This is a genomic window from Pseudomonas sp. B7(2017), from assembly GCF_002112745.1.
GTDB classification, from domain to species: Bacteria; Pseudomonadota; Gammaproteobacteria; order Pseudomonadales; family Pseudomonadaceae; genus Aquipseudomonas; species Aquipseudomonas ekonensis.
In genome coordinates this window covers 1-57,671 of the sequence record NZ_NEIP01000015.1, presented here as the reverse complement: position 1 = coordinate 57,671, position 57,671 = coordinate 1, and the positions used below count along the sequence as shown (strand labels likewise).

The following is a 57,671-nucleotide window of genomic DNA, read 5'->3' as shown; positions in this document are numbered from 1 at the left end:
CGTCCGGCACCTGTTGGGCCAGGGAACGGAATTTCTCGTCGCGGTTGCCCAGGATGATCACGTCGGAGTTGTCGATCACCGAGTCGAAGTCCGCGTTGAGCAGGGACGACACATGGGGGATCTTCGACTCGATGTAGTCCTTGTTCGCGCCGTGGACGCGGGCGTACTCGACGTTGCTGTCGTAGATGCTCAGGTCGTAGCCCTTGCCGATCAGCATCTCGGCCAGCTCCACCAGCGGGCTTTCGCGCAGGTCGTCGGTGCCGGCCTTGAAGCTCAGGCCGAGCAGGGCGACCTTGCGCTTGTCGTGGCTTTCGACGATGTCGAAGGCGTTCTGCACCTGGGATTCGTTGCTGCGCATCAGCGAGTTGAGCAGCGGCGCCTCCACGTCCAGGGAGCCGGCGCGGTAGGTCAGGGCGCGCACGTCCTTGGGCAGGCACGAGCCGCCGAAGGCGAAGCCCGGACGCATGTAGTACTGGGACAGGTTGAGGGTCTTGTCCTGGCAGACCACGTCCATCACCTCACGGCCGTCGACGCCGACCGCCTTGGCGATGTTGCCGATCTCGTTGGCGAAGGTCACCTTGGTGGCGTGCCAGACGTTGCAGGTGTACTTGATCATCTCGGCGACGGCGATGTCCTTGCGGATGATCGGCGCGTCGAGCTCTTCGTACAGCGATTGCAGGACGTCGCCCGACGCGGCGTCGAACTCGCCGATGACGGTCATCGGCGGGAAGTCGTAGTCCTTGATCGCGGTGCTCTCGCGCAGGAACTCGGGGTTGACCGCCACGCCGAAATCGACGCCGGCCTTCTTGCCGGAGCAGTCTTCGAGGATCGGGATCACCACGTTGGCGACGGTGCCCGGCAGCACGGTGCTGCGCACCACGATGGTGTGGCGGGTGGACTTCTCGCGCAGCACGAAACCGATTTCGCGGCACACCGCCTCGATGTAGTTCAGTTCCAGGTCGCCGTTCTTCTTGCTCGGCGTGCCGACGCAGATCATCGACAGGTCGGTGGCGCGGATCGCCTCGGCGAAGTCGGTGGTGCCGCGCAGGCGGCCGGTCTGGATGCCCTGCGCCAGCAGTTCGCCCAGGCCCGGTTCGACGATGGGGGATTTGCCGGCGTTGATCATGTCGATCTTGTCTTTGGCGACATCGACGCCCACCACGTCGTGGCCCCGTGCAGACAGGCAACCGGCACATACGGCGCCGACGTAACCCAAACCAAAAATGCTGATGCGCATCGCAATTACCTCTGTGTTTTATCAAGCCATTAGATGGCCGGAGTTAATGGTTCCAGCGGTCATGGTGCACTCGAAAGTGCGTCTTGCAGGCACGACAATGCCGTGTTCCGGCAATGTAAGTTTCGAGTGGCTAAATAAGTGCACTCAAGTTGTGCGCAACTAGGCCTTATTGTTGTGACTTGCCCCGACAGGCGGCATGACCTTCGTCCGAAGGAGGGCCGCTCAGTCGACATGCCTGCACGATGTCAGGCCAACTGCCCGCAATCCGGGCGGTTCAGCGCTCTGGTGAGCGCGGTGGCAGGGGCGCAGCCTCGGCCTTGCAGGGAATGTTCAGGGTGCGTATTTCCCGTCTTTGATCTTTGCCTAAACAAGTGAAGTCGCTGTGAAAGTTACTGTGGCAACTTGGTTACAGCGATCGTTCATCTGCGTAAGTTATCTCGTACAGAATCGGCGAGAATCGTTACCGGTGGTATGAGCTACGCATCAGGACGAAGTTCCGGCCCGTTCATCCCGAAATCTGAAATTTCTTGAAATATTGAAAAAGATGGCACTGCTTTCATATTGATAGCACTTTCCATTTCGCCCTTTATATATAGGCGGATAATCGCGGGGGATGGTTTTGTGCCATTACTTTGAAAAAAAGTGCGTGCCACTACTGAAAAAAATGACACCTGTCGAGTGAAACAAACGTTAGGGAGAGGGGCGATGTTTTTATGGCGCCAATGAAATGGCGAAAAAGGGCGGGGGATTTTTGACGTCGTGCGCGGTGCACGACGTCTTCAATAAAGAGTCGTGCACCGCGCATGCTTCATTCGGGGGCGTGGTCGCGCAGGAACACCAGATTGTCCGGTTTCGACTGTTCGGCGCTGTAGCGGTAACCCTGGACATCGAACTGCTTCAGGGCACCGGGATCGTTGATGCGTTCCTGGATCACGAAGCGGCTCATCAGGCCTCGGGCCTTCTTGGCGTAGAAGCTGATGATCTTGTACTGGCCGTTCTTCAGGTCCTTGAACTCGGTGTTGATGATCCGCGCGTTCAGGGCAGAGCGCTTGACCGCCGAGAAGTACTCGTTGGACGCCAGGTTGAGCAGCACGTCGTCGCCCTGGTCGGCCAGCGCTTCGTTGAGCCACTCGCTGATGCGCGTTCCCCAGAAGGCGTAAAGGTCCTTGCCCCGGGCGTTGGCCAGCTTGGTGCCCATCTCCAGCCGGTACGGCTGCATAAGGTCCAGCGGGCGCAGCAGGCCGTAGAGGCCGGACAGCATGCGCAGGTGCCGTTGCGCATAGTCGAAATCGGCTTCGCTGAAGGTCTGGGCGTCGAGCCCGGTGTAGACGTCACCCTTGAACGCCAGCAGCGCCTGCTTGGCGTTGTCCGGGGTGAAGGCCGGCGTCCAGCTGCCGAAGCGCGCGGCGTTGAGGCCGCCGATCTTGTCGGAGACGTGCATCAGCTCGCTGATCTGCGCCGGACTGAGTTCGCGCAGTTGCTGGATCAGCGCCTGGGAATGGTCGAGGTATTGCGGCTGGGTGAAGCGCGAGGTCGCCGGCGGCGTTTCGTAGTCGAGGGTCTTGGCGGGGGAAATCACCATCAGCATGCAGTCGTCTCCTTTGATCGTGGCGGCGATTCTAGGGGGTTGGCCGGGTTGACTCCAGCTATGAGTCCGATAGTTGATCGATGGTTGCCCGCCATCCCACGGGGAACCGCCGCTACCGCCTTATCGGCTATAGTGCCGCGCGGGTTTTGTTATGGAGACATCCCTTTGCGTATCGTTCTATTCCTTTGGGCGTGGCTGTTGAGCCTCGGGGCCCTGGCGGCGCCCGGCGATCCGGCGACGCTGGACCGCAGCACCTGGCCGGAGCAACTGAAGAATCCGACCCTGTTCGACGTGGCCTCGCGGGCGGAGATCCTGACCTTCGCCCGGGGCCTTTTGGCCAGCGAAGCGCTGGACGAGGCCGCGCTGGCCCAGCGCCTGGGGCTGCGCACGGTCAACATGGACGCCGTCAACCGCCTGCGCGAGCGGCTCTGGCAACGGTTGTTCAACGGCTACGACCATGCCCAGCAGAGCTGCGACCAGGACGCCTCCTTCTGCTTCCTGGTCGAAGACGTGCCGACCCTGCGCGAGCAGGCCGGCAAGTTCCAGCTCGGCGAGGAGAGCTACTACATCAAGTGGGCCGAGCCGAGCCGCGCTTTCCATGCCCAGTACCTGGACGAGCTGCTGCGCAAAGCTGCGCTGTTTCCGCAGACCGGCAGCGAGATCGACCGTTTCGGCGACTACGAACGCAACGGCGACGAGATGAACGACCGGCTGTTCCTGCTGAGCTTCGACAGCGCCGCCAACCTGCAGCCGGACAACACCGACTGGCTGGCCGAATACCTGCGCAAGTCGAACCTGAGCGGCACGTTCTTCGTGCTGGGCAAGGATGTCCAGGCGCGGCTGGCGGAGCGTTCGGTCGCCAGCCTGCAAGCGACGTTCTCGCAGCAGTGCGTCGGCGTGCAGGGCTGGGAGTTCCGCTCCCACAGCCACTGGCAGGACTGGCAGGACTCGGTGCGCCGCAGCGCCGACCTGGTCAAAGGCAAGCTGCCGGAAAACTACGTGCCGCTGTTCCGCCCGCCGGACGGTCAGCGGCGCAGCGATGCGCAGGCGTTCTTCAACGCCCAGGGCCTGCAAGTGGCGCTGTGGGACATCGACGCCCAGGACGGCGCCGGCAAGCTCAAGGGCAGCCAGAGCGCGCAGCGGGTGCTGACCCTGATGCTGCTGTGGCGTCACGGGGTGATCAATTTCAACATGAAGCAGGATGCGGTGAAGACGGCGTTGCCGTGGCTCATCACCCAGACCGCGCAAAGCGGCATCGGCTGGGAAGACTGTCAGGACGCGTTTCGCTGACAAGGCACGAAAGCCCCGTAAACATTGGGCGCGGGGAAGAAATTCGAAGGATTTTGCAGCAGGCGGACTTCCGACTCTAACGGGGGCAGGGCGGTCCGCCAAGGGCTTTTCGTCACTTTGCAAAATAAACTTCAAAAAATCGTCAAAGTGCTTTTTTCTGTCACAGGTTTTGGAGTATTACGAACTCAGACCGCCGAAACCTGCGACACAGGTGGCGTCTCCCAAGACCCATTTGTGTGCAGTTCGTCCGGCCTTCCGATCAAGGGGCGCGCGGACGGGCTCGGCAGTCACTTCGAGGCGCAGCACCGCCCAGGTATTGCGTCGAATGGCTCCCACAAAGGTGACCGAGTATGGATGATCACGGACGTAGCCCTTCTTCCAACCAGCCAATCCTTTATGTACTCGATACCAACGTATTGATTCACGATCCAAACGCCCTCCTGAATTTCGAAGAACACCACGTCGCGATCCCGATGACCGTGCTTGAAGAGCTGGACAAGCTCAAGAGCGGGCATCACAGCGTGGCCGCCGAATGCCGTCAGGCCATCCGGCTGATCGACAAGACCCTGGGGGACGCTTCACCGGAGGACGTTGAACAGGGAGTGCCGATCCAGCGCGGCAAGAGCGGACCCAAGGGCTTGCTGTCGATTCTGATGAGCAAACATGCCGAGCCGAACCTGATTCTGCCGGAGCACCTGAACGACAACAAAATCATCAACCAGTTGATCGACCTGCACACCCGCGACCCGAAGAAACCGGTCGTGCTGGTCACCAAGGACATCAACATGCGCCTCAAGGCGCGGGCCTGCGGGATCGCGGCCGAAGACTACAGCACCGACCAGCTGGTCGACGACGTGTCGCTGCTGCCCAACGGCTACCACAACATGACCGGCTCCTTCTGGGACCGCGTGAGCAAGGTCGAGACCCGCCAGGACCACGGCCGCACCTGGCATCAGGTGCAACTGATCGACAACCTGCCGGCGGTGCACGTCAACGAGTTCATCATCGACGAGCAGGGGTTCGTCGGCTGGATCAAGGAGATCGACGAGGACAAGCTGCTGATCCTCGACCTGCACCAGGAACCGCTGCTGCATCAGGAAGCCTGGGGCCTCAAGCCACGGGACATCTACCAGAGCCTGGCGCTGTACGCGTTGCTCGATCCGGACATCCACCTGGTCAACCTGTCCGGCGCCGCCGGTTCCGGCAAGACCATCCTGGCGCTGGCGGCCGCCATCGAGCAGACCATGGTCAGCAAGCGCTACCGGCGCATCATCGCCACCCGCAGCGTGCAGGGGCTGGACCAGGAGATCGGCTTTCTGCCGGGCACCGAAGCGGAAAAGATGGAGCCTTGGCTGGGCGCCATCACCGACAACCTCGAAGCCTTGCACATGGATGACGAAAGCACCCACGGCAGCGTCGACTACATCCTCAGCAAGGTGCCGCTGCAGTTCAAGTCGCTCAACTACATCCGGGGGCGCAGCTTCCAGCAGAGCCTGATCCTGATCGACGAATGCCAGAACCTCACGCCGCACCAGATGAAGACCATCATCACCCGGGCCGGCGCCGGCTCCAAAGTGGTGTGCCTGGGCAACCTGGCGCAGATCGACACCCCTTACCTGTCCGCGACCAGCTCCGGGCTGACCTACCTGACCGAACGCTTCAAGGACTTCCCCAACGGTGTGCACATCACCCTGCAAGGGGTGCCTCGCTCGATTCTGGCCGAATACGCCGAATCGCATCTGTAACCTTCCCCCGCAGCGGGCGGCCTCCGGGCCGTCCGCTTCTTCATGGCTCGGCGGGGTCTTCGCGAAGGCCATCGCCAGCAGGCTGGCTCCCACAGTGTTTGCCCGCTGGAATGCCGTCTCGTCGACCGCTGCAGAACCCTGTGGGAGCGGGCTTGCCCGCGAAGGCGTCAGGTCAGGCGACATCGAGTTTGACTGAGCCGGCGTCTGCGCAGGCAAATCGCACCGCCGCTCCCACAGTGATTTGTGCGAGGGCTGTCATCGCGCTCGCGGAAAATTGACCCTCAGGTTTACAATCGACGCTCCTGATCAGGAGTATTCCCGTGCTGACCCATCTCGATTCCCAAGGCCGCGCCAACATGGTCGACGTCACCGACAAGGCCGTGACGTTCCGCGAGGCGACGGCCCAAGCGCTGGTGCGCATGCTGCCCGACACGCTGCGGATGATCGTCAGCGGCGGCCACCCCAAGGGCGACGTGTTCGCCGTGGCGCGCATCGCCGGCATCCAGGCGGCGAAGAAGACCAGCGATCTGATCCCGCTGTGCCATCCGCTGATGTTGACCGGCGTGAAGGTCGAACTCAGCGCCGAAGGCGACGATACCGTGCGCATCGAAGCCCGCTGCAAGCTGTCGGGCCAGACCGGCGTCGAGATGGAGGCGCTGACCGCCGCCAGCGTCGCCGCGCTGACGATCTACGACATGTGCAAGGCCGTGGACCGCGGCATGACCATCGAAAGCGTGCGCCTGCTGGAAAAGCTCGGCGGCAAGAGCGGCCACTACCGGGCGGAGCAGCCATGAACCTGACCGTGAAGTTTTTTGCCCGCTACCGCGAAGCGGTCGGCGAGGACTCGATCAGGGTCGAGGGCGACTTCGGCACCGTCGATGACGTGCGGGCACTGCTGGCCCGGCGCGACGGCTTCGAGGTGCTGGGCGAACAGAACCTGATGTGCGCGCGCAACGAAGACCTCTGCCAGCTCGACGAGCCGGTGGCCGAGGGCGACGAAGTGGCGTTCTTCCCTACCGTGACCGGAGGCTGAGCCATGGGCATCCGTGTGCAGTGCGAACCGTTCGACCCGGGCGCCGAAGTCAACGCGATGCATGCGGCCAACGTCGGCGTCGGTGCGGTGGTGAGCTTCGTCGGCTACGTGCGTGACTTCAACGACGGGCTCGACGTGGCCGGGATGTTCCTGGAGCACTATCCGGGCATGACCGAAAAGGCCCTGGCCAAGATCGCCGACGAGGCCGCGCAGCGCTGGCCGCTGCTGAAGCTTGAGGTGCTGCACCGCATCGGCGCGCTGGAGCCGGGCGAGCCGATCGTGTTCGTCGGCGCCGCCAGCGCCCATCGTCAGGCGGCGTTCGACGCCTGCGCCTTCGTCATGGACTACCTCAAGACCCGCGCCCCGTTCTGGAAGAAAGAAAACACCGCCGAAGGCCCGCGCTGGGTCGAGGGGCGCGCCAGCGACCATGCGGCGGCCGAGCGCTGGAAAAAGTAGCTCCGGCGCCGCTTGTCCCTCCGCCCTCGCCAGCAGGCTCTGGAATGTGTTCCCCCTGTGGGAGTCAGCCTTCTGGCGATGGCGGTAGGTCAGGCAACAGAGATGTCGGCAGTGCTGGCCTCATCGCTTGCAGGCAAGCTCCCACAAGGTTTTGTGGTGTGCAGGGATGCTGCGGACAACCGGAATCCTCTGTGGGAGCCAGCCTGCTGGCGATGGCGCCCTGTGCAGCACCCCCCATTACCTCTGATTCACCACCCGACCGCCGGGCGGATGCGACCCCTTCTGCCCGATTGACGCTCTGTACATAAAAGTCCAGTATGGATTCATAAGTACAAAAAAAGGCGTTCCCCCCTGTTTCAGCTCTTTCTCCTGTCTTGCCAAACCAACAACAACCGCGAGAGAACGAACATGAAGAAACTCCCCCTCATCACCGGTCTGGCGCTGAGCCTGTTGGCGTGCACCAGCGCGTTCGCCGTCGAGAAGACCTTGCGCATCGGCATCGAGGCCGCCTACCCGCCGTTCGCCTCCAAGACCGACAAGGGCGAGATCGTCGGTTTCGACTACGACATCGGCAATGCGCTGTGCGCGCAGATGCAGGTCAAGTGCGTGTGGGTCGAGGGCGAATTCGACGGCCTGATCCCTTCGCTGAAAGTGAAGAAGATCGACATGGCGCTGTCGTCCATGACCATCAACGAAGACCGCAAGAAGTCGGTGGACTTCACCCACAAGTACTACTTCACCTCCTCGCGGCTGGTGATGAAGGAAGGCGCGGTCGTCGATGACCAGTACGCCAGCCTCAAGGGCAAGACCGTCGGCGTGCAGCGCGCGACCACCACCGACCGCTACGCCACCGAGGTGTTCGAGCCCAAGGGCATCACCGTCAAGCGCTACGGCAACAACGAAGAGATCTACATGGACCTGGCGGCCGGACGCCTCGACGCGATCTTCGCCGACACCATCCCGCTGACCGACTTCCTGTCGATGCCGCGCGGCAAGGGTTATGCGTTCGTCGGGCCGGAGCTCAAAGATCCGAAATACGTGGGCGAGGGCGCGGGGATCGCGGTGCGCAAGGGCAACGCCGAACTGGTCAGCCAACTGAACAGCGCCATCGACGGCATCCGCGCCAGCGGCGAGTACCAGAAGATTTCCGAGAAGTACTTCAAGTCCGACATCTACGGCGACTGACCGTCCGCCATCGCCAGCAGGCTGGCTCCCACAGGGGATCTGCGGTGTTCGCAGAATCTGGGCTTACCGCAAACCCTGTGGGAGCTTGCCCGCAAGCGATGAGGCCGGCACAGCCACCGCAGGTCTTCAGCCCTTCAGTTCCTTCAGGTGCTTGTACACCGTCGCCCGCCCCATGTTCAGCACATTGGCCACGTAGTTCGAGGCGCTCTTGCCCTTGAACGCGCCTTCGGCGTGCAGGGCCAGCACCAGCTCGCGCTTGTGGTCGCGGGTCAGCACGTTCAGGCTCAGTTGCCGCTCGCGCAGCCAGCTGTGCAGGAAGGTGTTGATCCGCTCCTGCCAGTCGTCGCGAAACAGCGAGTCCGGCTGCGGGATCAGCTTGCTCGGCGACAGGAACAGGTCCAGCGCCGCCTTGGCGTTCTCGAACAGGGAAATGTTCAGGTTGATGCACAGCACCGCCAGCGGCTGGCCCTGGCCGTCCCGCAGCACCGTGCTCAGGCTGCGGATCTTCTGGCCGTCCCAGTTGAGCTTCTCGTACGGGCCGATGTTCCGCTCGCCGGCGTCGTCGCCGAGCATGTCCTCCAGCGCCGAATCGTCGCCGATGTCCCGCTTCGACAGGTTGTTGGCGATGTAGTCGACCTTCTGCGTGCGCAGGTCGTGCAGCACCACTTCGGCGTGGGGGAAGAACAGCGTGGCGATGGCGTCGGCGATGGCGCGGTAGTTGTCCATCGCGGCGTCGTTCGGCACAGGTGAAGGTTCGGGGGCGGTCATGTCAGTGGAGCTCCAGGCAACGTCAACGCCCCCGTGGGCAGGGGGCGCTGCGAGTGTGCCGCAATCCGTCGGGCGCGTCATCCGCACGGCCGGTCAGGCGAGGCGGGCGGGGGACAACATGGCGGCGGTCAGGCCGAACCGGCCCAGTTGCTCAGGCAACGGCAGGCCGCGCACCAGCGCCGCGCTGGCCTGGCCCATGGCCGGCGAGGTCTGGATGCCGTAGCCGCCCTGGGCCGCGACCCAGAACAGCCCCGGCACCTGCGGGTCGAAACCGGCCAGCAGGTCGCCGTCGGCCACGAAGCTGCGCAGGCCGGCCCAGGTGCGGGTCGGGCGGCGGATGGTCAGGGTGGTGGCTTCCTCGATCTGGTAGATGCCCATGGCGATGTCCAGCTCTTCGGGCTGCACGTCGTGGGGTTCGACGGGGTCGGCGTTGGCCGGCGAGCCGAGGAACATGCCGGCGTCGGGCTTCATGTAGAACGACTCGTCGAGGCTGACCAGCATCGGCCAGTGGTGGATGTCCACGCCTTCGGGGCCGGCGAAGATGAACGCGGCCCGGCGTTTGGGCTGCAGGCCCAGCGGCGCGGCGCCGGCCAGAGCGCCGATCTTGTCGGCCCAGGCCCCGGCGGCGTTGATCACCACGGGGGCGCTGAAGGTTTCGCCTGGGGTCTGCACCTGCCACAGGCCGTCGGCGCCACGGGTGAGGCCCAGCACCTCGCAGTCTGTGTGCACCTGGCCGTTGTTGCGGCGGATGCCGCGCAGGTAGCCCTGGTGCAGGGCGTCGGTGTCGATGTCGCTGGCGGTGGGGTCGTAGAGCGCGCCGTGGACTTTCTCCCGGCGCAGGATCGGCAGCCGCGTGCAGGCCTCGTCGGCGCTGAGCAGTTGCATCTGCGGCACCGTGGCCTTGGCGCTGAGGTATTGGTTGTTCAGTTCGGCGGGGTCGCCGGTGAAGTCCACGGTCATTTCGCCGCGCGGGGTCAGCAGCGGATGCTCGCAGAAGCCGCTTGGCGGGGTGTCGAAGAAGTCACGGCTGGCCAAGGTCAGCGCCCGCACCTGCGGAGTGCCATAGGCGGCGGTGAACAGGGCGGCGGAGCGGCCGGTGGAGTGATAGGCCGGATGCGACTCACGCTCCAGCACGACCACCTTGGCGTGGGGCGACAGCCAGAAACCGGTGGACGCGCCGGCGATGCCGCCGCCGATGATGATGAAGTCTGCCTGGCTCATGAAAGTCTCCAGTATTGACGCAATTATTGAAGGATGCCGAGAGCCCTGTGGGAGCCAGCCTGCTGGCGATGGCGGCGCAACCGCCGCATCGAAGCACAGGGATTGCGGTGTCAGGGATGCAGGCGATAAATCGCATTGGCCACGGCGATGTCCTCCAGCCCCAGGCCGATGGAGCGGAAGAACACGTGGCGCCCATAGTCGGGACGCTGCGCCTGGCCGCTGAGCAGGTCGGCCAGGTCGCCGACGATCCGGGTGCGGTCCCAGCCGTGCCGTTCGGCGGCGATCAGCATTTCGCCCGCCGAACCCGGTGTGGTCTGGCGATAGTCGCAGAACACCTGCATGTCGTTGAGGCTGTGCGGCGGCACCTCGTGGGCGCGGGGCGCGTTGGTGCTGATCGAGGTGATCAGCGCCGGCTTGCTCAGGCTGGCCGGATCGATCACAGGTCCCGCAGACGAGGTGCAGAGCAGGATCACGTCGGCCCCGGCGACGGCGGCTTCGCGGCTGTCGGCCACGGTCAGGCGCGGTTCCAGGGCCTTGAAGCGGGCGACGGTGTCTGGCTCTTCGGCGAGGCTCGGCGCGTACAGGCTGATGTGCTGCCAGTCGCGCAGCGCCTTGACGTATTCCAGATGCGCCTGGGCCACCTTGCCGCTGCCGATGATCGCCAGGCGCCGGGCGTCCGCCGGGGCCAGGGCGTCGACCGCCACGGCGGTGGTGGCGGCGGTGCGGGCGGTGGTCAGCTCACCGGCGTCGCACAGCAGCAGGGGCTGGCCGGTCTGCATCGACATCAGCAGCGTCCAGGCCGTTACCAGCGGGCCTTGTTCGCGGACGATGTACGGCGAGGTCTTGACCCCGTACACGCCGTCCTCGGCCAATACGCCCAGGTAGTTGATGAAATCCCCCGCGCCCTGGGGAAACTCCACCAGTTGCTGGGCCGGCTGCACCGCCTGCCCGGCGGCGAGGTCGCGGAACAGCTTGCGCATGATCTGCGGCACGTCGAGCCGGGCCAGCAGCGCGCGGGCCTGGGTTTGGTCGATCACATGGGGCGTGCAGGTCATGTCGGGCTCCGGGGATTGTTATTAAACTAATTTGTCCATTATGGACTTTTATATCTTGTCGGCAATCTCCGGGCGAAAAAAAAGGCGCAGTCCGTCGCCGGCTGCGCCTTTCTCATGGGGTCGCTCAGTGCGGCCGCTTGCGCTCGACCGCCCGCAGCAGGTGGGTCGGCGGCATTTCGCAGCTGATCTTGCGGCCCAGCAGCGCCTCGATGGACGGCAACTGGTAGGAGTCGTCCTCGCCGGCGAAGCTGATCGACACGCCGTCGGCGCCGGCCCGGCCGGTGCGGCCGATGCGGTGCACGTAGTCGTCCGGCACTTCCGGCAGGGTGAAGTTGATCACGTGGCTGATGCCGTCGATGTGGATGCCGCGGCCGGCCACGTCGGTGGCCACCAGCACGCGGATCTTGCCTTCGCGAAAGCCTTCCAGGGTCTTGATGCGCTTGTGCTGCGGCACGTCGCCGGACAGCTGGGCGGCGTTGACGCCGTCGCGCACCAGGCGTTCCTCGATGCGCCGCACTTCGTCCTTGCGGTTGGCGAACACCATCACCCGCTCCCAGCCGTTGTCGTTGACCAGGTTGTACAGCAGTTTGTACTTGTCGGCGCTGGCGACGGCATAGATGTGCTGTTCGACGTTGGCGTTGGCCACGTTCTCGGCTTCGATCTCGACGATGGCCGGGTCGGTGGTCCACTGCTTGGCCAGGTTCATCACGTCGTCGGTGAAGGTGGCGGAGAACAGCAGGGTCTGGCGCTCGCTCTTGGGCGGGGTCTGGCGGATGATCTGGCGCACCTGCGGGATGAAGCCCATGTCGAGCATGCGGTCGGCCTCGTCCAGCACCAGCACTTCGACCATGTCCAGGTGCACGTCGCCGCGCTGGTTGAAGTCCAGCAGGCGGCCCGGCGTGGCGACCAGGATGTCGCAGTGGCGCGCCTCGAGCTGCTTGAGCTGCTTGTCGAAGTCCATGCCGCCGACGAAGCTCATCACGTTCAGGCCGGTGTACTTGGTCAGGTCCTGGGCGTCCTTGGCGATCTGCACCACCAGTTCGCGGGTCGGGGCGATGATCAGCGCCCGCGGCTCGCCCATGTAGCGCTCTTTCGGCGGCGGGGTCTGCAGCAGCTGGGTGATGGTCGAGATCAGGAACGCGGCGGTCTTGCCGGTGCCGGTCTGGGCGCGGCCGATGGCGTCCTTGCCGGCGAGGGTGAAACCCAGCACCTGGGCCTGGATCGGCGTGCAGTAAGGGAAGCCCAGGTCCTGGATGGCGTGCATCAGTTCCGGGGCGAGCCTGAAGTCGTGGAAGCGGGTCTTGCCTTCCTGGGGTTCGACGACGAAGTCCTCGAGTTTCCAGGGGATCACCGGCGCCTTGGGCTTGGGTTCGCGGCGGGGCCTGGCCGGTTTAGGCTCAGGGCTTGGGGCCGGTTCGCCGGCCTTGGCCGCAGGGGCCTCAGGTTTCGGTTCGGGTTTGGCGGCCGCGGCGGGAGCGGGGCGGTCGGCCGGGCGGAGGTCGCCGCGGGGGCCGGAGGCGGGCGACGGTGCGCCGGCGGCAGGCGCGAGCTGCTCAGCCTCGCTTTTGCCGAACATTTTCTTGAGTGCTTTGAGCACGGTCGTCTCATCAATTGGTTAAGGAATGTACGCCGGCCAGTGTAATGCAAGAATCGGGCGCGGCGTAGTGGGGCGATCAAAGGGCCGCGGCGTGCGGCCGAAGTCGCGGAATCGATCAGCGCAGGCGTTCGCCCAGCCAGGTGCCGATGTCGCGGATTTCCTCGGGTAACACTTCGTGCTCCATTGGGTATTCCTGCCATGTCACGGTGACACCATGGGCCTTCAGGTACTCGTAGGCCGTGCGTCCCATCGCGTTCTGCACCACGTTGTCGAACTGGCCGTGCAGCGCCAGCACGGGCACGCGCTGCTGGCTGGCGGACAGCTCCAGTTCACCGCTGAAGGTCGGTGCGTACGTCGAAAGCGCCAGCACGCCGCCCAACGGTCCCTGCCATTTCAGGAACGCGGTGTGATAGACCACCGCGCCCCCTTGGGAAAACCCGGCGAGGAAGATCCGCGAGGCGTCTATTCCGGAGGCCTTCTGCGATTCGATCAGTTCGATGACATGGTCGGCGGACGCTTCCAGCTGGTCGCGGTCGATGGCCCGGGCCGGGGTCATTGCCTTGATGTCGTACCAGCTGGGCATGGCATATCCGCCATTGATCGTCACGGCGCGGGTGGGCGCCTGGGGCAGGACGAAACGGGTGGTCAGCAGGGTTTCCTGCAGGGCCTCGGCCACCGGCAGGAAGTCGTAGCGGTCGGCGCCCAGGCCGTGCAGCCAGATCACGCAGGCGTCCGCGGTCTTTTCGGGCTGAAGAATCAAGGGCTCGGTCATGGCTGCTCCAATTGGGTGCGGGCGCGCTCATCGGGTGCGTGATCCGTGTGCGCGCCAGGGTTATCCGTTAAGAAGATGTCGCAAGGTTACAAGTTTTGCTATTGACCTGTCGCTCCATCGCCTCAAAGGGCGGTGTGGTACGGGCTTTGCTATGAGCTAGACGTGCAATCGTTCTCGGGCCCGGCGGTAACACTATCAGTGAACGCAAGGGGGCGGGACAGTAAAGAATCCGGTGATGGATGTTCGCCAGAGGCCGCTACGGGCTTAGCGAACGTGAAAGGGCTACAGCCCGTTCGGCCGACTGGTGAGACGTGAGGTTGTCCATTATGTGGATTTTCTCCTACTAGACTCATAGCTAAGGTCCTACGTCGGTTGACCCCACAAAAAGCCAACACGGGTCAACAACGCCTCAAAAGGGTGCGACAAGACTCAAGCTCCGACACAACAAGAGCAAAACTGGAGGTTTGAATGAAGATGTTGAAAACCACTCTGGCGGTCGTGACTGCTGCGACAGTCCTCGGCGTCAGCGGGTTCGCTCAGGCGGGTGCAACCCTGGATGCGGTGCAGAAGAAAGGCTTCGTGCAGTGCGGCGTCAGCGACGGCCTGCCGGGCTTCTCCGTACCGGACTCCACCGGCAAGATCATCGGCATCGACGCCGACGTCTGCCGCGCGGTGGCCGCGGCCGTGTTCGGCGATGCGAACAAGGTCAAGTTCAGCCAGTTGAACGCCAAGGAACGCTTCACTGCGCTGCAGTCTGGCGAAATCGACATCCTGTCGCGCAACACCACCATGACCAGCTCCCGTGACGCGGGCATGGGCCTGAAATTCCCGGGCTTCATCACCTACTACGACGGCGTGGGCTTCCTGGCCAACAACAAGCTGGGCGTGAAGAGCGCCAAGGAACTGGACGGCGCCACCATCTGCATCCAGGCGGGCACCACCACCGAGCTGAACGTGTCCGACTACTTCCGCGCCAACGGCCTGAAGTACACCCCGATCACCTTCGACACCTCCGACGAAAGCGCCAAGTCGCTGGAATCCGGCCGTTGCGACGTGCTGACCTCCGACAAGTCCCAGCTGTTCGCCCAGCGCAGCAAGCTGGCTTCGCCGAAGGACTACGTGGTGCTGCCGGAAACCATCTCCAAGGAGCCTCTGGGCCCGGTCGTGCGCAACGGCGACGACGAGTGGCTGGCGATCGTGCGTTGGGTCGGCTATGCGCTGCTCAACACCGAAGAGGCCGGCGTCACTTCGAAAAACGTGCTGGAAGAAGCCAAGTCCACCAAGAACCCGGACGTCGCCCGCCTGCTGGGTGCCGACGGCGAGTACGGCAAGGACCTGAAGCTGCCTAAGGATTGGGTCGTCAAGATCGTTTCCCAGGTCGGCAACTACGGTGAGATCTTCGAGAAAAACCTCGGCAAGAGCACCCCGCTGGAAATCGACCGTGGCCTGAATGCGCTGTGGAACGCCGGCGGCATTCAGTACGCACCACCGGTGCGCTAATGGTTCTGTCACCCGGCGGGCCAACCGCCGGGTGACGTTCTGTTTCAGTTTTTTCCGGGGCACTTCATGCAAAATTCAATCGGCGCACCAAAGCAGAGGCTCAGCCTCAGCGATCCACGAGTGCGTGCGTGGCTGTTTCAGATCATCACCGTAGTGGCGGTGGTCTCGATGGGCTGGTACCTGTTCGACAACACCCAGACCAACCTTCAACACCGGGGCATCACCTCCGGTTTCGACTTTCTCGAGCGCAGCGCCGGTTTCGGCATCGCTCAGCACCTGATCTCCTACACCGAAGCGGACAGTTACGCACGGGTGTTCGTGATCGGCCTGCTCAACACCCTGCTGGTGACCTTCATCGGCGTGATCCTGGCGACGCTGCTGGGCTTCATCATCGGTGTGGCGCGGCTGTCGCCGAACTGGATCATCAGCAAACTGGCGACCGTGTATGTGGAAACCTTCCGCAACATCCCGCCGCTGCTGCAGATCCTGTTCTGGTACTTCGCGGTGTTCCTGACCATGCCGGGGCCGCGCAACAGCCACAACTTCGGCGACACCTTCTTCGTCAGCAGCCGGGGCCTGAACATGCCGGCGGCGCAGATCGCCGACGGATTCTGGCCGTTCGCGGTCAGCATCGTGGTGGCCATCGTCGCCATCGTGTTCATGAGCCGCTGGGCCACCAAGCGCTTCGAGGAAACCGGCGAGCCGTTCCACAAGTTCTGGGTCGGCCTGGCCCTGTTCCTGGTGATCCCTGCGCTGTGCACGCTGGTCTTCGGCGCGCCGCTGCACTGGGAGATGCCGCAGCTCAAGGGCTTCAACTTCGTCGGCGGCTGGGTGCTGATCCCTGAACTGCTGGCGCTGACCCTGGCCCTGACCGTGTACACCGCGGCGTTCATCGCCGAGATCGTGCGCTCGGGGATCAAGTCGGTCAGCCACGGTCAGACCGAAGCGGCCCGTTCGCTGGGCCTGCGCAACGGCCCGACCCTGCGCAAGGTGATCATTCCCCAGGCGCTGCGGGTGATCATCCCGCCGCTGACCAGCCAATACCTGAACCTGGCGAAGAACTCGTCCCTGGCGGCCGGCATCGGCTACCCGGAAATGGTTTCGCTGTTCGCCGGCACCGTCCTCAACCAGACCGGCCAGGCCATCGAGGTGATCGCCATCACCATGAGCGTGTACCTGGCGATCAGCATCAGCATTTCCCTGCTGATGAACTGGTACAACAAGCGCATTGCGCTGATCGAGCGGTAAGGAAAAGCGCATGAGCACTCATACCTTCAAACCTGACATGCCCCCGCCGAGCAGCAGCATCGGCGTGGTGGCGTGGATGCGCGCCAACATGTTCTCCAGCTGGCTCAACACCCTGCTGACCCTGTTCGCGTTCTACCTGATCTACCTCGTGGTGCCGCCGCTGATCAACTGGGCGATCCTGGACGCCAACTGGGTCGGCACCACCCGCGCCGACTGCACCAAGGAAGGCGCCTGCTGGGTGTTCATCCAGCAGCGCTTCGGCCAGTTCATGTACGGTTACTACCCGGCCGACCTGCGCTGGCGCGTGGACCTGACCGTGTGGCTGGCGGTCATCGGCGTGGCGCCGCTGTTCATCTCGCGCTTCCCGCGCAAGGCGATCTACGGCCTGAGCTTCCTGGTCGTCTACCCGATCATCGCCTGGTGCCTGCTGCACGGCGGCGTGTTCGGCCTGACCACCGTCGCCACCAGCCAGTGGGGCGGCCTGATGCTGACCCTGGTGATCGCCACCGTCGGCATCGCCGGCGCGCTGCCGCTGGGGATCCTCCTGGCGCTGGGCCGGCGTTCCAACTTGCCGGCGATCCGTGTGGTCTGCGTGACCTTCATCGAGTTCTGGCGCGGCGTGCCGCTGATCACGGTGCTGTTCATGTCCTCGGTGATGCTGCCGCTGTTCCTGCCTGAAGGCATGAACTTCGACAAGCTGCTGCGGGCGCTGATCGGCGTGATCCTGTTCCAGTCGGCCTACGTGGCCGAGGTGGTGCGGGGCGGCCTGCAGGCGATCCCCAAGGGCCAGTACGAAGCCGCGGCCGCGATGGGCCTGGGCTACTGGCGCGCGATGGGCCTGGTGATCCTGCCGCAGGCCCTGAAGCTGGTGATCCCCGGCATCGTCAACACCTTCATCGCTTTGTTCAAGGACACCAGCCTTGTGATCATCATCGGCCTCTTCGACCTGCTCAACAGCGTCAAGCAGGCCGCTGCCGATCCGAAATGGCTGGGCATGGCCACCGAAGGCTACGTGTTCGCCGCCCTGGTGTTCTGGATTTTCTGTTTTGGCATGTCGCGCTATTCCATGCATTTGGAACGCAAGCTCGACACCGGCCACAAGCGTTAGGAGTTCTGTGTAAATGAGCGAAGCAATCAAGAAACCTGCGGGCGCCGAAGGCATCATCCAGATGCAGGGCGTGAACAAGTGGTACGGCCAGTTCCACGTGCTCAAGGACATCAACCTCAACGTGCGGCAGGGCGAGCGCATCGTGCTGTGCGGCCCGTCCGGTTCGGGCAAGTCCACCACCATCCGCTGCCTCAACCGTCTGGAAGAGCACCAGCAGGGCCGCATCGTCGTCGACGGCACGGAACTGACCAACGACCTCAAGCAGATCGAAGCGATCCGCCGCGAAGTCGGCATGGTGTTCCAGCACTTCAACCTGTTCCCGCACCTGACCATCCTGCAGAACTGCACGCTGGCGCCGATGTGGGTGCGCAAGATGCCCAAGCGCAAGGCCGAGGAAATCGCCATGCACTACCTGGAACGCGTGCGCATTCCGGAGCAGGCGAACAAGTACCCGGGGCAGCTGTCCGGCGGCCAGCAGCAGCGTGTAGCGATCGCCCGCGCCCTGTGCATGAAGCCGAAGATCATGCTGTTCGACGAACCGACCTCGGCCCTCGACCCGGAAATGGTCAAGGAAGTGCTCGACACCATGATCGGCCTGGCCGAAGACGGCATGACCATGCTCTGCGTGACCCACGAAATGGGCTTCGCCCGCACCGTGGCCAACCGGGTGATCTTCATGGACAAGGGCGAAATCGTCGAACAGGCCGCGCCGAACGACTTCTTCGACAACCCGCAGAATGACCGCACCAAGCTGTTCCTCAGCCAGATCCTGCACTGATCGACGGCTGGCGGTGAAATGAACCCGGACCTGTTCCGGGTTTATTTTTGCCCGGTGTTTGTGGAAGCCAGCCTGCTGGCGATGGCAGTGGGGCAGGCGCCGGGGTGTCGGATGTACCGGCCTCATCGCGGGCAAGCCCGCTCCCACAGGGAATTGCGGTGCTGGCAGATTCTCTGTTCACCGTAAAAAACTGTGGGAGCCATCCTCCTGGCGATGGCGTCGGTGAGGGCACCACCGGGCTGGATCAAGGGTTGTCCTCTCGGAGACGGTTCATTACCATGTCCGAAAAATTCATCCGATGATTGGATGACAGGGCGAATTCCATGTCAGACACCTCTCCATTGATCAAGCGTTCCCTGGTCGACCAGGCTGTGGATCAATTGCGCCAGCGCATCAACGACGGCGTGTGGACGGTGGGCCAGCGCCTGCCGACCGAACCTGAGCTGTGCGCCGAGCTGGGCATCAGCCGCAACACGGTGCGCGAGGCCATGCGCGTGCTGGCGTTCTCCGGGCTGATCGAGATCCGCCAAGGCGACGGCAGCTACCTGCGGGCGGCGGTCGATCCGCTGGACGCGCTCAAGGCGCTGTCGCGCTGCTCCCTGGATCAGGCCCGGGAAACCCGGCACATCCTGGAAGTCGAGGCCATCGGCCTGGCAGCCCTGCGCCGCACCGACGAAGACCTGACGGCCCTGCGCGAGGCGCTCGGCGTCAGCGGCTGCCACTACCACGGCGACCTGGACACCTACATCGCCTGCGACCTGGTGTTCCACCGCCGTCTGGTGGACGCCGCGCACAACCCCACCCTCAGCGAGCTGTACCGCTATTTCTCCAGCATTGTCGGCGCGCAGCTGCGCCAGACCCTGAACATCGTCCCGCGCCGCCAGGAAGTGTTCGACCTGCACATCGCCTTGCTCGATGCCGTCGAACAGCGCGACCCGGAACGGGCCAAAGCCTTGTCGAGGCAGTTGATCAATGAACCTTGAAACCGAGAAGCCCATGTCCCGCAGCGAGTTGTCCACACCCTCCAAACGCACGGCCGAGCTCGAAGAGCTGCTGATCGACGCCGAAGCCGATGACGCGCAGGTGCAGCAGAGCCATCCGCTGGTGCGTCGTCCGTGGCTGTTGCTGCTGGGGCTGATCCTGGTGGCGCTGAACCTGCGCCCGGCGCTGTCGAGCATGGCGCCGCTGCTGGGCGAGGTGTCGAAAAGCCTCGGCCTGTCAGCGGCCCAGGCCGGGCTGCTGACCACCTTGCCGGTGCTGTGCCTGGGGCTGTTCGCCCCGCTGGCGCCGGTGCTGGCCCGGAGGTTCGGCGCCGAGCGGGTGGTGCTGGGGATCCTGCTGACCCTGGCCTGCGGCATCATCCTGCGGAGCAACTTCGGTGCCGTCGGCCTGTTCACCGGCAGCGTGCTGGGCGGCGCCAGCATCGGCATCATCGGCGTGCTGCTGCCGGGCATCGTCAAGCGCGACTTCGCCAAGCACGCCGGCACCATGACCGGCGTGTACACCATGGCGCTGTGCCTGGGGGCGGCGATGGCGGCGGGCTCGACCGTGCCGCTGAGCCAGCACTTCGGCGACAGCTGGGCGCTGGGGCTGGGCATCTGGGTGGTGCCGGCGCTGGCGGCGGCGCTGTTCTGGCTGCCGCAGGTGGGGCAGAAGCAGGGGGCGCACCACGTCGCCTACCGGGTGCGCGGCCTGCTGCGCGATCCGCTGGCCTGGCAGGTGACCCTCTACATGGGCCTGCAATCGTCGCTGGCCTACATCGTGTTCGGCTGGCTGCCGTCGATCCTGATCGGCCGCGGCCTGACGCCGACCCAGGCCGGCCTGGTGCTGTCCGGTTCGGTGATCATCCAGCTCGCCAGCTCCCTGGCCGCGCCGTGGCTGGCCACCCGCGGCAAGGATCAGCGCCTGGCGATCGTGGTGGTGATGGCGCTGACCCTCGGCGGCCTGTTCGGCTGCCTCTATGCGCCGATCGAAGGCCTGTGGGGCTGGGCGATCCTGCTGGGCCTGGGGCAGGGCGGCACGTTCAGCCTGGCGTTGACGCTGATCGTGCTGCGCTCGCGCGATTCCCACGTGGCGGCCAACCTGTCGAGCATGTCCCAGGGCTTCGGCTACACCCTGGCGTCGATGGGGCCGTTCGCGGTCGGCGTGGTGCATGACTGGACCGGTGGCTGGAACGCGGTGGGCTGGATCTTCGGCATCGTCGGCGCGGGCGCCATCCTCGCCGGCCTCGGTGCCGGGCGGGCGCTGTATGTGCAGGTGCAGAGCGAGAAGGTCTGAACCCTGGGGCCGGCGGCGTCTTCACGGACACCATCGCCGGCAGGCCGGCTCCCACCGTTCCCGCCGCGCCGCAAGCCCCTGTAGGAGCGAGCCTGCTCGCGATGACGGGGGGGCAGGCTGCCGGCTTCATCGCCAGCAGGCTCGCTCCTGCAGGTGTTTTGCCAGTATTCGGCGTGCGAATGCCGATAGTGTTTCGACCGTTTGCGGATTATCGTGCTGGCATTGTGTCCTTAAGCATGGAGTTTGCCCGTGAGTGAAGCCAACAGCGCCGTGATCACCCGTTTCTACCAGGCCTTCCAGCGCCTCGACGCCGAGGCCATGGCCGCCTGCTACACCGACGACGTGGTGTTCAGCGATCCGGCCTTCGGCGAACTGCGCGGGCGCGACGCCGGCGACATGTGGCGCATGCTCACCACCCGCGCCAAGGATTTCTCCCTGACCTTCGACAACGTCCGCGCCGACGAGCGCAGCGGCGGCGCCCACTGGGTGGCGACCTACCTGTTCAGCCAGACCGGCAACACGGTGGTCAACGACATCCAGGCGCGTTTCGTGTTCCGCGACGGCAAGATCTGCGAGCACCACGACCGTTTCGACCTGTGGCGCTGGTCGCGCCAGGCATTGGGCTTCAAGGGCCTGCTGCTGGGCTGGACGCCGCTGGTGGCCAACGCCGTGCGCGCGCAGGCGCTCAAAGGGCTGAAGGCATTCCAGGCCGGTCGCTGATAAGATCGCGGGCTGTTTCCCACACGCCTGCGACCGCCCCGTGACCACCTTGAGCGAAAACCCTGTCGACACCGATGCGCCTGCGGCCAAGGCCTGGTTCGTCTACCTCGTCCGCGCGGCCAACGGTTCGCTGTACTGCGGGATCAGCGACGATCCCGTGCGCCGCTTCGCCAAGCACCAGAGCGGCAAGGGCGCGCGGTTCTTCCTGTCCAGCCCGGCGATGGCGCTGGTCTACACCGAGCGCTGCCGGGACAAGGGCGATGCGCTGCGCCAGGAGCGGCTGATCAAGAAACTCAGGAAAAGCGCCAAGGAATGCCTGGTGGCGTCTTATCAATCTGACTGATCGGTTCCCGTCGCCCGCATCCGTAGGCTGCCATCCAAATGCAGGCTAAGCTGCGGATTCACCTACTGTGCGGCGGAGCCGAGCATGTCCGAGTTGATCCTTCACCATTACCCCGCGTCCCCATTCGCCGAAAAGGCCCGGCTGCTCTTGGGTTTCAAGGGATTGTCCTGGCGTTCGGTGCACATCTCGCCGGTGATGCCCAAGCCGGACCTGACCGCGCTCACCGGCGGCTACCGCAAGACGCCGGTGCTGCAGGTCGGTGCGGACATCTATTGCGACACCGCCCTGATCGCCCGGCGCCTGGAGCAGGAAAAGGCCTTGCCGGCGTTTTTCCCCGAGGGGCAGGAAATGGTCGTCGCCGGGTTCGCCGCGTGGGCCGATTCGGTGGTGTTTCCGCATGCGGTCAGCCTGGTGTTCCAGCCGGAGTCGGTGGCGGCGCGCTTCGGCAAGTTGCCGCCGGAGGCGATCAAGGCGTTCATGGCCGACCGGGCCGGGCTGTTCAGCGGCGGCAGCGCGGCGAGACTGCCTGCCGAGCAGGCCAAGCATCAGTGGCCGACCCTCATGGCGCGCCTGGAGCAGCAATTGCAGCGCGAACAGGGCGACTTCCTGTTCGGCGAACCGTCGGTAGCGGACTTCGCCCTGGCGCATCCGCTGTGGTTCCTCAAGGCTACGCATGTGACGGCGCCGCTGGTGGACGCCTATCCGGCTGTGGCCGCATGGTTGGGGCGGGTGCTGGGCTTCGGTCACGGCGCGGCGAGCGAGATGAGCGCCGACGAGGCGCTGGAGGTCGCGCGCAATGCAACGCCGGCTGCGTTGCCGGATGAGGCGTTCGCCGATCCGAACGGATTCGTGGCCGGACAGCGGGTGGCGATTGCCGCGACGGATTACGGGGTGGATCCGGTGGAAGGGGAGTTGGTGTTCGCCGGCCTCGAAGAACTGATCCTGCGCCGCGAAGACGCACGGGCCGGGGTGGTGCATGTGCACTTTCCGCGGTTGGGGTTCCGCATCGAGGCCCGCTGAGGTTCCCGGTGCGGGAGCGGCTGCCTTGACCGCCCTGAGGCGCCTCGGCTGACGTCATCGCCAGCAGGCTGGCTCCCACCTGTCTGTCTACTTCAGGGCGGCGAGGATTTCGTCCGGGTCGAAGCCGCGGATCAGCGTGCCGTTGACGTCGATCAGCGGAATCCCGCGCCCGCCCAAGGCTTCATAGGCCTTGCGCGCCTCGGCGTCCTTCTCGATGTCGAACTCCGTGAACGCAATGCCCTTGCCGTCGAGAAAACGTTTGGTCTGCTTGCAGTAGCCGCACCAGTCGGTGGAATAGAGCACGACCCGGGCGTTGGCGCGAACCTGCTCCGGGAGCATCTGCGACGGGTTGAACACCCGCTCGATCTTGCCCCAGTTCTGGTAGGCCACGACCACCAGCAGCACCAGCAGGACTTTCTTCAGCACATTGCCGAGCATCAGTTGCGCCGCTTCAACTGATCGGTGAGCGAGGTCGGCAGGCCCTTGATCACCAGGGTGCCCGCTTCTTCGTCGTACTCGATCTTGGAGCCCAGCAGGTGAGCCTCGAAGCTGATCGACAGGCCTTCGGCGCGGCCGGTGAAGCGGCGGAACTGGTTGAGGGTGCGCTTGTCCGCCGGGATCTCCGGCGACAGGCCGTAGTCCTTGTTGCGGATGTGGTCGTAGAACGCCTTCGGACGGTCTTCGTCGATCAGCTCCGAGAGTTCCTCAAGGCCCACCGGCTCGCCGAGCTTGGCCTGGCTGCTGGCGTAGTCCACCAGGGCCTTGGTCTTCTCGCGGGCGGAGTCTTCGGGCAGGTCTTCGCTTTCGACGAAGTCGCTGAAGGCCTTGAGCAGGGTGCGGGTCTCGCCCGGACCGTCGACGCCTTCCTGGCAGCCGATGAAGTCGCGGAAGTATTCCGACACCTTCTTGCCGTTCTTGCCCTTGATGAACGAGATGTACTGCTTGGACTGCTTGTTGTTTTGCCACTCGGAGACGTTGATCCGCGCCGCCAGGTGCAATTGGCCCAGGTCGAGGTGGCGCGAGGGGGTCACGTCCAGCTCGTCGGTCACCGCCACGCCTTCGCTGTGGTGCAGCAGGGCGATGGCCAGGTAGTCGGTCATGCCTTGCTGGTAGTGGGCGAACAGCACGTGGCCGCCCACCGACAGGTTGGATTCTTCCATCAGCTTCTGCAGGTGCTCCACCGCCACCCGGCTGAATGCGGTGAAGTCCTGGCCGCCGTCGAGGTACTCCTTCAGCCAGCCGCTGAACGGAAACGCCCCGGACTCCGGATGGAACAGACCCCAGGCCTTGCCTTGCTTGGCGTTGTAGCTTTCGTTGAGGTCGGCGAGCATGTTCTCGATGGCCGCGGACTCCGCCAGTTCGGAGTCGCGGGCATGCAGGACCGCGGGGGTGCCGTCGGGTTTTTTGTCGATCAGGTGGACGATGCAGTGACGGATCGGCATGGGCTTCTCGGCTGTTGGAGGGGAGGCGGGCGGGCGCCCCCGAAAAAGCGCCCAGTGTACCCCAACCGCCGCTTTTGGCGCGGGGTGCAGGGTAAAACCGGGCCATCGGACGACCCTTATGCATTTTTTTACCGATTTAGCGCAATAAACCTGACCATTTGGCTAGCTAGAGGCGGATATTTCCTTGTCTCTGTGCTAGTTTTGCCCGGTCTTTCGCGAAGTCACCGCGACAAGCATGCATTCAGCTTTTGTCAGGTCGAACCAAACCTTGATTTCGGCATCTATAACCCCGACTCGTCGTGGTTATCGCCGAGGGTGCCGGATCCAGAAGATCGGGCTCGATGGCTGACACTGCACTCTGCAATCCATATGAATTTGATAGGGAAGGAACACCAAATGGCTCTTACTAAAGACCAACTGATCGCCGACATCGCCGAAGCTATCGACGCGCCGAAAACCACCGCGCGCAACGCTCTGGACCAGCTGGGCCAAATCGTTGCCGATCAGCTGGAAAACGGCGGCGAAATCACCTTGCCAGGCATCGGCAAGCTGAAAGTGACCGAGCGTCCTGCCCGTACCGGCCGTAACCCGTCGACTGGCGCAGCCATCGAAATCCCTGCCAAGAAAGTGATCAAGCTGGTTGTGGCCAAAGGCCTGACCGACGCTGTGAACAAGTAAGACGCAGCGATAAAAAAAACCGTGCGCCGGAGCGATCCGGGCACGGTTTTTTTGTGGGCGGCGCAAAAGCGCTAGTGCGCCGGGGCCTGGCTCCAGCGCGCCCGGCGCCAGGCCTGATGCTGCTCATGGGTCAGGAACGTCCAGGCGACGAAGCGGCTCTGCTTCTGCCCCTGGCCCATTTCCACCACCCGGCTTTGCAGGGCGCCGGCCTTGTTCAGCGCCGCTTGCACCGCCGGCAGGTTCGACGCCTTCGACACCAGCGTGCTGAACCACAGGACCTGCTGCGCCACCTGGGCGCTCTCGCTGATCAGTTGGGTGACGAAACGCGCCTCGCCGCCCTCGCACCACAGTTCCGCCGCCTGGCCGCCGAAGTTCAGCACCGGCAGTTTGCGCTTCGGATCGGCCTTGCCCAGCGCCCGCCATTTGCGCGAGCTGCCGCGGGTGGCTTCCTCGATGGAGGCGTGGAAGGGCGGGTTGCACATCGTCAGCTCGAAGCGTTCGTCGGCCGCCAGCAGGCCCGCCAGGATGTGCTTCGGGTTGGCCTGCGGGCGGACCTGGATCGCCTTGGCCAGGCCATTGGCCTGGATGATCGCCCGGGCAGCGCCGAGGGCGGTGGCGTTGATGTCCGAGCCGGTGAAGTGCCAGCGATAGTCGCTGTGGCCGATCAGCGGATAAATGCAGTTGGCGCCCACGCCCACGTCCAGCACCTTCACCGAGGCGCCGCGGGGGATCGTGCCGTCATTGCCTTCGGCCAGCAGGTCGGCGAGGAAATGCACGTAGTCGGCGCGCCCCGGCACCGGCGGGCAGAGGAAATCGGCGGGAATGTCCCAATGGGCGATGCCGTAGAACGACTTGAGCAGCGCCCGGTTGAACACCCGCACCGCGTCGGGGCTGGCGAAGTCGATGCTTTCCTTGCCGTACGGGTTGATGATCACGAACTTCGCCAGCTCCGGCGTGCTCTTGATCAGCGCCGGAAAGTCGTAGCGGCCCTGGTGGCGGTTGCGCGGGTGCAGGCTGGCCTTTTCCTTGGGCGCGCCGTTGGCGGCCGGTGGCTTGGCTTCAGGCTTCTTGCGCGCTGGCTTGGGTGGACGTGGAGCGGTCATGGGCGAAATCGATTCGGATAAGGCTGAAAGTGGTGGGCATTGTCCCATATCCGGAGGGTGTGAACCCAATCCCGAGGCAACACAAATCCTCTGTGGGAGCGGGCTTGCCCGCGAAGAGGGAGTGTCAGTCACGCAGTTGATGGCTGACACACCGCATTCGCGGGCAAGCCCGCTCCCACAGGGATATTCATTGGCAGTCAGATAACGAGCAGGCGAAAAAAAGGGAGGCCGTTGCGGGCCTCCCTTTTTCGGTGCGGTCTGCCGTTACAGGCTGGCGATCCGCGCGTGCTGCTCGGCCAGCTTGCCCAGGGCCTGTTCGGCCTCGGCCAGCTTGGCGCGTTCCTTCTCGATGACTTCGGCCGGGGCCTTGTCGACGAAACCGGCGTTGGACAGCTTGCCGCCCACGCGCTGGACTTCGCCTTGCAGGCGCAGGATTTCCTTGTCCAGGCGCGCCAGTTCAGCGTCCTTGTCGATCAGGCCGGCCATCGGCACCAGCACTTCCATCTCGCCCACCAGCGCGGTGGCGGACAGCGGCGCCTCTTCGCCTTCGGCCAGCACGGTGATCGATTCCAGGCGCGCCAGCTTCTTGAGCAGCGCTTCGTTCTCGATCAGGCGGCGCTGGTCTTCGGCGCTGACGTTCTTCAGGTAGATCGGCAGCGGCTTGCCCGGGCCGATGTTCATCTCGCCGCGGATGTTGCGGGTGCCGAGCATCAGGCCCTTGAGCCATTCGATGTCGTCTTCGGCCGCCGCATCGATGCGCGCTTCGTTGGCCACCGGCCAAGCCTGCAGCATGATGGTCTTGCCCTGGATGCCGGCCAGCGGCGCGATGCGCTGCCAGATCTCTTCGGTGATGAACGGCATGAACGGGTGGGCCAGGCGCAGGGCCACTTCCAGCACGCGCACCAGGGTGCGGCGTGTGCCGCGCTGGCGCTCGACCGGCGCGTTCTCGTCCCACAGCACAGGCTTGGACAGCTCCAGGTACCAGTCGCAGTACTGGTTCCAGATGAACTCGTACAGCGCTTGCGCCGCGAGGTCGAAACGGAACTGGTCCAGCTGGCGGGTCACTTCGGCTTCGGTGCGCTGCAGCTGCGAGATGATCCAGCGGTCGGCCAGCGACAGTTCGTAGGCTTCGCCGTTCTGGCCGCAGTCTTCGCCCTTGTCCAGCACGTAGCGTGCGGCGTTCCAGATCTTGTTGCAGAAGTTGCGGTAGCCCTCGACGCGGCCCATGTCGAACTTAATGTCGCGGCCGGTGGAGGCCAGCGAGCAGAAGGTGAAGCGCAGGGCGTCGGTGCCGTAGCTGGCGATGCCGTCGGCGAACTCGTCGCGGGTCTGCTTCTCGATCTTCTTGGCGAGCTTGGGCTGCATCATGCCGGAGGTGCGCTTCTGCACCAGGGCTTCGAGCTCGATGCCGTCGATGATATCCAGAGGATCCAGGACGTTGCCCTTGGACTTGGACATCTTCTGGCCCTGGCCGTCACGCACCAGGCCGTGCACGTACACGGTCTTGAACGGAACCTGCGGCGTGCCGTCCTCGTTCTTGATCAGGTGCATCGTCAGCATGATCATCCGGGCGACCCAGAAGAAGATGATGTCGAAGCCGGTGACCAGCACGTCGGTGGAGTGGAATTTCTTCAGGAACTCGGTCTTCTCCGGCCAGCCCAGGGTGGAGAACGTCCACAGGCCCGAGCTGAACCAGGTGTCCAGCACGTCGTTGTCCTGCTGCAGCGCGACGTCGGCGCCCAGGTTGTGCTTGGCGCGGACCTCGGCTTCGTCGCGGCCCACGTAGACCTTGCCCGACTCGTCGTACCAGGCCGGGATCCGGTGGCCCCACCACAGCTGACGGCTGATGCACCAGTCCTGGATGTCGCGCATCCACGAGAAGTACATGTTTTCGTACTGCTTGGGCACGAACTGGATGCGGCCGTCTTCCACGGCGGCGATCGCCGGCTCGGCCAGAGGCTTGGTGGAGACGTACCACTGGTCGGTCAGCCACGGCTCGATGACGGTGCCGGAGCGGTCGCCCTTCGGCACTTTCAGGTTGTGGTCGTCGACGCTGACCAGCAGGCCGGCGGCGTCGAACGCGGCGACGATCTGCTTGCGCGCCTCGAAGCGCTCAAGGCCGGCGTATTCGGCCGGGATCTTGCCGTCGACGGTCTCGTTCAGGGTGCCGTCGAGGTTGAACGCCTGGGCTGCCGGCAGCACGTGGGCGTTCTTGTCGAAGATGTTGAGCAGCGGCAGGTTGTGGCGCTTGCCGACTTCGTAGTCGTTGAAGTCGTGGGCCGGGGTGATCTTCACGCAGCCGGTGCCGAACTCGGGGTCGCAGTAGTCGTCGGCGATGATCGGGATGCGGCGGCCGACCAGCGGCAGCTCGACGAACTTGCCGATCAGGGCCTTGTAGCGCTCGTCGTTCGGGTTCACGGCCACGGCGGAGTCGCCGAGCATGGTTTCCGGACGGGTGGTGGCGACGATCAGGAAGTCATTGCCTTCAGCGGTCTTCGCGCCGTCGGCCAGCGGGTATTTCAGGTTCCACAGGAAGCCTTTCTCGTCGTGGTTCTCCACTTCGAGGTCGGAGATCGCCGTGTGCAGCTTGGTGTCCCAGTTGACCAGGCGCTTGCCGCGGTAGATCAGGCCGTCTTCGTGCAGGCGCACGAACGCTTCCTTGACCGCTTCCGAGAGGCCGTCATCCATGGTGAAGCGCTCGCGGCTCCAGTCCACGGACGAGCCCAGGCGGCGGATCTGCCGGCTGATGTTGCCGCCGGACTGCTCCTTCCATTCCCAGACCTTCTCCAGGAATTTCTCGCGGCCCAGGTCGTGGCGGTTCTGGCCGGTGGCTTCGAGCTGGCGCTCCACCAGCATCTGGGTGGCGATGCCGGCGTGGTCGGTGCCCGGTTGCCACAGGGTGTTGCGGCCCTGCATGCGGCGGAAACGGATCAGGGCGTCCATGATCGCGTTGTTGAAGCCATGACCCATGTGCAGGCTGCCGGTGACGTTCGGCGGCGGGATCATGATGGTGTAGGAGTCGCCCGCGCCTTGCGGGGCGAAGTAGTTCTCGGACTCCCAGGTGTTGTACCAGGAAGTTTCAATGGCGTGCGGCTGGTAGGTCTTATCCATGCGCGGCGGGACCCTATTGGCATTTATTCAGGAAAAGCCGGGAAGTATAGCGGGGCGAGGGGCGCAGGGCGAGCGGGGCCGGGGAGCGGCGGGGCAAAATGTAGGAGCGGGTCTGCCGGCGATGCTGGCACTGAGGTTTTCGGGAAGCCCGAGGCGATGCTATCGCCAGCAGGCTGGCTCCCACAGGGTGGCGGTCATTCGTACTGGTTGAGCAGCCGTTCCATCCGCGCCTCGAGGCGGCGCTTGATTTCGGTTTCGATGTGCGGGGCGAAGTCGTCGATCACGTCCTGCATGATCAGCTGCGCGGCGGCGCGCAGTTCTCTGTCCAGGTGCAGCAGGGCGTCCGGCCCCTTGGCGGCGGGGGCGGCCGGAGCAGCGGGCGCTGGGGTTGGCGCCGGAGCCGGCGTTGGAGCGGGTGGCGGCTCGATGGCTTCAGGCGCAGGGGCCACGGCCTCGAACAGCATCGGAATCTGTTCCTGTGCGCTTTCGGTGACCGTCTCGGTCAGCAGCGGCGGCTGCAGGTTGTCGTCGCCGAGCAACTGACGGATCGACTCCAGGTCGTCCAGCAGGTGCGCAGGCTTTTGCAGCGGTTTTGGAGTGTCCATCGGCGTACTCAGAGTCGCTGTAAACGGTGGTCTTGCAGAGGATAGCCCTGTTCGCGGTAGAAGCGGAAACTCTCCCGCGCGGCCTGGCGGATCGCCGGATCCTCCACCACCACTTCCGCCACGCGGGCGAAGCGGGCGGCGAAGGCCGGGACTTTCAGGTCCAGGTTGACGAGCAAGTCCTGGTGTTGGCCGCAGTCGTCGCCCAGCCCCAGCACGATCGCGCCGTCCGGTTCGCTGTCGGCGGGGCCGTGGGGCACGAAGGTTTCGCCCTTGAACGCCCAGAGGCGCGCGTCGAGGTCATCGCGCTGGGCGGCATCGCTGCAATGCAGGTAGATGCGGTGGCCCATGCGCCAGGCCTTTTCGGTGAGCTTGCAGGCGAAGTCCAGGCGGGCCGAGGGATCGGCGCTGGGCAGGATATAGAAGTCGACTTTGGTCATTGCGGTTCCTGAGCGCAGGGCGGCGTCCCGGTGCAGGGACGCCGCTTTGCGTCATCGGTTTCAGGCCTTGGCGCGGTCCAGCAGGTACTGGGTCAGCAGAGGCACCGGACGGCCGGTGGCGCCCTTGTCCTTGCCGCCGCTGGTCCAGGCGGTGCCGGCAATGTCCAGGTGCGCCCAGTTCAGGTTCTTGGTGAAGCGCGACAGGAAGCACGCGGCGGTGATGGTGCCGGCCTTCGGCCCGCCGATGTTGGCGATGTCGGCGAACGGGCTGTCCAACTGCTCCTGGTACTCGTCGAACAGCGGCAGTTGCCAGGCGCGGTCGTCGGCGGCCTGGCCGGCGCTCAGCAGTTGCCCGATCAACTCGTCGTTGTTGCCCAAGAGGCCCGAGGTGTGGGCGCCGAGGGCGACCACGCAGGCGCCGGTCAGGGTGGCGATGTCGATCACCGCCTGCGGCTTGAAGCGCTCGGCGTAGGTGAGGGCGTCGCACAGCACCAGGCGGCCTTCGGCGTCGGTGTTGAGGATCTCCACGGTCTGGCCGCTCATGGTGGTGACGATGTCGCCCGGACGCGAGGCGGTGCCGCTCGGCATGTTCTCGGCGCAGGCCAGGATGCACACCAGGTTGATCGGCAGCTTGAGCTCAAGCACGGCGCGCAGGGTGCCGAACACGCTGGCGGCGCCGCCCATGTCGAACTTCATCTCGTCCATGCCGGCGCCCGGCTTCAGGCTGATGCCGCCGGTGTCGAAGGTGATGCCCTTGCCCACCAGCGCATACGGCTTCTCGGACTTCTTGCCGCCGTTGTACTGCATGACGATCAGGCGCGGCGGCTGGGCGCTGCCCTGGCCGACGGCGTAGAACGAGCCCATGCCCAGCGCCTTGATCTTCTTCTCGTCGAGGACTTCGACTTTCAGGTCCTTGAACTCCTTGCCCAGGCTCTTGGCCTGTTCGCCCATGTACACCGGGTGGCAGACGTTCGGCGGCAGGTTGCCCAGGGTACGGGTGAACGCCATGCCGTTGGCGATCGCGGTGGCGTGGGTCACGGCGCGCTGCACTTCGGCCTGGGCGGCCTTGATGGTCAGCAGGGTGATTTTCTTGAGTGCGCGCGGCTCGGCCTTCTGGCTCTTGAACTGGTCGAAGGTGTAGCCGCCGTCGATCAGGGTCTCGGCCAGCAGGCGGGTCTTGCCGTAGCTGTCACGGCCCTTGACGATGATTTCGTCCAGCGCCAGCGCGGCGTCGCTGCCGCCCAGGCCCTTGAGGGTGTTGAGGATGCCGGCGACGGTCTTGCGGAACGGGCGGTCGCCCAGTTCTTCGTCCTTGCCCACGCCCACCAGAAGCACGCGCTCGGCCTTCAGGTTCGGCAGGCTGTGCAGCAGCAGGCTCTGGCCGACCTTGCCGGCCAGGTCGCCGCGCTTGAGGACGGCGCTGATGGCGCCGCCGCTCAGTTCGTCGACCTGCCGGGCGGCGACGCCGAGTTTGCGGCCTTCGCCGACGGCAACCACCAGGGTGGCGGTTTTCAACGTTTCCGGGCTAACGCTTTTTACAACCAGTTCCATGTCTGGATCCCTGAATGAATGGTCAACATGCAGGCGTCCGGCGATGTCCGCAGCCGCCTGCCTTTCGGATAGAAAGGGCGCAGGCCTGTGCCTGCGGCGAAGGCGGCAGTTTGAACCTCGCTCCCTTCGCCTGACAACCCTCGGCGGACGCAATCTTCAACCGATTGCGCGCTTGCGTGAGTGCGCGCAGTGACAGGCGCGCCCAATCACAGGATAATGCCGCATCTTTTTTCGGCGGCTCTGCCTGGCGGGCCGCCCGATACGTTCGCTTGTTCGGCCGCCTTAGCCTGACAACCCTGGAGTGTCTGGTTTGATCGTCTTCCGTTATCTGTCCCGCGAAGTCCTGTTGACCCTGAGTGCGGTGAGCGCCGTGCTGCTGGTCATCATCATGAGCGGGCGCTTCATCAAATACCTTGCCCAGGCCGCCGCCGGCCAGCTCGATCCGGGATCGCTGTTCCTGATCATGGGCTTCCGTCTGCCGGGCTTTTTGCAGCTGATCCTGCCGCTGGGCCTGTTCCTGGGGATCCTGCTGGCCTACGGCCGGCTGTACCTGGAAAGCGAAATGACCGTGCTGTCGGCCACCGGCATGAGCCAGCAGCGCCTGCTGCGCATGACCCTGTTCCCGGCGGCGCTGGTGGCGCTGGTGGTCGCATGGCTGAGCCTGAGCCTGGCTCCCCAGGGCGCCAACCAGTTCCAGCTGCTGCTGAACAAGCAGGACGCCCTGACCGAGTTCGACACCCTTGAGCCGGGCCGCTTCCAGGCGCTGCGCGACGGCACCCGGGTGACCTACACCGAAACCCTGAGCGACGACCGGGTCAACCTCGGCAGCGTGTTCATCTCGCAGAAGAACCTCGGCGCCAACCAGAAGGACCGCGGGATTTCCGTGCTGGTGGCCGAAAAGGGCCGTCAGGAAATCCGCCCGGACGGCAACCGCTACCTGATCCTCGACAACGGCTACCGCTACGACGGCAGCCCGGGCCAGGCCGACTACCGCGCCATCCACTACGAAACCTACGGCGTGCTGCTGCCCAAGCCCGACGTCAGCGAAGAGGTCACCGACCGTGACGCGATGCCGACCTCGAGCCTGCTGGGCAGCGACGACATCCGTTCGCGCACCGAACTGCAATGGCGCCTGTCGCTGCCGCTGCTGGTGTTCATCGTCACCCTGATGGCGGTGCCGCTGTCGCGGGTCAACCCGCGTCAAGGGCGTTTCCTCAAGCTGCTGCCGGCGATCCTCCTTTATATGGCTTACCTGACCATCCTGATCGCCGCCCGCGGCGCCCTCGAAAAAGGCAAGATCCCGCCGGCCCTCGGCCTGTGGTGGGTGCATGCCATCTTCCTGATCATCGGCCTCGGCCTGCTGTACTGGGAGCCGCTGCGCCTGAAGCTGGCCAGCCGCCGCGCCGCTGCGCTGGAGGTGGCCCGTGGTTAAGCTCGACCGCTACATCGGCAGCAGCGTGTTCATCGCGATCATCGCGGTGCTGGCGATCATCCTCGGCCTGGCCACCCTGTTCGCGTTCATCGATGAGATGAGCGACGTCACCGACACCTACACCTTGGTCGACGTGCTCAGCTTCGTGCTGCTGACCGCACCGCGCCGGCTCTACGACATGCTGCCGATGGCGGCGCTGATCGGCTGCCTGATCGGTCTGGGCAGCCTGGCCAGCAGCAGCGAGCTGACCGTGATGCGGGCGGCGGGCGTGTCCATCGGGCGCATCGTCTGGGCGGTCATGAAGCCGATGCTGGTGCTGATGCTGGCCGGCGTGCTGATCGGCGAGTACGTCGCGCCGGCCACCGAAAGCATGGCCCAGGCCAACCGTTCCCTGGCCCAGGGCAGCGGCGACGCGCAGAGCGCCAAGCACGGCATGTGGCACCGTCAGGGGGATGAGTTCATCCACATCAACGCCGTGCAGCCGAACGGTCTGCTGTATGGCGTGACGCGCTACCACTTCGACAAGGAGCGCCACCTGCTCAGCTCCAGCTTCGCCAAGCGTGCGGATTTCGACGGCGACCACTGGCAGCTCACCGACGTGACCACCACGCTGTTCCACGAGCGCAGCACCGAAGTCGTCAACACGCCGACCGAACGCTGGGACGTGTCCCTGAGCCCGCAACTGCTGAGCACCGTGGTCATGGCGCCGGAATCGCTGTCGATCTCCGGCCTGTGGGGCTACATCCACTACCTGGCCGAGCAGGGGCTGAGCAACGGCCGTTACTGGCTGGCGTTCTGGGTCAAGGTCTTGCAGCCGCTGGTCACCGCCGCGCTGGTGCTGATGGCGATCTCGTTCATTTTCGGCCCGCTGCGTTCGGTGACCCTCGGTCAGCGGGTGTTCACCGGCGTGCTGGTGGGCTTCACCTTCCGCATCGTGCAGGACCTGCTGGGCCCGTCGAGCCTGGTGTTCGGTTTCTCGCCGCTGTTCGCGGTGCTGGTGCCGGCGGGCGTGTGTGCCCTGGCGGGCGTCTGGCTGCTGCGTCGGGCCGGTTGATGAACGAGGTTTCATCCGCGCTTTAGCCAAGAGGACGCCCCGGTCGACAGACCGGGGCGTTTTTGCATGCAATCGGGGTGACAGGCGAACGTGACGCTTGCGCCGTGTATCAGGTACAATTCCCGGCTATTTTTCGGCGGGCCAAGCCTGCAGCCTTTTTGAGTGTTGATCCGTGAGTGATTTGAGTCATATCCGCAATTTCTCCATCATCGCCCACATTGACCATGGCAAGTCGACGCTGGCCGATCGTTTCATCCAGATGTGCGGCGGCCTGGCCGACCGCGAAATGGAAGCCCAGGTGCTGGATTCCATGGATCTGGAGCGTGAGCGCGGGATCACCATCAAGGCCCACAGCGTCACCCTGTACTACAAGGCCAAAGACGGCGTCACCTATCAGCTGAACTTCATCGACACCCCGGGCCACGTCGACTTCACCTACGAAGTCAGCCGTTCCCTGGCGGCCTGCGAAGGCGCGCTGCTGGTGGTCGACGCCGGCCAAGGCGTCGAGGCCCAGTCCGTGGCCAACTGCTACACCGCCATCGAGCAGGGCCTGGAGGTCATGCCGGTCCTGAACAAGATCGACCTGCCGCAGGCCGAGCCTGAGCGCGTGAAGGACGAGATCGAGAAGATCATCGGCATCGACGCCACCGACGCCGTCACCTGCAGCGCCAAGACCGGCCTGGGCGTCGACGACGTGCTCGAACGCCTGGTGAACACCATCCCTGCGCCGACCGGCGAGATCGACGCGCCGCTGCAGGCGCTGATCATCGACTCCTGGTTCGACAACTACCTGGGCGTCGTCTCCCTGGTGCGCGTGCGTCACGGCCGCGTGAAGAAGGGCGACAAGATCCTGGTGAAATCCACCGGCAAGGTGCACCTGGTCGACAGCGTCGGCGTGTTCAACCCGAAACACACCGCCACCGCGGACCTTAAGGCCGGCGAAGTGGGCTTCATCATCGCCAGCATCAAGGACATCCACGGTGCCCCGGTCGGCGACACCCTGACCCTCAGCTCGACCCCGGACGTCGAAGTGCTGCCGGGCTTCAAGCGCATCCAGCCGCAGGTCTACGCCGGTCTGTTCCCGGTCAGCTCCGACGATTTCGAGGATTTCCGCGAAGCGCTGCAGAAGCTGACCCTCAACGACTCGTCGCTGCAGTACACCCCGGAAAGCTCCGACGCCCTGGGCTTCGGCTTCCGTTGCGGCTTCCTCGGCATGCTGCACATGGAGATCATCCAGGAGCGCCTGGAGCGCGAATACGACCTGGACCTGATCACCACGGCGCCGACGGTGATCTTCGAGCTGGTGCTCAAGACCGGCGAAACGATCTACGTCGACAACCCGTCGAAGCTGCCGGACGTCTCGGCCATCGAAGACATGCGCGAGCCGATCGTGCGGGCCAACATCCTGGTGCCGCAGGAGCACCTGGGCAACGTCATCACCCTGTGCATCGAAAAGCGCGGCGTGCAGGTCGACATGCTGTTCCTCGGCAACCAGGTGCAAGTGACCTACGACCTGCCGATGAACGAAGTGGTGCTCGACTTCTTCGACCGCCTGAAATCCACCAGCCGCGGCTATGCTTCGCTGGACTACCATTTCGATCGTTACCAATCGGCTAATCTGGTGAAGCTGGACGTGCTGATCAACGGCGACAAGGTCGACGCCCTGGCGCTGATCGTGCACCGTGACAATTCGCACTTCAAAGGTCGCCAGTTGACCGAGAAGATGAAAGAGCTGATCCCGCGGCAGATGTTCGACGTGGCCATCCAGGCCGCCATTGGCGGCCAGATCGTTGCCCGGACAACCGTCAAGGCACTCAGGAAGAACGTATTGGCCAAATGCTACGGCGGTGACGTGAGCCGTAAGAAGAAGCTGCTGGAGAAGCAGAAGGCCGGTAAGAAACGCATGAAACAGGTCGGCAACGTGGAGATTCCGCAGGATGCCTTCCTCGCCGTGCTCAGGTTGGAATAATCAGGTCCTATGTCACTAAATTTCCCGCTGTTGCTGGTCATCGCCGTGTTCGTCTGCGGCCTGTTGGCGTTGCTCGATCTGTTGATCCTGGCACCGCGTCGGCGTGCTGCCATCGCTTCCTACCAGGGCAGCGTCAGCCAGCCTGACGGTGTGGTGCTGGAGAAGCTGAACAAGGAGCCGCTGCTGGTCGAGTACGGCAAGTCGTTCTTTCCGGTGCTGTTCATCGTGCTGGTGCTGCGTTCGTTCCTGGTGGAACCGTTCCAGATCCCGTCCGGCTCGATGAAACCGACCCTGGACGTCGGCGACTTCATCCTGGTGAACAAGTTCTCCTACGGCATCCGCCTGCCGGTGATCGACAAGAAGGTCATCGAGGTCGGCGACCCGCAGCGGGGCGATGTGATGGTGTTCCGCTACCCGAGCGACCCGAACGTCAACTACATCAAGCGTGTGGTCGGCCTGCCGGGCGACACGGTGCGCTACACCGCCGACAAGCGCCTGTTCGTCAACGGCGAGTCGGTGGCCGAGCAACTGGTCGGCTCCGAGCCGGGCACCCTGGGCAGCGCCGAGCTGTACAAGGAAAAGCTCGGTGCCGCCGAGCACCTGATCCGCAAGGAAATGAGCCGTTACCGCGCCACGCCGGACCGTTCGTGGACCGTGCCGGCCGGGCACTACTTCATGATGGGCGACAACCGCGACAACTCCAACGACAGCCGCTACTGGGACGATCCGAGCATTCCGAAGGATCTCCTGGGCATGGTCCCCGACCGCAACATCGTCGGCAAGGCCTTCGCGGTCTGGATGAGCTGGCCGGAACCGAAACTCAGCCACCTGCCGAACTTCTCGCGGGTCGGCCTGATCAAGTAATCACACACGGCGCTGTTGACCACAGCGCCGAATGCATTTCTGGCGCCGGCACAATCGGCCCGGGGCATGAAGCCAACGATAGTCAGGACGTTATATTTGAACACAGCGTTAATTGTTCCAGGCCTGCGCCGCAATCCGGCGATGGCGGTGGAGTCCAGCCACGAACTCAGCGTGGGTAAACCGTGAGCGTTTCTTTGAGCCGTCTGGAGCGCAAGCTCGGATACACCTTCAAGGACCAGGAACTGATGGTCCTGGCCCTCACGCACCGCAGCTTTGCCGGACGCAACAACGAGCGTCTGGAATTCCTCGGCGATGCGATCCTCAACTTCGTCGCAGGCGAGGCGCTGTTCGAGCGCTTCCCGCTGGCCCGTGAAGGCCAGCTGTCGCGTCTTCGCGCCCGGCTGGTGAAGGGCGAGACCCTGGCCGTGCTGGCCCGTGGCTTCGACCTGGGCGACTACCTGCGCCTGGGCTCCGGCGAGCTGAAGAGCGGCGGGTTCCGCCGCGAATCGATCCTGGCCGACGCCCTCGAAGCCCTGATCGGCGCGATCTACCTCGACGCCGGCATGGAAACGGCCCGCGAGCGCGTGCTGGCCTGGCTGGCCGGCGAGTTCGAGGGCCTGACGCTGGTGGACACCAACAAGGATCCCAAGACCCGTCTGCAGGAATTCCTGCAGTCGCGCAGCTGCGAACTGCCGCGCTACGAGGTGGTGGACATCCAGGGCGAGCCGCACTGCCGAACCTTCTTCGTCGAGTGCGAAGTTGTCCTGTTGAACGAAAAGAGCCGCGGGCAAGGCGTGAGCCGCCGGATCGCCGAACAGGTGGCCGCCGCCGCCGCACTGATCGCCCTGGGCGTGGAGAATGGCAATGACTGAATCAACCGCAACACGCTGTGGCTATGTCGCCATCGTCGGCCGCCCCAACGTGGGCAAGTCCACGCTGCTCAACCACATCCTCGGCCAGAAGCTGGCGATCACCTCGCGCAAGCCGCAGACCACCCGCCACAACATGCTCGGCATCAAGACCGAGGGTGACGTGCAGGCGATCTACGTCGACACCCCCGGCATGCACAAGGGCGGCGAAAAGGCCCTGAACCGCTACATGAACAAGACCGCCTCGGCGGCGTTGAAAGACGTCGACGTGGTGATCTTCGTGGTCGACCGCACCAAGTGGACCGAAGAGGACCAGATGGTGCTCGAACGCGTGCAGTTCGTGACCGGCCCCCTGATCGTCGCGCTGAACAAGACCGACCGCATCGAGGACAAGGCCGAGCTGATGCCGCACCTGTCCTGGCTGCAGGAACAGCTGCCGAATGCGCAGATCATCCCGATCTCGGCGCAGCACGGGCACAACCTCGACGCGCTGGAAAAGGTCATCGCCGACCACCTCCCGGAAAACGATCACTTCTTCCCGGAAGACCAGATCACCGACCGCAGCAGCCGTTTCCTCGCCGCCGAGCTGATCCGCGAGAAGATCATGCGTCAGCTGGGCGCCGAGCTGCCGTACCAGATCACCGTGGAGATCGAAGAGTTCAAGCAGCAGGGCAAGACCCTGCACATCCACGGCCTGATTCTGGTCGAGCGCGACGGCCAGAAGAAAATCATCATCGGCGACAAGGGCGAGCGCATCAAACGCATCGGCACCGAGGCGCGCAAGGACATGGAGCTGCTGTTCGACTCCAAGGTCATGCTCAACCTGTGGGTGAAGGTGAAGGGCGGCTGGTCCGACGACGAGCGCGCACTGCGTTCGCTGGGCTACGGCGACCTGTAAGCCCTGGGCTTGCGCTGCGCCGCAACCCCTTCTGTGGGAGCGGGCTTGCCCGCGGATGCGATGGATCAGTCAAAGCGTCGGTCGACTGATACGCTGCATTTGCGGGCGAGTTCGCTCCCACAGTGATTTTGGCCATGTGAACAACCGCGTTTTCGCATAAGGTCCCCATGTCGCACACTCCGCCTCCCGCCCAGCCTGCCTACGTCCTGCATTCGCGCGCCTACCGCGAAACCAGCGCGCTGGTGGATTTCCTCACGCCGCAAGGCCGGCTGCGGGCGGTGCTGCGCGGTGCGCGGGGCAAGGCCGGCACGCTGGCGCGGCCGTTCGTGCCGCTGGAGGTCGAGTTCCGCGGGCGCGGTGAGCTGAAGAACGTCGGACGCATGGAGAGCGCCGGCACCGCCGTCTGGCTCAACGGCGAGGCGCTGTTCAGCGGCCTCTATCTCAACGAGCTGCTGATCCGCCTGCTGCCCGCCGAAGACCCGCATCCGTCGGTATTCGATCACTACGCCGCCACGCTGCTGGCCCTGGCCGAAGGCCGGCCGCTGGAGCCGCTGCTGCGTTCGTTCGAGTGGCGCCTGCTGGATGACCTGGGCTACGGCTTCGCGCTGAACACCGACATCCACGGCGAGCCTATCGCCCCGGACGGGCTCTACCGCCTGCAGGTGGACGCCGGTCTCGAACAGGTGCACCTGCTGCAGCCGGGGCTGTTCAACGGCACCGAACTGCTGGCCATGGCCGACGCCGACTGGTCGGCGCCCGGTGCGCTGTCGGCCGCCAAGCGCCTGATGCGCCAGGCCCTGGCCGTTCACCTGGGCGGCCGTCCCCTGGTCAGCCGCGAGCTGTTTCGCAAGTCCTGATCAGCCCGTATGCTGTGCGCCGAATCCCTCAATTCAGGAGCGCATCCGTGACCACCAGCAATCGCATTCTTCTCGGCGTGAACATCGACCACGTCGCCACCCTGCGCCAGGCCCGCGGCACGCGTTACCCGGATCCGGTCAAGGCGGCGTTGGACGCGGAAGAGGCGGGCGCCGACGGGATCACCGTGCACCTGCGCGAAGACCGCCGGCACATCCAGGAGCGCGACGTGCTGCTGCTCAAGGACGTGCTGCAGACCCGCATGAACTTCGAAATGGGCGTCACCGAGGAAATGATGGCGTTCGCCGAGCGCATCCGTCCGGCGCACATCTGCCTGGTGCCGGAAACCCGCCAGGAACTGACCACCGAAGGCGGCCTCGATGTGGCCGGGCAAGAGGCGCGGATCAAGGCGGCGGTGGAGCGCCTGTCGAAGATCGGCAGCGAAGTGTCGCTGTTCATCGACGCCGACGAGCGGCAGATCGCCGCCTCCAAGCGGGTGGGCGCACCGGCCATCGAACTGCACACCGGACGCTATGCCGACGCCGAAACCCCGGCGGATGTGGCCGAGGAGCTCAAGCGCGTGGCCGACGGCGTGGCGTTCGGTCTGGCCCAGGGGCTGATCGTCAACGCCGGCCACGGCCTGCACTACCACAACGTCGAGGCGGTCGCGGCGATCAAGGGCATCAACGAGCTGAACATCGGCCATGCGCTGGTGGCCCATGCGCTGTTCGTCGGCTTCAAGTCCGCCGTGTCCGAAATGAAGGCGCTGATCCTGGCTGCCGCCAAGGCCTGAGCACCGCCGTTCCTGCCTTGTCTTGCGCTGGCCGCAATCGCCAGCAGGCTGGCTCCCACAGGGGGCTAGGGTGGAGGCAGAGTCTGCGGTAGCCGCAAGACAAGGTGGCTGCAATCGCCAGCAGGCTGGCTCCCATAGGGGGCTAGGGTGGAGGCAGAGTCTGCGGTAGCCGCAAGACAGGCTGCTATCGCCAGCAGGCTGGCTCCCACAAGGGGGCTTGGGTGGATGCAGAATCTGCGGTGACAGCAAGACAAGGTGGGAGCCAGCCTGCAGGCGATTGCGTCAGTCGAGGCGCCGCTGTCGCATCAGATTGGGGTCAGAGCGGCGCAGGTTCCTGCGCCGGCTTGGACTTGTCGATGCCCGGCACGTGCAGGTTACCCTCGGCCACTTGCGTGCCTTCAAGCTGCGGCTGGGTCACCCAGGTGAGGATGTCGTAGTAGCGGCGGATGTTCGCCACGAAGTGCACCGGCTCGCCGCCCCGGGCGTAGCCGTAGCGGGTCTTGCTGTACCACTGCTTCTGCGACAGGCGCGGCAGCATCTTCTTCACGTCCAGCCACTTGTCCGGGCTCAGGCCCTCGCGGGAGGCCAGCTTGCGCGCGTCGTCGAGGTGGCCGATGCCGACGTTGTAGGCCGCCAGGGCGAACCAGGTGCGGTCCGGTTCCTGGATCGATTCGTCGAGCTGGTCCTTCATGTAGGCCAGGTACTTGGCGCCGCCCATGATGCTTTGCTTGGGATCCAGGCGGTTGGACACGCCCATGGCCTGGGCCGTGTTCTGGGTCAGCATCATCAGGCCGCGCACGCCGGTCTTGGAGGTGACCGCCGGTTGCCACAGCGATTCCTGGTAGCCGATGGCGGCCAGCAGGCGCCAGTCGACCTTCTCTTTCTTGGCGTAGGTCTTGAAGTGCTGTTCGTATTTGGGCAGGCGCTGCTGCAGGTGCTGGGCGAAGGTGGTGGCGCCCATGTAGCCGAGGACGTCGACGTGGCCGTAGTAGCGGTCCTTGAGGCGCTGCAGGGTACCGTTCTTCTGGGCCTTGTCGAGGTAGGCGTTGATCTCGTTGAGCAGGCTGTTGTCTTCGCCGGCCGCCACCGCCCAGCTCTGGCTGCGGGCGTCGCCCAGGTCGAAGGCCACGCGCACGTTGGTGAAGTACACCTGGTTCATCGCCACTTCGTTGGAGTCGACCAGGGTCAGGTCGATCTGGCCTTCGTCGACCATGCGCAGCAGATCGACCACCTCGACGGCGTCCGACTCTTCGTATTCGATGCCGGGGTACTTGCGCTTCAGCTCGGCCAATTGCTCGGCGTGGGTGCTGCCCTTGAGCACCATGATCTTCCTGCCGACCAGGTCGCCCGGTTCGGTGGGGCGCGATTGGCCGTTGCGGTAGATGACCTGCGGGGTGACTTCGAGATAGGGATGGGAGAACCGCACCTGCTTGGTGCGCTGTTCGCTGCTGACCAGGCCGGCGGCGGCCAGCACCGGGCCGTTGGGCTTGCCGACCTGGTCGAACAGGTCGTCGAGGTTGTCGGCGGTCTCGATCTTCAGCTCGACCCCCAAATCGTCGGCGAAGCGCTTCACCAGCTCGTATTCGAAGCCGGTTTCACCGCTGCGATCCTGAAAGTAGGTGGCGGGGCTGTTACGGGTGATGACCCGCAGCACGCCGTCCTCCTTTACGCGCTCCAGGGTGTTGGGTTTGTCAACACAGCCACTGAGCATCAGGAAGAGTCCGGTGGCGATCAGCCATTTGGCGTATCGCGGACGCAAAGCCGTTGGGAAAAACATGTGCGCAGTATACGCAAAGGACCGTGAGCGCCATATCTCGACAGTCGAAGGGTTGTCTGATAGAGCCCTGAAAACCGCCCGCAGCCCCACGGGAACGGGCTCTTGCGGCAATTTGTTACAGCATGGGTGGGGGCGTGTCCCGCCATGCCGGAATTTGACCTCGAAGGCAGGAACGGCGGGCTTTTCACGGGTGCTACCGTGTGTAGCGTTTCGGGTGATGTTGGAGGCGGTTTTAGGCTAGAATGCACGGCCTCAAAGCACACCCCTTCCCGAGGCTGTCCCGAAGATGTTGATCCTGCGCGGCGCTCCTGCCCTTTCTGCCTTTCGCCACAGCAAACTCCTTGAGCAACTGAGCCAGAAGGTTCCGGCTGTCAGTGGCCTGTATGCTGAATTCGCTCACTTCGCCGAAGTCACCGGCGTCCTGACCGGCGACGAACAGCAGGTGCTTGCGCGCCTTCTGAAATACGGCCCTAGCGTTCCGGTACAAGAGCCGACCGGCCGTCTGTTCCTGGTGCTGCCGCGTTTCGGCACCATCTCGCCCTGGTCGAGCAAGGCCAGCGACATCGCCCGCAACTGCGGCCTGGGCAAGGTCCAGCGCCTGGAGCGCGGCATCGCGTTCTACGTGGCCGGCCAGTTCAACGACGCCGAGGCGCAGCTGATCTCGGACGCCCTGCACGACCGCATGACCCAGATCGTCCTGGGCAACCTGGAGCAGGCTGCCGGTCTGTTCAGCCACGCCGAGCCCAAGCCGCTGAGCGCCGTCGACATCCTCGGCGGCGGCCGCGCCGCGCTGGAGAAAGCCAACACCGAGCTGGGCCTGGCCCTGGCCGAAGACGAGATCGACTACCTGGTCAACGCCTTCGTCGGCCTCAAGCGCAACCCGCACGACATCGAACTGATGATGTTCGCCCAGGCCAACTCCGAGCACTGCCGTCACAAGATCTTCAACGCCAGTTGGGACATCGACGGCGAGAGCCAGGAAAAAAGCCTGTTCGGCATGATCAAGAACACCTACCAGATGCACAGCGAAGGCGTCCTGTCGGCCTACAAGGACAACGCCTCGGTGATCGTCGGCAGCGTGGCCGGCCGCTTCTTCCCCGATCCTGAGACCCGCCGCTACGGCGCGGTGCAGGAGCCGGTGCACATCCTGATGAAGGTCGAGACCCACAACCACCCGACCGCGATCGCCCCGTTCCCGGGCGCGTCCACCGGCTCCGGCGGCGAGATCCGCGACGAAGGCGCCACCGGCCGCGGCGCCAAGCCGAAGGCGGGCCTGACCGGCTTCACCGTGTCGAACCTGCAGATCCCGGGCTTCGAACAGCCGTGGGAAGTGCCGTACGGCAAGCCTGAGCGCATCGTCAACGCCCTGGACATCATGATCGAAGGCCCGCTGGGCGGCGCCGCGTTCAACAACGAATTCGGCCGTCCGGCCCTGACCGGCTACTTCCGTACCTTCGAACAGTCGATCGCCACGCCTCACGGCGACGAAGTGCGCGGCTACCACAAGCCGATCATGCTGGCCGGCGGCATGGGCAACATCCGCGAGCAGCACGTGCAGAAGGGCGAGATCGTGGTCGGCTCCAAGCTGATCGTGCTCGGCGGCCCGGCGATGCTGATCGGCCTGGGCGGCGGCGCGGCCTCTTCCATGGCCACCGGCACCAGCTCGGCGGACCTGGACTTCGCTTCCGTGCAGCGGGAAAACCCGGAAATGGAGCGCCGTTGCCAAGAGGTCATCGACCGCTGCTGGCAACTGGGCGACAAGAACCCGATCAGCTTCATCCACGACGTCGGCGCGGGCGGCCTGTCGAACGCCTTCCCTGAGCTGGTCAACGACGGCGGCCGCGGCGGCCGCTTCGAACTGCGCAACATCCCGAACGACGAGCCGGGCATGGCCCCGCACGAAATCTGGAGCAACGAGTCCCAGGAGCGTTACGTGCTGGCCGTAGGCCCTGCCGACTTCGATCGCTTCCAGGCGATCTGCGAGCGCGAGCGCTGCCCGTTCGCCGTGGTCGGCGAAGCCACCGCCGAACCGCAACTGACCGTCACCGACAGCCACTTCGGCAACAGCCCGGTGGACATGCCGCTGGAAGTGCTGCTGGGCAAGCCGCCGCGCATGCACCGTTCGGTGGCCCGCGAGGCTGAGCTGGGCGATGACTTCGATCCGTCGACCCTCGACGTCGCCGAGTCCATCGAGCGCGTCCTGCATCACCCGGCCGTGGCCAGCAAGAGCTTCCTGATCACCATCGGCGACCGCACCATCACCGGCCTCGTGGCCCGCGACCAGATGGTCGGCCCATGGCAGGTGCCGGTGGCCGACGTGGCCGTCACCGCCACCAGCTTCGACGTCTACACCGGCGAAGCCATGGCGATGGGCGAGCGCACTCCGCTGGCCCTGCTGGACGCTCCGGCGTCGGGCCGCATGGCCATCGGCGAAACCCTGACCAACCTCGCGGCCTCGCGCATCGGCAAGCTGTCCGACATCAAGCTGTCGGCGAACTGGATGTCCGCCGCCGGCCATCCGGGCGAAGACGCCCGCCTGTACGACACCGTGAAGGCGGTCGGCATGGAGCTGTGCCCTGAGCTGGGCATCACCATCCCGGTGGGCAAGGACTCCATGTCCATGGCCACCCGCTGGAAGGACAACGGCGAAGACAAGACCGTCACCTCGCCGATGTCGCTGATCGTGACCGGTTTCGCCCCGGTGCTCGACGTCCGCCAGACCCTGACCCCGGTGCTGCGCATGGACAAGGGCACCACCGACCTGATCCTGATCGACCTCGGCCGCGGCCAGAACCGCATGGGCGCCTCGATCCTCGCCCAGGTGCACGCCAAGCTCGGCAAGCAGGCGCCGGATGTCGACGACGCCGAAGACCTCAAGGCCTTCTTCGCGGTGATTCAGGGCCTCAACGCCGACGGTCACCTGCTGGCCTACCACGACCGTTCCGACGGCGGCCTGCTGACCACCGTGATGGAAATGGCCTTCGCCGGCCACTGCGGCCTGAACCTGAACCTGGACAGCGTCGCCGAATCCGCGGCGGAAATCCCGGCGATCCTGTTCAACGAAGAGCTGGGCGCCGTGATCCAGGTGCGCCAGGACGCCACCGCCGACATCCTCGCCCAGTTCAGCGCCGCGGGCCTTGGCGACTGCGTGTCGGTGATCGGCCAGCCGATCAACAACGGCCAGGTCAACATCGTGTTCAACGGCCAGACCGTGTTCGAAGGCCAGCGCCGCCTGCTGCAGCGCCAGTGGGCCGAGACCAGCCACCGGATCCAGCGCCTGCGCGACAACGCCGACTGCGCCGACCAGGAATTCGACGCGCTGCTGGAAGAGGACAACCCGGGCCTGAGCGTCAAGCTGAGCTTCGACGTCAACCAGGACATCGCCGCGCCTTACATCAAGAAAGGCATCCGCCCGCAAGTCGCCGTGCTGCGTGAGCAGGGCGTCAACGGTCAGGTGGAGATGGCGGCGGCGTTCGACCGTGCCGGCTTCAGCGCGATCGACGTGCACATGAGCGACATCCTCGCCGGCCGCGTCGACCTGAACGAGTTCAAGGGCCTGGTGGCCTGCGGCGGCTTCTCCTACGGTGACGTGCTGGGCGCCGGCGAAGGCTGGGCCAAGTCGGCGCTGTTCAACAGCCGCGCCCGCGACGCGTTCCAGGGCTTCTTCGAGCGCAACGACAGCTTCACCCTCGGCGTGTGCAACGGTTGCCAGATGATGTCCAACCTGCACGAGCTGATTCCGGGCAGCGAGTTCTGGCCGCACTTCGTGCGCAACCGTTCCGAGCAGTTCGAGGCGCGGGTGGCCATGGTCCAGGTCCAGGAGTCGAACTCGATCTTCCTGCAGGGCATGGCCGGTTCGCGCATGCCGATCGCCATCGCCCACGGCGAAGGCCATGCCGAATTCGAAAGCGAAGAGGCGTTGCTCGAAGCCGACCTGTCCGGTTGCGTGGCCATGCGTTTCGTCGACAACCACGGCAAGGTCACCGAAGCCTACCCGGCCAACCCGAACGGCTCGCCGCGCGGGATCACCGGCCTGACCAGCCGCGACGGCCGCGTGACGATCATGATGCCGCACCCGGAACGCGTGTTCCGCGCCGTGCAGAACTCGTGGCGTTCGGACGACTGGAACGAAGACGCGCCATGGATGCGCATGTTCCGCAACGCCCGCGTCTGGGTGAACTGAGGCCGTGCACAAGCTCGCCTTCTTTGTGCCCGACAGCCATGTGGAAACGGTGAAAACCGCCGTTTTCGCAGCCGGCGGCGGGCGCATCGGCCAGTACGACAGCTGCGCCTGGCAAGTGCTGGGCCGGGGCCAGTTCCGTGCGCTGGACGGCAGCCGGCCGTTCATCGGGCAGGTGGGCCAGGTCGAAACGGTCGAGGAATGGAAAGTCGAGCTGGTGGTGGCGGATGACCTGATCCACGCCGCCGTCGCGGCGCTCAAGGGCAGCCATCCCTACGAGACACCGGCCTATGAGGTGTGGCGGCTGGAGGATTTCTGATCCTCTGGCGGTCGAAACGAAAAACCCGCTGAACGTCCGTTCAGCGGGTTTTTTGTTGCTGCGGCAAAGGTCGGATCCCCATGGAGGCTGGCGTAAGGCTGTCAGGCCTCTCAGGTTCAGGTTGCGGGCGCATCGGGCCCTCATGGATCTGTCTGGCTAAGGCGATGCCCAGATTGAAATCGCGACGCGGCGGCCGGTTTCAGCCGGCGACCTGTAATTTCTGACAGTGGCGCATTCGCCGGTTAGCGTGTCTGATGGACGTTCCTCTACGTCGGCCAGAAGGAGCTCTGTGATGGCTTCACATCATTCGGCACCCACCATCACGTCGGTGAAGGACGTCAACGGCAATGAGATCGGGCACGGGGACGCAGTCCTGCGCTCGGTGGTGACCGTCCATGGCACCGGCGCCAGAAGCGAACTCATCAGAATCTTCGACAACCAGGTGCTGGCCGGGAAAGCCTTTGCCGGCATCAACGGGCTGTGGTCGTGCCGTCTGTCCGGGCTCGATGCGGGGCGGCACAGCGTGACCGCGAAAAGCGCGACGGGCGCCTCGCCGGCCAGGCCGTTCGTCGTCAAGGCTTCCCCGTGATGCACCGCACCTGAGCGCCGCCGGTTCAGACCCTTGCGCTGACCTCGCTGCGGCTGACCAGCGCTTCGATCGCCTTGCTCAAGCCCGGCGCCCGTTCCCCGGCCAGCAAATGCCAGACGCCGTCCTCCAACTGGCTGACCCCGAGGCACCCCAGTTCCTTCAGGCGGATCTCGGACAAGCCTTTGCCGTCGGCCAGTTGCAGGCGGATCCGGGTCAGGGCGATGCAGTCCAGCTGCAGCACATTGTCACTGCCGCCCACGGCATCCAGCCATTGCAGGGCTTCAGCGGGGGCCACGGCCACGGGCCTAGGGGCCTCGATGGCCGCTGCCGCAGCGGCCATCCGGCCAGAGCCGGAGGCCGGCATCGCCAGGCGGATCTCATCGGCAATGCTGTCGGCCAGCGGCCCGACCACCACCTGCAGACTGCCGCCCTTGCCCGGACGCACCACGGCCATGGCGCCCAGCGCCTTCAGGTCAGCGTCCGAGGCCTTGTCGCGATCGACCATCTCCAGGCGCAGGCGGGTGGTGCAGGCGCCGACGGTCAGCAGGTTGGCAGCGCCGCCGAGCGCCTTGATGTAGGCCCCGGCCCGCTCGTTCTCGCCGATCGCCGCCTTGTCCGTGGCGACCGCGTCCTCACGGCCCGGCGTCTTCAGGTTGAAGCGGCGGATGCAGAAATCGAACACGGCGTAGTACACCACCGCATACGCCAGCCCTACCGGCACCACGAGCCAGCCGTTGGTTGACTTGCCCCAGCCCAGCACCATGTCGATGAAGCCGCCGGAGAAGGTGAAGCCCAGATGGATGTTCAGCGCGTTGGTGATCGCCATCGACAGCCCGGTCAGCAGCGCATGCAGCAGGTACAGCAGCGGGGCGAGGAACATGAAGGCGAATTCGATGGGCTCGGTGACGCCGGTCAGGAACGAGGTCAGGGCCATCGACAGGAAGATCCCGCCCATCACCTTGCGCCGCTCCGGCAGGGCGTTGCGGTACATCGCCAGGCACGCGGCGGGCAGGCCGAAGATCATCATCGGGAACATGCCGGTCATGAACTGGCCGCCCTTCGGGTCGCCGGCGAAGTAGCGCGACAGGTCGCCCGTGACCAGCGCCCCGGTGGCCGGGTCGGTGAAGTTGCCGAACACGAACCACGCCATGTTGTTGAGGATGTGGTGCAGGCCGGTGACGATCAGCAGGCGGTTGAACACGCCGAACACAAACGCGCCGAAGCTGCCGCTTTCCATCATCAGGCTGCCGAAGGCGTTGATGCCGTGCTGGATCGGCGGCCAGATATAGCCGAACAGCACGCCCAGGCCCACCGCCGCGAACCCGGTGACGATCGGCACGAAGCGCCGTCCGCCGAAGAACGCCAGGTACTCCGGCAGCTTGATGTCCTTGAAGCGGTTGTACAGCGCGCCGGCCATCAGGCCGCTGACGATCCCGGCAAGCATGCCCATGTTGATGCTCGGGTCGAGCACCTTGAGGGTCGAGACCATCACCAGATAGCCGATGACCCCGGCCAGCCCCGCCGTGCCGTTGTTGTCGCGGGCGAAGCCGACGGCGATGCCGATGGCGAAGATCATCGCCAGGTTGGCGAAGATCACTTGGCCGGCGTCGTGGATGATCGCGATGTTCAGCAGGTCAGTGTCGCCCAGGCGCAGCAGCAGGCCGGCGATCGGCAGGATCGCGATCGGCAGCATCAGGGCGCGGCCCAGGCGTTGCAGGCCTTCGATGAAGAGTTGGTACATGGCGTTTGTCCTTTTTGTTGTTGTCAGCGCAGCGGCCAATGTTGATGACAGGCATGGCGCACCGCCGCGGCGCTGCTCAGCTTGAGCAGGTCGTGGGCGAGGCGTCGGCATTCGGTTTCTTGCACCTGACGCACGCGGTCCTTGATCTCGCCGATCTGCACCGGGCTCACCGACAGCTCGCGCACGCCCAGCCCGACCAGCACCGGCGTCGCCAGCGGATCCGACGCCAGCGCGCCGCAGACCCCGACCCAGCGCTTGTGCACCGCCGCGCCTGCGCAGGTCATGGCGACCAGCCGCAGCAGCGCCGGGTGCAGCGCATCGACCCGCGCGGCGAGGCCCGCGTGGTCGCGGTCCATGGCCAGGGTGTACTGCGACAGGTCGTTGGTGCCGATGGAGAGGAAGTCCGCGTGCTCGGCCAGTTGTTCCGCTTGCAGCGCAGCGGCGGGGACTTCGATCATCACGCCGATCTCCGGGCGCCGGGCGATGCCCAGTTCGCCGCACAGGGCATCGACGCGCCGGCGAATGTGCAGCAGCTCGTCGACCTCGGTGACCATCGGCAACAGGATCCGGCAGCGCTCCAGCGGGCGGGTCTGCAGCAGGGCGCGCAATTGCTGGTCGAGGATCTCGGGGCGGGCCTGAGCCAGGCGGATGCCGCGCAGGCCGAGCACCGGGTTGGCTTCCGGCGGCAACGGCAGGTAATCGAGCTGTTTGTCGCCGCCGACGTCGATGGTGCGGATGATCACCGGCTTGTCGCCCATGGCGTCGAGCACGGCTTGATAGGCGGCGCGCTGTTCCTCTTCGGTCGGCGCGGTGTGGCGGTCGACGAACAGGAACTCGGTGCGCAGCAGGCCGACGCCGTCGGCGCCGTTGGCCAGGGCGTCCGCCGCCTCGGCGCTGGAGGCGACATTGGCCGCCACGTCGATGGACACGCCGTCGAAGGTCGCTGCGGGTTGGTGGGCGCGCAGCTGTTGGGCGGCACGGCGCTCTTGGCGCTCCTGGCGGATCTGCCCGACCTGCGCCAGACGCTCAGCGCCCGGCACCAACTCCAGACGGCCGCCGTCGGCATCCAGCACCACCGCTTGGCCTTGCTCCTGATCCAACAGCGCAGCGCCCAGGGCGACGAGGCAGGGCAGGCCTTTGCCCCGGGCAAGGATCGCCACGTGGGAGGTGGCGCCGCCCTCGGCCATGCACAGCCCGGCCACGCCTTGGCCGCTCAGTTGCAGCAGGTCTGAAGGCGTCAGTTCGTGGGCGGCGACGATGGCGCCGGCGGGCACGTCGTAATGCCACGCCTCGCCGAGCAGGGCGCGCAGCACCCGCTGCCGGAGGTCGCGCAGGTCGTTGGCGCGTTCGGCCAGCAGCGCGCTGCCGGTCTGTTGCAGCACCTGGCACTGCGCGTCGATGGACTGGCTCCAGGCATGGGTCGCGGCGCTGCCGCCGTCGATGGCCTGCGCAGCGGCGTCGAGCAGGGCCGGGTCTTCCAGCAGCGCCAGGTGGGCGGCGAAGATCGCTTCTTCGTCGGTGTTGCCGAGCCTTTTGGCCTGGGCGAGGGTGCCGTCGATCTCCTGGCGCACCTGGTTCAGGGACGCATCGAAGGCTTGCCGTTGGCCGGCGGGATCATGGCCGCCGGCGTCGGGCGGCAGGCTGATGGCATTGAGTTTGAACAGCGGCCCGTCGACCAGCCCCGGCGCGGCGCACACGCCTTGCAGCACGCCGGCCTCGGCCGGGCGCTTGGGCACGGAGTGGCTGGCCGGCGCCACGGCGGCGTGTCGGTCCTCCGGCAAGGCAGTGGCCAGCGCGGCGAGCAGGGCTTGCAGCGCCGCGTCGGCGTCCGGCCCCTGACAGCTCACCTGCACCTCATCCTGTTCGCCGACGGCCAGCCCCATCAGGCCGATGAGGCTGTTGCACGGCGCCGACTTGCCGGCGAAGTGCAGTTGCGAGCGGCTCTGGAACCCTTGCGCGGTCTGGCGGATCAGCGCCGCCGGGCGCGCATGCAGGCCGCCGCGGTGGGCGACCCGCACCTGTGCGCGCACCTCGGGGCCCTCACGCTCCTCGGTGTTCGCCGCCTGAGGCGTGCGGGCGATGATGTGCAGCAGCGGCTCGCCCACCTTCACGTGCTTGAGGGTGATCGGCCGGGCCTGGAAATCCTCGCTGTTGGTCAGGATCAGCAGGCTCACCAGGCTCTTGCAGCGGCGTGCGACCTTGTCCACGTCATAGCGCAACAGCGGCTGGCCCTTGCTGACCCGGGCGCCTTCTTTGACCAGCACGGAAAAGCCTTCGCCCTGCAGCTCGACCGTGTCCAGGCCCAGGTGCAGCAGCAGTTCGGCGCCGTTGTCGGCGCGCACGGTGAGCGCGTGGCCGGTGCGGGCGACATGGATCACCACGCCTGCGCACGGTGAGTGCAAGGTGTCGTTCAGCGGATCGATGGCGATGCCGTCGCCCATCGCGCCGCCGGCGAACACCGCGTCCGGGACTTTGGCGAGCGTGAGCACCGGGCCGCTGAGCGGGGCGCTTAAGGTCAGCTCTTTATTGTTGTTGTGCATGGCTCGGTCTCATCAGGAAAACGTTCGGTTCGGACTCAGTGGGTGCGCGTGACTTTGCTCAGGTGACGCGGCTGGTCCGGATCCATGCCCCGGGCCACGGCCAGGCCGGCGGCCATCACGTAGAAGCTCTGGATGGCCAGGATCGGGTCCAGGGCCGGGTGTTCGGCCCGGGTCAGGGTCAGGTCGCGTTCGGTCACGTCGTCCGGCGCGGCCAGCAGCACGCGGGCGCCGCGCTGGCGCATGTCGGCGGCCAGGCTCAGCAGGCCGGCCTGCTCGGCGCCGCGGGGGGCGAACACCAGCAACGGGTAGTTCTCGTCGATCAGGGCCATCGGCCCATGGCGCACTTCGGCGCTGCTGAAGGCTTCGGCCTGGATCGCCGAGGTTTCCTTGAACTTCAGCGCGGCTTCCTGGGCGATGGCGAAACCGGCGCCGCGGCCGATCACCATCAGGCGCTCGCAGTCGCGCAGGGCGTCGACGGCCACGGTCCAATCTTGTTTCGCCGCCTCACGCAGGCCGGCGGGCAGCGCATTGTGGGCGTCCAGCAGTTCCGGATCCTCTTTCCAGTGGCCGATCAGCCGGGCGCTGGCGCTGAGGGTGGCGATGAAGCTCTTGGTGGCGGCGACGCTGCTTTCGGTGCCCGCCAGCAACGGCAGGCTGAACTCGCACGCGGCCTCCAGGGGCGAGGCTTCGGCGTTGACCATGGCGATGCTCAGGGCGCCGCGCTTGCGCAGCAGGCGCAGGCTGTTGACCAGATCCGGGCTCTGGCCCGACTGGGAAAACGCGAACGCCACCTGGCCGCTGACCTTGAGCGGCGCCTGCTGCATGGTCACCACCGACATCGGCAGCGAGGCCACCGGAATGCCCAGCTGCTGCATGGTCAGGTAGGCGAAGTAGCTGGCCGCATGATCGGAACTGCCGCGGGCCACGGTCATCGCCACCTGCGGCGGCTGACGGCGCAGGCGTCCGGCGATCTCGGTCATCGCTGCGTCGAGCTGATTGAGTTGTGCCTGCACGGCTTCATGCGAGGACAGCGCCTCTTCAAGCATTTTTGAAGTCAATGTCTTCTCCTTCGACCATGACGGCGGTCAGTGTGAGCGAGCGGTCCAGCCGCACGCAGTCGGCCCAGGCTCCCGGTTGCAGGCGCCCGCGATCGGTGATGCCGAGGTAGTCGGCGGGAAATTGCGACAGGCGCTGCGAGGCTTCGGCGATCGGCAGGCCGATCTTCACCAGGTTGCGCAGGGCCTGATCCATGGTCAGGGTGCTGCCGGCCAGGGTGCCGTCCGGCAGGCGCACGCCGCCCAGGCACTTGGTCACGGTGTGGCTGCCCAGCTTGTACTCGCCGTCGGGCATGCCGGCGGCGGCGGTGGAGTCGGTGACGCAGTACAGGCACGGGATCGAGCGCAGGGCCACGCGGATCGCACCGGGGTGCACGTGCAGCAGATCCGGGATCAGCTCGGCGAACTTCGCGTGGGCCAGCGCCGCGCCGACGATCCCCGGTTCGCGGTGATGCAGCGGGCTCATGGCGTTGTACAAGTGGGTGAAACTGGTGGCGCCGGCCTCCAGCGCCGCCACGCCTTCCTCGTAGCTGCCCAGGGTATGGCCGATCTGCAGGCGGATGCCCCGGGCGCTCAAGGCGCGGATCAGCGCATCGTGCCCGGCGATCTCCGGGGCGATGGTGATCACCCGGATCGGCGCCAGCGCCAGGTATTGCTCGACCTCGGCCATCAGCGCGGTGTGGGCGAAGTTCGGCTGGGCGCCGAGTTTGCCGGGGTTGATGTAAGGGCCTTCCAGGTGCACGCCAAGCACCCGGGCGGCGTTGTGTGGCCGCTGTTCGCAGAACGTGCCGAGCGCTTTCAGCACGCTGGCGATCTCGGCGCTCGGTGCGGTCATGGTGGTGGCCAGCAGCGATGTGGTGCCGAAGCGCACGTGGGTCTTGGTGATGGTCTCGAAGGCCACGGCGCCTTCCATGATGTCCTTGCCGCCGCCGCCGTGGACGTGCAGGTCGATGAAACCCGGCAGCAGGTAAGGCAGGTCGTTGTCGGCCGGATCGCAGGGCACGCCCTCGATGGACACGACCTTGCCGTGTGCGTGGATCAACCGGCCGCGGACCCAGCCGTGGGCGGTGAGGATGTTGTCTTCGGACATGTTCGGGTCTCTCGTTCGGCTGCCTGACGGCGCAGCTTTTTTATCTACGAAGCTCTGCAACAAAGTCGTAGTAGTCGTTGCGGCAATAGGTGTCGGTGACTTCGATGGGCGTGTTGTCTTCGAGGTAGCCGACCCGGGTCATCAGTAGCATGGCGGTGCCGGGGGCGATGCCGACCAGCGCGGCGAACTCGTCAGAGGCGTTGATCGCCTGGATGTGCTGCAGCGCCCGGACAATCGGCTTGCCGATGCCGTCGAGGTATTCGTAGAGCGAATCGCCCACGGCCTGGGGCTTGGGCATGATCGAGGCGGGCAGGGTGCTCATCTCGATGGCCATCACCGTGTCGTCGGCTTTGCGCAGGCGCTTGAGCCGCGCCACCTTGTCGTTGGGCGACAGGCCGAGGCGGATCAGTTCTTCGTGGGTCGGCAGGGTGATGTCCCGCTCCAGCCACTGCGAGCTGGGCACGAAACCCTTGAGCCTGAGCATTTCGCTGAAGCCCGACAGGCGTGACAGGGGTTGTTCGAGGCGCGGGGTGATGAAAGTGCCGGAGCCTTGCAGCCGGCGAATCAGCCCTTGGTCGAGCAGGACTTCCAGGGCCTTGCGCGCGGTCACCCGGGAAATCCCCAAGGACTCGCTTAAGTTGCGCTCCGACGGCATCGCCTGCTCGGCTTTCCACTGGCCGGCATGGATGGCCGCTTCCAGGTTGCGCGCCAGTTGCAGGTACAGCGGCGTCGGCTGGGCCTCGTCGGGGCGCAGGGCGTGGAGGTCGTTCATGGCGGTGGTTTCCGGCGCGGGTTGGGGTTGTTGTGGTGCGCTTGTGGGGCGGAAGCTAATACCACTTGAATACCATGTCAACGCACCGGATCGGCCATAAAGCCAGTGGATTCGGGGTGTTTGGGCGGAGTGGTTTCAAGTGGTATTAGAGGTGGGCTTGCCGGCGCAAAAAATCGCCGTCTGCGGCCGTGTTTGCGCCGGCGAGTGGTATCACCCCGGCAGGCGTTGTCGCGAAAGGTGATCGATCAAAAATATTTTTGAAGACGACCAGCGGTGGCAGGACTGAGTCTTTGTGGGAGCCAGCAGGCTGGCGATACCGGTGGGTCAGTCGAATGTGATACCGGCTGATACGTCACCATCGCCAGCAGGCTGGCTCCCACAGGGTTTTGCGTCTGGTCAAAGGGCCGCGTCGGCCTTCAGCTCCAGGCTGTCCAGCACCCGGTTCACCGCCAGTTCGCCGAGCATGATCAGCTGTGCGATGCCTTGCGCCGTATGCCGGTGCTGACCGTCCAGCAGCCCCGCAAAGTTGTTGGCCATGACCTTGGCCGAGGTCAGGGTCTCGCAGGCGTCGGCCAGCAGTTCCTCGTTGTCGGCGGCGGGGGCGATGGCGTAGAGCTTGCTGATCTTCAGCGTAGAGCCGGGGACGGCAATCGGGTTGAGGTAATGGTCGAGGGCGCGCTCGGCGGCTTCGTTGAGCTTGCGCGAGTCGGGGGATTCGTAGGGGGACGTGGGGTCGGTTTCGGGTGGGTTGGGGGTGGGTTTGAACATGGCATGCGCTCCGTGATTGATTGAGCCGCCACAACCCATCGCTAAACAAGTAAAGGTGGCGGCTGTACGCAGGTTAGCGATCCGGGTCACAGAAACCCCGGGTAGACCCGAAGGTCTCCCGCGCACAGCCACCATTACGCAAATGCAGGCAGTTGACTGCATATGAGACAGGGCATTGTTGCGTCTGTGGGGAGTCGGATCGCTAAACCCGATCACTGATTCGTCAGTGACCGGCAAACAATAAAACCAGCCCCTAAGGCACACAAGCCAGCGGATTCTGGCGTAGCTGTAGGCAATGGCGCAAGGTGGCGTGGGGTGGTGGAAGTGGTTTTAAACGGAAGTAAACGAAGTGGCTGAAAAATGAAGTGCATAGCCATTTCGATTGAAATGGGGACGTATAAATAAATCCGTCCCCATTTTTTCAGCATAGACATGGCAAAAGTTACTGCTGCTGCGGAGCTTGCAAGGGTTTTAAGCGCACGGCTCATTCAGAGTTTACGGAGTGGGTAGCAATCCCCACATTTGTGCTGTGTTGTTACCGGAAGTGCAAGCAGAAGCCTCCGAGCGCCACAGAAATTGGGGGTACATTATCGGTGCGAATTCATAGCACCACCCATCAAACACAACCAAAGGGCCGAGCGCTACTCCGTCTCTATATGTTATGTGCGTGGGGAAGTAACGCTCATAAGGTGGTTGGTATCGTTTGGCAAAGCTCAATGCATGTGCTTGTGTGATGCGAACCCAACCGAGTGAAGCCCAAAGGGTTGCCGTGTTACCAGCCAGCGTCGTGTCACGCGTCACAAGGCGATACACATTCGAAACTGTAACGCTGTATTCACGAGTCTGACCCGATGCGTCCCGCACGCTAATGACCGTGCGACCATTTTGGAGCCCTTCTACCTTGCCAGTATTACTCACCTTTGCAATTGCGGGATTCGCCGAGCTGTAGGTGTAGGGCGGAATCCCCGTCTTCGGCGTGCGAGTGGAAGTATTTCCCGGGAAATCGTACGCAGGATTGACCTCCCAGCCCGTAGGCGTAACTAGCGCGAACCCATTCAATGTCATAGGCGATGGGTCGATGGACATCGGACTTGTCACCGTCAGCAGCCGCACATTCGAATAAGTCGCCGTACTGTGATACAGCGACTTGGCGTACAGCCGCCGCGCCCCCACCGGCACGCTGATCTTGAGCTCCCAGCGCCCGGTTGTGGCGTCAGCGGTGGCCTTGCCCTTGGACACAGCCGTCGAGCCGTTGCCGTCGTAGACCTCGACCTGCAAGCCTTTGCTGGCGGTGCCCTTGAGGGTCAGCGTGGTGCTGACGGTGTAGGTGCCTTCCGGCACCTCGACGTTGTTGGCGTCCAGCACGTTGGTCAGCGTCGGCACCACCAACGGCACCGCCTTCACCGTATACACCCGATCCGCAAACACCACCGCATTGGCCGCCACGTTGCTCTTGTCCAGCGCTGCCTTGAACTTCAGGGTCAACTGGCTGCCGTCGGCCAGCGCCTTGAAGTAGCTGTTGGCCACGCTCCGGTTCCAGTATTTCTGCTGGAACCACGTGGCGTTGACGTAGGAAGCGCCGCCGTTCCACACCGTCAGGTCATGCGCCGCGCCGTCGGCCTTGCGCCCGAGCAGGCTCATCCACACCTGCTGGCCCGTGGCGATCAGCGCCCAGTCCTGTGCGCGGATCGTCACGTCCTTGCTGCCCAGCGCCGCCAGGTCCAGCACGTTGCCCGCGTCGGCGTCGGTGATGACCGGCGAGTTCAGCGCCGTCGCCGGCAAGGTGCCGACCTTCAGGCTCAGCGGCGGCGAGTCGAACACCTTGCCGCCGCGCTCGATCCTGTAGGTCACGGTGACGGTCTTGCCCAGGGCGAAGGCCAGCACCGTGGGCGGCAGGGCGATGCTGTAGCCGCTCTGGCTGATCGGTTTGGCCTCGGTGGTGTGGGAACCTTCGGCGTGGCTGCCCGGCGCGCCCTGCCAGGTGACGCTGAGGAGGTCGGCGGGCTGCAGGCCTTCGGCGGGGATGACGGCGGTCAGCGCGTCCTTGGCCTTCACCGGCTGCAGGGTCTGGCCGTCGGCCTCGGCCTGCTGGATGCGCGGCGGCTGCAGCTGCAGCGCCACGCCGATCACGAACCCCAGCGGATTGGAATAGCTCACCTTGCCCGTCTCGGCCCGCCGGATGCTGTAGCTCGCCGTCAGCGTCTCCCCGCGCCGGGCCTCGAAGTGCTGCTGCACGAA

General features: G+C 65.0%; 49 protein-coding genes (1 of these 49 running past the window's edge). 27 read left to right on the top strand and 22 right to left on the bottom strand.

What is annotated here, in order from left to right:
- Positions 1-1,237 carry the 5' portion of a nucleotide sugar dehydrogenase gene (locus CAG29_RS22585; RefSeq protein WP_085578784.1) on the bottom strand. 80 nt of this gene lie to the left of the window's left edge, so the window shows 1,237 of its 1,317 coding nt (coding positions 1-1,237); its start codon is at positions 1,235-1,237; its stop codon lies off the left edge, out of view.
- Between the two features lie 808 nt (positions 1,238-2,045).
- Positions 2,046-2,825, bottom strand: a complete 780-nt coding sequence (gene yaaA / locus CAG29_RS22580) for a peroxide stress protein YaaA (RefSeq protein ID WP_085578786.1) — start codon at positions 2,823-2,825, stop codon at positions 2,046-2,048.
- Positions 2,826-2,990: 165 nt separating this feature from the next.
- On the opposite strand from yaaA, the gene CAG29_RS22575 reads away from it, so the two are divergent.
- From CAG29_RS22575 to CAG29_RS22550, 6 genes are all read left to right on the top strand, one after another.
- Positions 2,991-4,115 carry a polysaccharide deacetylase family protein gene (locus CAG29_RS22575; RefSeq protein WP_085578788.1) on the top strand — a complete coding sequence of 375 codons (1,125 nt, stop codon included), beginning with the start codon at positions 2,991-2,993 and terminating at the stop codon, positions 4,113-4,115.
- Positions 4,116-4,465: 350 nt separating this feature from the next.
- Positions 4,466-5,860, top strand: coding sequence for a PhoH family protein (locus CAG29_RS22570; RefSeq protein WP_085578790.1), 1,395 nt, complete (start codon positions 4,466-4,468; stop codon positions 5,858-5,860).
- 320 nt (positions 5,861-6,180) lie between these two features.
- Positions 6,181-6,654, top strand: coding sequence for a cyclic pyranopterin monophosphate synthase MoaC (moaC, locus tag CAG29_RS22565; RefSeq protein WP_085578792.1), 474 nt, complete (start codon positions 6,181-6,183; stop codon positions 6,652-6,654).
- Positions 6,651-6,893 (top strand): MoaD/ThiS family protein, encoded by a 243-nt coding sequence (locus CAG29_RS22560; RefSeq protein ID WP_085578794.1) that lies wholly within the window; start codon positions 6,651-6,653, stop codon positions 6,891-6,893. Before moaC ends, CAG29_RS22560 begins: the two co-directional genes overlap by 4 nt.
- A 3-nt stretch (positions 6,894-6,896) precedes the next feature.
- Positions 6,897-7,349, top strand: a complete 453-nt coding sequence (moaE, locus tag CAG29_RS22555) for a molybdopterin synthase catalytic subunit MoaE (RefSeq protein ID WP_085638509.1) — start codon at positions 6,897-6,899, stop codon at positions 7,347-7,349.
- A 408-nt stretch (positions 7,350-7,757) separates the two neighbouring features.
- A complete protein-coding gene (locus CAG29_RS22550; protein WP_085695164.1) occupies positions 7,758-8,534 on the top strand; it encodes an ABC transporter substrate-binding protein in 777 nt (258 codons plus the stop codon).
- A 126-nt stretch (positions 8,535-8,660) separates the two neighbouring features.
- Here CAG29_RS22550 and CAG29_RS22545 read toward each other — a convergent pair whose 3' ends face one another.
- The 5 genes from CAG29_RS22545 to CAG29_RS22525 form a co-directional block, all read right to left on the bottom strand.
- Positions 8,661-9,302, bottom strand: a complete 642-nt coding sequence (locus CAG29_RS22545) for a transcriptional regulator (RefSeq protein ID WP_085578800.1) — start codon at positions 9,300-9,302, stop codon at positions 8,661-8,663.
- A gap of 93 nt (positions 9,303-9,395) precedes the next feature.
- Positions 9,396-10,523 carry an FAD-binding oxidoreductase gene (locus CAG29_RS22540; protein WP_085638512.1) on the bottom strand — a complete coding sequence of 376 codons (1,128 nt, stop codon included), beginning with the start codon at positions 10,521-10,523 and terminating at the stop codon, positions 9,396-9,398.
- A gap of 110 nt (positions 10,524-10,633) precedes the next feature.
- Positions 10,634-11,578 carry an ornithine cyclodeaminase family protein gene (locus CAG29_RS22535; protein WP_085578804.1) on the bottom strand — a complete coding sequence of 315 codons (945 nt, stop codon included), beginning with the start codon at positions 11,576-11,578 and terminating at the stop codon, positions 10,634-10,636.
- A 124-nt stretch (positions 11,579-11,702) separates the two neighbouring features.
- A complete protein-coding gene (rhlB, locus tag CAG29_RS22530; protein WP_085578900.1) occupies positions 11,703-13,154 on the bottom strand; it encodes an ATP-dependent RNA helicase RhlB in 1,452 nt (483 codons plus the stop codon).
- Positions 13,155-13,290: 136 nt separating this feature from the next.
- Positions 13,291-13,947 (bottom strand): alpha/beta hydrolase, encoded by a 657-nt coding sequence (locus tag CAG29_RS22525; RefSeq protein WP_085578806.1) that lies wholly within the window; start codon positions 13,945-13,947, stop codon positions 13,291-13,293.
- Between the two features lie 468 nt (positions 13,948-14,415).
- Between CAG29_RS22525 and CAG29_RS22520 the strand changes: the two genes are divergently transcribed.
- From CAG29_RS22520 to CAG29_RS22480, 9 genes are all read left to right on the top strand, one after another.
- Entirely contained in the window at positions 14,416-15,447 is a 1,032-nt protein-coding gene (locus CAG29_RS22520; RefSeq protein WP_085578808.1) for an amino acid ABC transporter substrate-binding protein, read from the top strand.
- A gap of 66 nt (positions 15,448-15,513) precedes the next feature.
- Positions 15,514-16,695, top strand: coding sequence for an amino acid ABC transporter permease (locus tag CAG29_RS22515; protein WP_085578810.1), 1,182 nt, complete (start codon positions 15,514-15,516; stop codon positions 16,693-16,695).
- A gap of 10 nt (positions 16,696-16,705) precedes the next feature.
- A complete protein-coding gene (locus tag CAG29_RS22510; RefSeq protein ID WP_085631625.1) occupies positions 16,706-17,803 on the top strand; it encodes an amino acid ABC transporter permease in 1,098 nt (365 codons plus the stop codon).
- Between the two features lie 13 nt (positions 17,804-17,816).
- Positions 17,817-18,581 (top strand): amino acid ABC transporter ATP-binding protein, encoded by a 765-nt coding sequence (locus CAG29_RS22505; RefSeq protein WP_085578814.1) that lies wholly within the window; start codon positions 17,817-17,819, stop codon positions 18,579-18,581.
- Between the two features lie 323 nt (positions 18,582-18,904).
- On the top strand, positions 18,905-19,564 hold the full coding sequence (locus CAG29_RS22500; protein WP_085578816.1) for a FadR/GntR family transcriptional regulator: 660 nt from the start codon (positions 18,905-18,907) through the stop codon (positions 19,562-19,564).
- Complete coding sequence (locus tag CAG29_RS22495; RefSeq protein ID WP_085578818.1) at positions 19,554-20,858, top strand: CynX/NimT family MFS transporter; 1,305 nt, start codon at positions 19,554-19,556, stop codon at positions 20,856-20,858. Before CAG29_RS22500 ends, CAG29_RS22495 begins: the two co-directional genes overlap by 11 nt.
- A 249-nt stretch (positions 20,859-21,107) precedes the next feature.
- Positions 21,108-21,578 (top strand): nuclear transport factor 2 family protein, encoded by a 471-nt coding sequence (locus CAG29_RS22490; RefSeq protein ID WP_085578820.1) that lies wholly within the window; start codon positions 21,108-21,110, stop codon positions 21,576-21,578.
- A gap of 40 nt (positions 21,579-21,618) precedes the next feature.
- The gene (locus CAG29_RS22485; RefSeq protein ID WP_085631621.1) at positions 21,619-21,921 is read left to right on the top strand and encodes a GIY-YIG nuclease family protein; all 303 of its coding nucleotides are present in this window, start codon (positions 21,619-21,621) and stop codon (positions 21,919-21,921) included.
- Between the two features lie 84 nt (positions 21,922-22,005).
- Positions 22,006-22,941, top strand: coding sequence for a glutathione S-transferase family protein (locus tag CAG29_RS22480; RefSeq protein ID WP_085695163.1), 936 nt, complete (start codon positions 22,006-22,008; stop codon positions 22,939-22,941).
- Between the two features lie 87 nt (positions 22,942-23,028).
- Here CAG29_RS22480 and CAG29_RS22475 read toward each other — a convergent pair whose 3' ends face one another.
- Both CAG29_RS22475 and yejK read right to left on the bottom strand, forming a co-directional pair.
- Positions 23,029-23,379, bottom strand: a complete 351-nt coding sequence (locus tag CAG29_RS22475; RefSeq protein ID WP_085578826.1) for a glutaredoxin family protein — start codon at positions 23,377-23,379, stop codon at positions 23,029-23,031.
- Entirely contained in the window at positions 23,379-24,383 is a 1,005-nt protein-coding gene (gene yejK, locus CAG29_RS22470) for a nucleoid-associated protein YejK (RefSeq protein WP_085578829.1), read from the bottom strand. The genes CAG29_RS22475 and yejK overlap by 1 nt, the downstream gene beginning before the upstream one ends.
- Positions 24,384-24,779: 396 nt before the next feature.
- On the opposite strand from yejK, the gene CAG29_RS22465 reads away from it, so the two are divergent.
- A complete protein-coding gene (locus tag CAG29_RS22465) occupies positions 24,780-25,061 on the top strand; it encodes an HU family DNA-binding protein (RefSeq protein WP_003221909.1) in 282 nt (93 codons plus the stop codon).
- 71 nt (positions 25,062-25,132) lie between these two features.
- Here CAG29_RS22465 and rlmF read toward each other — a convergent pair whose 3' ends face one another.
- The 5 genes from rlmF to CAG29_RS22440 all read right to left on the bottom strand — a co-directional run bounded on the left by rlmF (position 25,133) and on the right by CAG29_RS22440 (position 31,868).
- Positions 25,133-26,164, bottom strand: a complete 1,032-nt coding sequence (gene rlmF, locus CAG29_RS22460) for a 23S rRNA (adenine(1618)-N(6))-methyltransferase RlmF (RefSeq protein ID WP_085578831.1) — start codon at positions 26,162-26,164, stop codon at positions 25,133-25,135.
- Positions 26,165-26,428: 264 nt separating this feature from the next.
- Positions 26,429-29,275 carry a valine--tRNA ligase gene (locus CAG29_RS22455; protein ID WP_085631617.1) on the bottom strand — a complete coding sequence of 949 codons (2,847 nt, stop codon included), beginning with the start codon at positions 29,273-29,275 and terminating at the stop codon, positions 26,429-26,431.
- A gap of 194 nt (positions 29,276-29,469) precedes the next feature.
- On the bottom strand, positions 29,470-29,880 hold the full coding sequence (locus CAG29_RS22450) for a DNA polymerase III subunit chi (RefSeq protein WP_085695162.1): 411 nt from the start codon (positions 29,878-29,880) through the stop codon (positions 29,470-29,472).
- Positions 29,881-29,888: 8 nt separating this feature from the next.
- Complete coding sequence (locus CAG29_RS22445) at positions 29,889-30,317, bottom strand: DNA polymerase III subunit chi (RefSeq protein WP_085578837.1); 429 nt, start codon at positions 30,315-30,317, stop codon at positions 29,889-29,891.
- Positions 30,318-30,377: 60 nt separating this feature from the next.
- The gene (locus CAG29_RS22440) at positions 30,378-31,868 is read right to left on the bottom strand and encodes a leucyl aminopeptidase (RefSeq protein WP_085578839.1); all 1,491 of its coding nucleotides are present in this window, start codon (positions 31,866-31,868) and stop codon (positions 30,378-30,380) included.
- A 310-nt stretch (positions 31,869-32,178) separates the two neighbouring features.
- On the opposite strand from CAG29_RS22440, the gene lptF reads away from it, so the two are divergent.
- From lptF to pdxJ, 8 genes are all read left to right on the top strand, one after another.
- A complete protein-coding gene (lptF, locus tag CAG29_RS22435; RefSeq protein WP_085631613.1) occupies positions 32,179-33,300 on the top strand; it encodes an LPS export ABC transporter permease LptF in 1,122 nt (373 codons plus the stop codon).
- On the top strand, positions 33,293-34,354 hold the full coding sequence (gene lptG / locus CAG29_RS22430) for an LPS export ABC transporter permease LptG (protein WP_085578843.1): 1,062 nt from the start codon (positions 33,293-33,295) through the stop codon (positions 34,352-34,354). The genes lptF and lptG overlap by 8 nt, the downstream gene beginning before the upstream one ends.
- Positions 34,355-34,526: 172 nt before the next feature.
- Positions 34,527-36,323 carry a translation elongation factor 4 gene (gene lepA, locus CAG29_RS22425; protein WP_085578845.1) on the top strand — a complete coding sequence of 599 codons (1,797 nt, stop codon included), beginning with the start codon at positions 34,527-34,529 and terminating at the stop codon, positions 36,321-36,323.
- A gap of 9 nt (positions 36,324-36,332) precedes the next feature.
- Complete coding sequence (lepB, locus tag CAG29_RS22420; RefSeq protein WP_085578847.1) at positions 36,333-37,187, top strand: signal peptidase I; 855 nt, start codon at positions 36,333-36,335, stop codon at positions 37,185-37,187.
- Positions 37,188-37,369: 182 nt separating this feature from the next.
- A complete protein-coding gene (rnc, locus tag CAG29_RS22415; RefSeq protein ID WP_085578849.1) occupies positions 37,370-38,059 on the top strand; it encodes a ribonuclease III in 690 nt (229 codons plus the stop codon).
- The gene (gene era, locus CAG29_RS22410; protein WP_085578852.1) at positions 38,052-38,954 is read left to right on the top strand and encodes a GTPase Era; all 903 of its coding nucleotides are present in this window, start codon (positions 38,052-38,054) and stop codon (positions 38,952-38,954) included. Before rnc ends, era begins: the two co-directional genes overlap by 8 nt.
- A gap of 167 nt (positions 38,955-39,121) precedes the next feature.
- A complete protein-coding gene (recO, locus tag CAG29_RS22405) occupies positions 39,122-39,811 on the top strand; it encodes a DNA repair protein RecO (RefSeq protein ID WP_085578854.1) in 690 nt (229 codons plus the stop codon).
- 47 nt (positions 39,812-39,858) lie between these two features.
- Positions 39,859-40,602 (top strand): pyridoxine 5'-phosphate synthase, encoded by a 744-nt coding sequence (pdxJ, locus tag CAG29_RS22400; protein WP_085631611.1) that lies wholly within the window; start codon positions 39,859-39,861, stop codon positions 40,600-40,602.
- A 316-nt stretch (positions 40,603-40,918) separates the two neighbouring features.
- On the opposite strand, the gene mltF is transcribed toward pdxJ, so the two are convergent.
- Complete coding sequence (mltF, locus tag CAG29_RS22395; RefSeq protein WP_085578858.1) at positions 40,919-42,379, bottom strand: membrane-bound lytic murein transglycosylase MltF; 1,461 nt, start codon at positions 42,377-42,379, stop codon at positions 40,919-40,921.
- Between the two features lie 286 nt (positions 42,380-42,665).
- On the opposite strand from mltF, the gene purL reads away from it, so the two are divergent.
- The 3 genes from purL to CAG29_RS22380 all read left to right on the top strand — a co-directional run bounded on the left by purL (position 42,666) and on the right by CAG29_RS22380 (position 47,467).
- On the top strand, positions 42,666-46,562 hold the full coding sequence (purL, locus tag CAG29_RS22390) for a phosphoribosylformylglycinamidine synthase (RefSeq protein ID WP_085578860.1): 3,897 nt from the start codon (positions 42,666-42,668) through the stop codon (positions 46,560-46,562).
- A gap of 4 nt (positions 46,563-46,566) precedes the next feature.
- Entirely contained in the window at positions 46,567-46,878 is a 312-nt protein-coding gene (locus CAG29_RS22385; RefSeq protein WP_085578862.1) for a YqfO family protein, read from the top strand.
- Positions 46,879-47,170: 292 nt separating this feature from the next.
- Positions 47,171-47,467: a hypothetical protein gene (locus CAG29_RS22380; RefSeq protein WP_085578864.1), complete on the top strand. Its 297-nt coding sequence runs from the start codon at positions 47,171-47,173 to the stop codon at positions 47,465-47,467.
- 25 nt (positions 47,468-47,492) lie between these two features.
- Here CAG29_RS22380 and nagE read toward each other — a convergent pair whose 3' ends face one another.
- From nagE to CAG29_RS22345, 7 genes are all read right to left on the bottom strand, one after another.
- Positions 47,493-49,208: an N-acetylglucosamine-specific PTS transporter subunit IIBC gene (gene nagE, locus CAG29_RS22375; RefSeq protein ID WP_085695161.1), complete on the bottom strand. Its 1,716-nt coding sequence runs from the start codon at positions 49,206-49,208 to the stop codon at positions 47,493-47,495.
- A 23-nt stretch (positions 49,209-49,231) separates the two neighbouring features.
- Positions 49,232-51,748 (bottom strand): phosphoenolpyruvate--protein phosphotransferase, encoded by a 2,517-nt coding sequence (gene ptsP, locus CAG29_RS22370; RefSeq protein ID WP_085695160.1) that lies wholly within the window; start codon positions 51,746-51,748, stop codon positions 49,232-49,234.
- A gap of 35 nt (positions 51,749-51,783) precedes the next feature.
- A complete protein-coding gene (locus tag CAG29_RS22365) occupies positions 51,784-52,806 on the bottom strand; it encodes an SIS domain-containing protein (protein WP_139831523.1) in 1,023 nt (340 codons plus the stop codon).
- On the bottom strand, positions 52,787-53,893 hold the full coding sequence (gene nagA / locus CAG29_RS22360; protein ID WP_085695158.1) for an N-acetylglucosamine-6-phosphate deacetylase: 1,107 nt from the start codon (positions 53,891-53,893) through the stop codon (positions 52,787-52,789). The genes CAG29_RS22365 and nagA overlap by 20 nt, the downstream gene beginning before the upstream one ends.
- 40 nt (positions 53,894-53,933) lie before the next feature.
- On the bottom strand, positions 53,934-54,665 hold the full coding sequence (locus tag CAG29_RS22355) for a GntR family transcriptional regulator (RefSeq protein WP_085578874.1): 732 nt from the start codon (positions 54,663-54,665) through the stop codon (positions 53,934-53,936).
- A 396-nt stretch (positions 54,666-55,061) separates the two neighbouring features.
- Positions 55,062-55,433: a DUF6124 family protein gene (locus tag CAG29_RS22350; protein WP_085695157.1), complete on the bottom strand. Its 372-nt coding sequence runs from the start codon at positions 55,431-55,433 to the stop codon at positions 55,062-55,064.
- Positions 55,434-55,928: 495 nt separating this feature from the next.
- The coding region (locus tag CAG29_RS22345; RefSeq protein ID WP_085695156.1) for an Ig-like domain-containing protein at positions 55,929-57,671 on the bottom strand (1,743 nt) is incomplete at its 5' end.

Bases quoted from the DNA above. Each gene is read 5' to 3' on its own strand.
- yaaA (WP_085578786.1), bottom strand. From the start codon at position 2,825: ATGCTGATGGTGATTTCCCCCGCCAAGACCCTCGACTACGAAACGCCG.
- CAG29_RS22570 (WP_085578790.1), top strand. From the start codon at position 4,466: ATGGATGATCACGGACGTAGCCCTTCTTCCAACCAGCCAATCCTTTAT.
- CAG29_RS22560 (WP_085578794.1), top strand. From the start codon at position 6,651: ATGAACCTGACCGTGAAGTTTTTTGCCCGCTACCGCGAAGCGGTCGGC.
- moaE (WP_085638509.1), top strand. From the start codon at position 6,897: ATGGGCATCCGTGTGCAGTGCGAACCGTTCGACCCGGGCGCCGAAGTC.
- CAG29_RS22550 (WP_085695164.1), top strand. From the start codon at position 7,758: ATGAAGAAACTCCCCCTCATCACCGGTCTGGCGCTGAGCCTGTTGGCG.
- CAG29_RS22545 (WP_085578800.1), bottom strand. From the start codon at position 9,302: ATGACCGCCCCCGAACCTTCACCTGTGCCGAACGACGCCGCGATGGAC.
- CAG29_RS22540 (WP_085638512.1), bottom strand. From the start codon at position 10,523: ATGAGCCAGGCAGACTTCATCATCATCGGCGGCGGCATCGCCGGCGCG.
- CAG29_RS22535 (WP_085578804.1), bottom strand. From the start codon at position 11,578: ATGACCTGCACGCCCCATGTGATCGACCAAACCCAGGCCCGCGCGCTG.
- rhlB (WP_085578900.1), bottom strand. From the start codon at position 13,154: ATGTTCGGCAAAAGCGAGGCTGAGCAGCTCGCGCCTGCCGCCGGCGCA.
- CAG29_RS22525 (WP_085578806.1), bottom strand. From the start codon at position 13,947: ATGACCGAGCCCTTGATTCTTCAGCCCGAAAAGACCGCGGACGCCTGC.
- CAG29_RS22520 (WP_085578808.1), top strand. From the start codon at position 14,416: ATGAAGATGTTGAAAACCACTCTGGCGGTCGTGACTGCTGCGACAGTC.
- CAG29_RS22515 (WP_085578810.1), top strand. From the start codon at position 15,514: ATGCAAAATTCAATCGGCGCACCAAAGCAGAGGCTCAGCCTCAGCGAT.
- CAG29_RS22510 (WP_085631625.1), top strand. From the start codon at position 16,706: ATGAGCACTCATACCTTCAAACCTGACATGCCCCCGCCGAGCAGCAGC.
- CAG29_RS22505 (WP_085578814.1), top strand. From the start codon at position 17,817: ATGAGCGAAGCAATCAAGAAACCTGCGGGCGCCGAAGGCATCATCCAG.
- CAG29_RS22500 (WP_085578816.1), top strand. From the start codon at position 18,905: ATGTCAGACACCTCTCCATTGATCAAGCGTTCCCTGGTCGACCAGGCT.
- CAG29_RS22495 (WP_085578818.1), top strand. From the start codon at position 19,554: ATGAACCTTGAAACCGAGAAGCCCATGTCCCGCAGCGAGTTGTCCACA.
- CAG29_RS22480 (WP_085695163.1), top strand. From the start codon at position 22,006: ATGTCCGAGTTGATCCTTCACCATTACCCCGCGTCCCCATTCGCCGAA.
- CAG29_RS22475 (WP_085578826.1), bottom strand. From the start codon at position 23,379: ATGCTCGGCAATGTGCTGAAGAAAGTCCTGCTGGTGCTGCTGGTGGTC.
- yejK (WP_085578829.1), bottom strand. From the start codon at position 24,383: ATGCCGATCCGTCACTGCATCGTCCACCTGATCGACAAAAAACCCGAC.
- CAG29_RS22465 (WP_003221909.1), top strand. From the start codon at position 24,780: ATGGCTCTTACTAAAGACCAACTGATCGCCGACATCGCCGAAGCTATC.
- rlmF (WP_085578831.1), bottom strand. From the start codon at position 26,164: ATGACCGCTCCACGTCCACCCAAGCCAGCGCGCAAGAAGCCTGAAGCC.
- CAG29_RS22455 (WP_085631617.1), bottom strand. From the start codon at position 29,275: ATGGATAAGACCTACCAGCCGCACGCCATTGAAACTTCCTGGTACAAC.
- CAG29_RS22450 (WP_085695162.1), bottom strand. From the start codon at position 29,880: ATGGACACTCCAAAACCGCTGCAAAAGCCTGCGCACCTGCTGGACGAC.
- CAG29_RS22445 (WP_085578837.1), bottom strand. From the start codon at position 30,317: ATGACCAAAGTCGACTTCTATATCCTGCCCAGCGCCGATCCCTCGGCC.
- CAG29_RS22440 (WP_085578839.1), bottom strand. From the start codon at position 31,868: ATGGAACTGGTTGTAAAAAGCGTTAGCCCGGAAACGTTGAAAACCGCC.
- lepB (WP_085578847.1), top strand. From the start codon at position 36,333: ATGTCACTAAATTTCCCGCTGTTGCTGGTCATCGCCGTGTTCGTCTGC.
- era (WP_085578852.1), top strand. From the start codon at position 38,052: ATGACTGAATCAACCGCAACACGCTGTGGCTATGTCGCCATCGTCGGC.
- recO (WP_085578854.1), top strand. From the start codon at position 39,122: ATGTCGCACACTCCGCCTCCCGCCCAGCCTGCCTACGTCCTGCATTCG.
- mltF (WP_085578858.1), bottom strand. From the start codon at position 42,379: ATGTTTTTCCCAACGGCTTTGCGTCCGCGATACGCCAAATGGCTGATC.
- purL (WP_085578860.1), top strand. From the start codon at position 42,666: ATGTTGATCCTGCGCGGCGCTCCTGCCCTTTCTGCCTTTCGCCACAGC.
- CAG29_RS22380 (WP_085578864.1), top strand. From the start codon at position 47,171: ATGGCTTCACATCATTCGGCACCCACCATCACGTCGGTGAAGGACGTC.
- nagE (WP_085695161.1), bottom strand. From the start codon at position 49,208: ATGTACCAACTCTTCATCGAAGGCCTGCAACGCCTGGGCCGCGCCCTG.
- ptsP (WP_085695160.1), bottom strand. From the start codon at position 51,748: ATGCACAACAACAATAAAGAGCTGACCTTAAGCGCCCCGCTCAGCGGC.
- nagA (WP_085695158.1), bottom strand. From the start codon at position 53,893: ATGTCCGAAGACAACATCCTCACCGCCCACGGCTGGGTCCGCGGCCGG.
- CAG29_RS22355 (WP_085578874.1), bottom strand. From the start codon at position 54,665: ATGAACGACCTCCACGCCCTGCGCCCCGACGAGGCCCAGCCGACGCCG.
- CAG29_RS22350 (WP_085695157.1), bottom strand. From the start codon at position 55,433: ATGTTCAAACCCACCCCCAACCCACCCGAAACCGACCCCACGTCCCCC.